This is a genomic window from Azospirillum endophyticum, from assembly GCF_016595245.1.
In the GTDB taxonomy this organism is placed as follows: Bacteria; Pseudomonadota; Alphaproteobacteria; order Azospirillales; family Azospirillaceae; genus Azospirillum; species Azospirillum endophyticum.
Map to the genome: position 1 here is coordinate 54,825 of NZ_JAENHM010000007.1, position 55,629 is coordinate 110,453.

Annotated in this window: 56 protein-coding genes (1 of these 56 cut by a window edge); 25 read left to right on the top strand and 31 right to left on the bottom strand. The window is 66.6% G+C overall.

Features of this window, described 5'->3' with window-relative positions:
- Positions 1-32: 32 nt before the first annotated feature.
- Positions 33-251, bottom strand: a complete 219-nt coding sequence (locus JHL17_RS01820) for a heavy-metal-associated domain-containing protein (RefSeq protein WP_345773736.1) — start codon at positions 249-251, stop codon at positions 33-35.
- 26 nt (positions 252-277) lie between these two features.
- Positions 278-1,420 carry a divergent polysaccharide deacetylase family protein gene (locus JHL17_RS01825; RefSeq protein WP_247893258.1) on the bottom strand — a complete coding sequence of 381 codons (1,143 nt, stop codon included), beginning with the start codon at positions 1,418-1,420 and terminating at the stop codon, positions 278-280.
- A gap of 135 nt (positions 1,421-1,555) precedes the next feature.
- On the opposite strand from JHL17_RS01825, the gene JHL17_RS01830 reads away from it, so the two are divergent.
- The 8 genes from JHL17_RS01830 to lexA all read left to right on the top strand — a co-directional run bounded on the left by JHL17_RS01830 (position 1,556) and on the right by lexA (position 7,721).
- Positions 1,556-2,011, top strand: a complete 456-nt coding sequence (locus JHL17_RS01830) for an STY0301 family protein (RefSeq protein WP_200190348.1) — start codon at positions 1,556-1,558, stop codon at positions 2,009-2,011.
- A gap of 152 nt (positions 2,012-2,163) precedes the next feature.
- Positions 2,164-2,757 (top strand): anthranilate synthase component II, encoded by a 594-nt coding sequence (locus JHL17_RS01835; protein WP_200190349.1) that lies wholly within the window; start codon positions 2,164-2,166, stop codon positions 2,755-2,757.
- On the top strand, positions 2,754-3,788 hold the full coding sequence (gene trpD / locus JHL17_RS01840; RefSeq protein WP_200190350.1) for an anthranilate phosphoribosyltransferase: 1,035 nt from the start codon (positions 2,754-2,756) through the stop codon (positions 3,786-3,788). The genes JHL17_RS01835 and trpD overlap by 4 nt, the downstream gene beginning before the upstream one ends.
- Positions 3,788-4,591 carry an indole-3-glycerol phosphate synthase TrpC gene (trpC, locus tag JHL17_RS01845; protein WP_200190351.1) on the top strand — a complete coding sequence of 268 codons (804 nt, stop codon included), beginning with the start codon at positions 3,788-3,790 and terminating at the stop codon, positions 4,589-4,591. The genes trpD and trpC overlap by 1 nt, the downstream gene beginning before the upstream one ends.
- Before the next feature lie 4 nt (positions 4,592-4,595).
- Positions 4,596-5,069: a GNAT family N-acetyltransferase gene (locus tag JHL17_RS01850; protein ID WP_200190352.1), complete on the top strand. Its 474-nt coding sequence runs from the start codon at positions 4,596-4,598 to the stop codon at positions 5,067-5,069.
- A complete protein-coding gene (gene moaC, locus JHL17_RS01855) occupies positions 5,066-5,563 on the top strand; it encodes a cyclic pyranopterin monophosphate synthase MoaC (protein ID WP_200190353.1) in 498 nt (165 codons plus the stop codon). Before JHL17_RS01850 ends, moaC begins: the two co-directional genes overlap by 4 nt.
- Before the next feature lie 4 nt (positions 5,564-5,567).
- Entirely contained in the window at positions 5,568-6,797 is a 1,230-nt protein-coding gene (locus JHL17_RS01860) for a molybdopterin molybdotransferase MoeA (protein ID WP_200190354.1), read from the top strand.
- A gap of 198 nt (positions 6,798-6,995) precedes the next feature.
- A complete protein-coding gene (gene lexA / locus JHL17_RS01865; RefSeq protein ID WP_200190355.1) occupies positions 6,996-7,721 on the top strand; it encodes a transcriptional repressor LexA in 726 nt (241 codons plus the stop codon).
- Positions 7,722-7,769: 48 nt separating this feature from the next.
- Here lexA and JHL17_RS01870 read toward each other — a convergent pair whose 3' ends face one another.
- A complete protein-coding gene (locus tag JHL17_RS01870; RefSeq protein WP_200190356.1) occupies positions 7,770-9,923 on the bottom strand; it encodes a ComEC/Rec2 family competence protein in 2,154 nt (717 codons plus the stop codon).
- A gap of 156 nt (positions 9,924-10,079) precedes the next feature.
- Between JHL17_RS01870 and gltX the strand changes: the two genes are divergently transcribed.
- The 3 genes from gltX to JHL17_RS01885 all read left to right on the top strand — a co-directional run bounded on the left by gltX (position 10,080) and on the right by JHL17_RS01885 (position 13,096).
- Entirely contained in the window at positions 10,080-11,486 is a 1,407-nt protein-coding gene (gltX, locus tag JHL17_RS01875) for a glutamate--tRNA ligase (protein WP_200190357.1), read from the top strand.
- Between the two features lie 100 nt (positions 11,487-11,586).
- A complete protein-coding gene (gltA, locus tag JHL17_RS01880) occupies positions 11,587-12,900 on the top strand; it encodes a citrate synthase (RefSeq protein ID WP_200190358.1) in 1,314 nt (437 codons plus the stop codon).
- Positions 12,901-12,922: 22 nt separating this feature from the next.
- On the top strand, positions 12,923-13,096 hold the full coding sequence (locus JHL17_RS01885; RefSeq protein ID WP_200190359.1) for a hypothetical protein: 174 nt from the start codon (positions 12,923-12,925) through the stop codon (positions 13,094-13,096).
- A 9-nt stretch (positions 13,097-13,105) separates the two neighbouring features.
- Here JHL17_RS01885 and JHL17_RS01890 read toward each other — a convergent pair whose 3' ends face one another.
- Positions 13,106-13,465, bottom strand: coding sequence for a rhodanese-like domain-containing protein (locus JHL17_RS01890; protein WP_425599575.1), 360 nt, complete (start codon positions 13,463-13,465; stop codon positions 13,106-13,108).
- A 139-nt stretch (positions 13,466-13,604) separates the two neighbouring features.
- Between JHL17_RS01890 and ftrA the strand changes: the two genes are divergently transcribed.
- Positions 13,605-14,597 (top strand): transcriptional regulator FtrA, encoded by a 993-nt coding sequence (gene ftrA, locus JHL17_RS01895; RefSeq protein WP_200190361.1) that lies wholly within the window; start codon positions 13,605-13,607, stop codon positions 14,595-14,597.
- A 54-nt stretch (positions 14,598-14,651) separates the two neighbouring features.
- Here the strand turns inward: ftrA and gloA are convergent, their stop codons facing one another.
- The 15 genes from gloA to rpsB all read right to left on the bottom strand — a co-directional run bounded on the left by gloA (position 14,652) and on the right by rpsB (position 28,814).
- Positions 14,652-15,047, bottom strand: coding sequence for a lactoylglutathione lyase (gene gloA / locus JHL17_RS01900; protein WP_200190362.1), 396 nt, complete (start codon positions 15,045-15,047; stop codon positions 14,652-14,654).
- Complete coding sequence (lpxB, locus tag JHL17_RS01905) at positions 15,044-16,276, bottom strand: lipid-A-disaccharide synthase (RefSeq protein ID WP_247893259.1); 1,233 nt, start codon at positions 16,274-16,276, stop codon at positions 15,044-15,046. The genes gloA and lpxB overlap by 4 nt, the downstream gene beginning before the upstream one ends.
- Positions 16,273-17,130, bottom strand: coding sequence for an LpxI family protein (locus tag JHL17_RS01910; RefSeq protein WP_200190363.1), 858 nt, complete (start codon positions 17,128-17,130; stop codon positions 16,273-16,275). Before JHL17_RS01910 ends, lpxB begins: the two co-directional genes overlap by 4 nt.
- A 12-nt stretch (positions 17,131-17,142) precedes the next feature.
- On the bottom strand, positions 17,143-17,937 hold the full coding sequence (gene lpxA, locus JHL17_RS01915) for an acyl-ACP--UDP-N-acetylglucosamine O-acyltransferase (protein WP_200190364.1): 795 nt from the start codon (positions 17,935-17,937) through the stop codon (positions 17,143-17,145).
- A complete protein-coding gene (fabZ, locus tag JHL17_RS01920; protein WP_200190365.1) occupies positions 17,934-18,416 on the bottom strand; it encodes a 3-hydroxyacyl-ACP dehydratase FabZ in 483 nt (160 codons plus the stop codon). The genes lpxA and fabZ overlap by 4 nt, the downstream gene beginning before the upstream one ends.
- 212 nt (positions 18,417-18,628) lie before the next feature.
- The gene (locus JHL17_RS01925) at positions 18,629-19,249 is read right to left on the bottom strand and encodes an OmpH/Skp family outer membrane protein (RefSeq protein ID WP_200190366.1); all 621 of its coding nucleotides are present in this window, start codon (positions 19,247-19,249) and stop codon (positions 18,629-18,631) included.
- A 1-nt stretch (position 19,250) separates the two neighbouring features.
- Positions 19,251-21,590, bottom strand: a complete 2,340-nt coding sequence (gene bamA / locus JHL17_RS01930; protein WP_200190367.1) for an outer membrane protein assembly factor BamA — start codon at positions 21,588-21,590, stop codon at positions 19,251-19,253.
- A gap of 27 nt (positions 21,591-21,617) precedes the next feature.
- Positions 21,618-22,751 (bottom strand): RIP metalloprotease RseP, encoded by a 1,134-nt coding sequence (rseP, locus tag JHL17_RS01935; protein WP_200190368.1) that lies wholly within the window; start codon positions 22,749-22,751, stop codon positions 21,618-21,620.
- Positions 22,752-22,787: 36 nt separating this feature from the next.
- On the bottom strand, positions 22,788-23,996 hold the full coding sequence (locus JHL17_RS01940) for a 1-deoxy-D-xylulose-5-phosphate reductoisomerase (RefSeq protein ID WP_200190369.1): 1,209 nt from the start codon (positions 23,994-23,996) through the stop codon (positions 22,788-22,790).
- Positions 23,987-24,877 (bottom strand): phosphatidate cytidylyltransferase, encoded by an 891-nt coding sequence (locus tag JHL17_RS01945; protein ID WP_200190370.1) that lies wholly within the window; start codon positions 24,875-24,877, stop codon positions 23,987-23,989. The genes JHL17_RS01940 and JHL17_RS01945 overlap by 10 nt, the downstream gene beginning before the upstream one ends.
- Positions 24,819-25,559 (bottom strand): isoprenyl transferase, encoded by a 741-nt coding sequence (locus JHL17_RS01950; RefSeq protein WP_200190371.1) that lies wholly within the window; start codon positions 25,557-25,559, stop codon positions 24,819-24,821. Before JHL17_RS01950 ends, JHL17_RS01945 begins: the two co-directional genes overlap by 59 nt.
- 6 nt (positions 25,560-25,565) lie before the next feature.
- Positions 25,566-26,123, bottom strand: a complete 558-nt coding sequence (frr, locus tag JHL17_RS01955; RefSeq protein ID WP_200190372.1) for a ribosome recycling factor — start codon at positions 26,121-26,123, stop codon at positions 25,566-25,568.
- 4 nt (positions 26,124-26,127) lie between these two features.
- Entirely contained in the window at positions 26,128-26,883 is a 756-nt protein-coding gene (gene pyrH / locus JHL17_RS01960) for a UMP kinase (protein ID WP_200190373.1), read from the bottom strand.
- Positions 26,884-26,949: 66 nt separating this feature from the next.
- Entirely contained in the window at positions 26,950-27,882 is a 933-nt protein-coding gene (gene tsf / locus JHL17_RS01965; RefSeq protein WP_200190374.1) for a translation elongation factor Ts, read from the bottom strand.
- Between the two features lie 149 nt (positions 27,883-28,031).
- Positions 28,032-28,814, bottom strand: coding sequence for a 30S ribosomal protein S2 (rpsB, locus tag JHL17_RS01970; RefSeq protein ID WP_200190375.1), 783 nt, complete (start codon positions 28,812-28,814; stop codon positions 28,032-28,034).
- Between the two features lie 409 nt (positions 28,815-29,223).
- On the opposite strand from rpsB, the gene JHL17_RS01975 reads away from it, so the two are divergent.
- Positions 29,224-30,006, top strand: a complete 783-nt coding sequence (locus JHL17_RS01975) for an EcsC family protein (RefSeq protein ID WP_200190376.1) — start codon at positions 29,224-29,226, stop codon at positions 30,004-30,006.
- 59 nt (positions 30,007-30,065) lie between these two features.
- Here JHL17_RS01975 and aspS read toward each other — a convergent pair whose 3' ends face one another.
- Positions 30,066-31,892, bottom strand: coding sequence for an aspartate--tRNA ligase (aspS, locus tag JHL17_RS01980; RefSeq protein ID WP_200190377.1), 1,827 nt, complete (start codon positions 31,890-31,892; stop codon positions 30,066-30,068).
- A 353-nt stretch (positions 31,893-32,245) separates the two neighbouring features.
- On the opposite strand from aspS, the gene rnd reads away from it, so the two are divergent.
- Positions 32,246-33,436 carry a ribonuclease D gene (rnd, locus tag JHL17_RS01985; protein ID WP_200190378.1) on the top strand — a complete coding sequence of 397 codons (1,191 nt, stop codon included), beginning with the start codon at positions 32,246-32,248 and terminating at the stop codon, positions 33,434-33,436.
- 283 nt (positions 33,437-33,719) lie between these two features.
- Entirely contained in the window at positions 33,720-35,006 is a 1,287-nt protein-coding gene (locus tag JHL17_RS01990) for an EAL domain-containing protein (RefSeq protein WP_200190379.1), read from the top strand.
- 25 nt (positions 35,007-35,031) lie between these two features.
- Here JHL17_RS01990 and JHL17_RS01995 read toward each other — a convergent pair whose 3' ends face one another.
- A complete protein-coding gene (locus JHL17_RS01995) occupies positions 35,032-35,793 on the bottom strand; it encodes an SDR family NAD(P)-dependent oxidoreductase (RefSeq protein WP_200190380.1) in 762 nt (253 codons plus the stop codon).
- 240 nt (positions 35,794-36,033) lie between these two features.
- On the opposite strand from JHL17_RS01995, the gene JHL17_RS02000 reads away from it, so the two are divergent.
- Positions 36,034-36,900, top strand: a complete 867-nt coding sequence (locus JHL17_RS02000; protein WP_200190515.1) for a YicC/YloC family endoribonuclease — start codon at positions 36,034-36,036, stop codon at positions 36,898-36,900.
- A gap of 69 nt (positions 36,901-36,969) precedes the next feature.
- Positions 36,970-37,617 (top strand): guanylate kinase, encoded by a 648-nt coding sequence (gmk, locus tag JHL17_RS02005; RefSeq protein ID WP_200190381.1) that lies wholly within the window; start codon positions 36,970-36,972, stop codon positions 37,615-37,617.
- Positions 37,618-37,680: 63 nt separating this feature from the next.
- On the opposite strand, the gene JHL17_RS02010 is transcribed toward gmk, so the two are convergent.
- On the bottom strand, positions 37,681-38,412 hold the full coding sequence (locus JHL17_RS02010) for a DUF6065 family protein (protein ID WP_200190382.1): 732 nt from the start codon (positions 38,410-38,412) through the stop codon (positions 37,681-37,683).
- 174 nt (positions 38,413-38,586) lie between these two features.
- On the opposite strand from JHL17_RS02010, the gene JHL17_RS02015 reads away from it, so the two are divergent.
- From JHL17_RS02015 to JHL17_RS02025, 3 genes are all read left to right on the top strand, one after another.
- On the top strand, positions 38,587-40,323 hold the full coding sequence (locus JHL17_RS02015) for a methyl-accepting chemotaxis protein (RefSeq protein ID WP_200190383.1): 1,737 nt from the start codon (positions 38,587-38,589) through the stop codon (positions 40,321-40,323).
- 89 nt (positions 40,324-40,412) lie between these two features.
- Positions 40,413-41,540 (top strand): PLP-dependent cysteine synthase family protein, encoded by a 1,128-nt coding sequence (locus JHL17_RS02020; protein ID WP_200190384.1) that lies wholly within the window; start codon positions 40,413-40,415, stop codon positions 41,538-41,540.
- Positions 41,541-41,557: 17 nt separating this feature from the next.
- The gene (locus JHL17_RS02025) at positions 41,558-41,977 is read left to right on the top strand and encodes a winged helix-turn-helix domain-containing protein (RefSeq protein WP_200190385.1); all 420 of its coding nucleotides are present in this window, start codon (positions 41,558-41,560) and stop codon (positions 41,975-41,977) included.
- 66 nt (positions 41,978-42,043) lie between these two features.
- Here JHL17_RS02025 and JHL17_RS02030 read toward each other — a convergent pair whose 3' ends face one another.
- On the bottom strand, positions 42,044-42,286 hold the full coding sequence (locus tag JHL17_RS02030) for an Lrp/AsnC ligand binding domain-containing protein (protein ID WP_200190386.1): 243 nt from the start codon (positions 42,284-42,286) through the stop codon (positions 42,044-42,046).
- 4 nt (positions 42,287-42,290) lie between these two features.
- Positions 42,291-43,871 carry a DEAD/DEAH box helicase gene (locus JHL17_RS02035; RefSeq protein ID WP_200190387.1) on the bottom strand — a complete coding sequence of 527 codons (1,581 nt, stop codon included), beginning with the start codon at positions 43,869-43,871 and terminating at the stop codon, positions 42,291-42,293.
- Between the two features lie 257 nt (positions 43,872-44,128).
- Here JHL17_RS02035 and JHL17_RS02040 point away from each other — a divergent pair, with 257 nt between their 5' ends.
- Together JHL17_RS02040 and JHL17_RS02045 are read left to right on the top strand one after the other, a co-directional pair.
- A complete protein-coding gene (locus tag JHL17_RS02040; protein ID WP_200190388.1) occupies positions 44,129-44,674 on the top strand; it encodes a hydrolase in 546 nt (181 codons plus the stop codon).
- Positions 44,675-44,690: 16 nt separating this feature from the next.
- Positions 44,691-45,398, top strand: a complete 708-nt coding sequence (locus tag JHL17_RS02045) for an alpha/beta fold hydrolase (protein ID WP_200190389.1) — start codon at positions 44,691-44,693, stop codon at positions 45,396-45,398.
- Between the two features lie 34 nt (positions 45,399-45,432).
- Here the strand turns inward: JHL17_RS02045 and JHL17_RS02050 are convergent, their stop codons facing one another.
- Positions 45,433-45,987 (bottom strand): hypothetical protein, encoded by a 555-nt coding sequence (locus tag JHL17_RS02050; protein WP_200190390.1) that lies wholly within the window; start codon positions 45,985-45,987, stop codon positions 45,433-45,435.
- A 133-nt stretch (positions 45,988-46,120) separates the two neighbouring features.
- Positions 46,121-48,109, bottom strand: a complete 1,989-nt coding sequence (parE, locus tag JHL17_RS02055) for a DNA topoisomerase IV subunit B (protein ID WP_200190391.1) — start codon at positions 48,107-48,109, stop codon at positions 46,121-46,123.
- A gap of 108 nt (positions 48,110-48,217) precedes the next feature.
- Here parE and JHL17_RS02060 point away from each other — a divergent pair, with 108 nt between their 5' ends.
- Positions 48,218-48,613 (top strand): acyl-CoA thioesterase, encoded by a 396-nt coding sequence (locus tag JHL17_RS02060; protein ID WP_200190392.1) that lies wholly within the window; start codon positions 48,218-48,220, stop codon positions 48,611-48,613.
- Between the two features lie 6 nt (positions 48,614-48,619).
- Here JHL17_RS02060 and JHL17_RS02065 read toward each other — a convergent pair whose 3' ends face one another.
- The 4 genes from JHL17_RS02065 to JHL17_RS02080 all read right to left on the bottom strand — a co-directional run bounded on the left by JHL17_RS02065 (position 48,620) and on the right by JHL17_RS02080 (position 51,900).
- Entirely contained in the window at positions 48,620-49,054 is a 435-nt protein-coding gene (locus tag JHL17_RS02065) for an ArsC/Spx/MgsR family protein (RefSeq protein WP_200190393.1), read from the bottom strand.
- A gap of 150 nt (positions 49,055-49,204) precedes the next feature.
- Positions 49,205-50,233, bottom strand: a complete 1,029-nt coding sequence (locus tag JHL17_RS02070; RefSeq protein WP_200190394.1) for an ABC transporter substrate-binding protein — start codon at positions 50,231-50,233, stop codon at positions 49,205-49,207.
- Between the two features lie 34 nt (positions 50,234-50,267).
- On the bottom strand, positions 50,268-51,068 hold the full coding sequence (locus tag JHL17_RS02075; protein ID WP_200190395.1) for an ABC transporter permease: 801 nt from the start codon (positions 51,066-51,068) through the stop codon (positions 50,268-50,270).
- 7 nt (positions 51,069-51,075) lie between these two features.
- Positions 51,076-51,900, bottom strand: coding sequence for an ABC transporter ATP-binding protein (locus JHL17_RS02080; protein WP_200190396.1), 825 nt, complete (start codon positions 51,898-51,900; stop codon positions 51,076-51,078).
- Positions 51,901-52,185: 285 nt separating this feature from the next.
- On the opposite strand from JHL17_RS02080, the gene ftsH reads away from it, so the two are divergent.
- Positions 52,186-53,967: an ATP-dependent zinc metalloprotease FtsH gene (gene ftsH, locus JHL17_RS02085; RefSeq protein ID WP_200190397.1), complete on the top strand. Its 1,782-nt coding sequence runs from the start codon at positions 52,186-52,188 to the stop codon at positions 53,965-53,967.
- A gap of 602 nt (positions 53,968-54,569) precedes the next feature.
- On the top strand, positions 54,570-55,331 hold the full coding sequence (locus JHL17_RS02090) for a response regulator transcription factor (protein WP_200190398.1): 762 nt from the start codon (positions 54,570-54,572) through the stop codon (positions 55,329-55,331).
- 178 nt (positions 55,332-55,509) lie between these two features.
- Here JHL17_RS02090 and JHL17_RS02095 read toward each other — a convergent pair whose 3' ends face one another.
- A protein-coding gene (locus JHL17_RS02095) for a hybrid sensor histidine kinase/response regulator (RefSeq protein ID WP_200190399.1) crosses the window boundary here: on the bottom strand, positions 55,510-55,629 show its 3' portion. It continues 1,650 nt past the right edge of the window; only the last 120 of its 1,770 coding nucleotides appear in the window; its start codon lies off the right edge, out of view; its stop codon occupies positions 55,510-55,512.

A 55,629-nucleotide genomic window follows, 5' to 3' on the forward strand; every position in this document is an offset into this window, starting at 1 on the left:
CGCCGCACAAGGCCGTGATCAGGCAGCGGCCGTCAGGCGGCCCGCCCGCCGAAGTCGAATCCCGCCGCCTCCACCGCCTGCTGCACCAGTTCGGCCGGGATGCCGCCGACGATCACGACGGTCCCGGTGGCGAGATCGACAGTCACCGCGGCATTGGGGGCCGCCTTGGTGATCGCGTTCGAAACGGAGCGGGCGCAGCCGCCGCAGGTCATCCCTTCGACCTTGTACGCATCGGTCATCACTGCCGGCATCGCCACGGGCTTCCTTACAGAGGGGGTCAGCCGCCGGCATGGTGCGTCCGCACCACCGCGCTGACCGGGACAAGAACGAAGCCACGCTTTCGCACATCCGGCAGCCAGGACGCCAGAGCTTCGATTGTCGCATCATGGGGATGACCGATGGCGACCGCATAGCCCTGACGCTTCGCCACCTGCTCGGTCTTGACCAGCTGGGCCTTTACCGCGGCCACCGTTTCCTGGTTGTCGAGGAAGATGTCGCGGCCGACCCAAGGCATCTTCAGCTCCTGCGCCAGCCCGATCCCGGCGCTGTTGGGCGTGGTCCGGCTGTCCAGCCACAGCAATCCCCGGCGGTGCAGCTCCGCCAGCACCGGCGCCAGCGCCGCGCGATCGGCGGTGAAGCGGCTGCCCATGTGGTTGTTCACCCCGACATAGCCGTCGAAACTGTCCAACGCGGCGCGGAACCGCTTCACGACTTCGCCCTTGTCCAGCGAAACCAGCAAGGCGTTCGGGCCCGGATCCGCCTTCACGCTGGGCTCCATCGGCATGTGCAGCATCAGCTCATGCCCGTTGGCGCGGGCCGCCTTCGACTGTGCCGACAGGTCGCGGGCATAGGGCAGCCAGGACAGCGTCAGCGGACCGTGCAGCCCGGCCATCCGGGCCGATCGCTTGCGGTCCAGCCCCATGTCGTCGATGACGATGGCGATGATCGGCTTGCCCGCCGGCACTTCCGTCGGCAGGGCGTTCTTGCGCCACAGCGCGGCGTTGCCCGACGGCGCCTGCACCGGAGGCTGGGCCGGCGGAACGGGTGGCGGCAGCATCGCCACGGTGGTGGCGGGCGGACGCGCTTCGGCTTGGGCTTGTGCCTGGGCCGGCTTTTCCGGGATGACGTGCTCCGCCCCGTCTGCGGTATGCTGAGCAGGCACCGGGGCATCCGGCTTGGCCGCCGGCACCGATGGCGACGGCGAGGATGCCGATGGCTGGACCGCGGCCTGCTGGACGGGCGCCTGCTGGGCGGATCCGGCGCCGGACCGTCCGCCGGTCAGCGTCGCCACCCCCATCGCCACGGCGAACACCGCCGCGACGGCGGCCAGGGCCAGGACGAAGGGATTCGACAGAAACGGGGGAAGGGAAAATTTGCGGGCCTTGGAAGGCGCCTTGCGGGCCATGGTGACGATGTCCATCCTGCGACCGGGGCGGCGCACAGTGGCACCCCGCCATTGCGACCGCAATTGCCCAATCGGCACAAAGTCCGTGGGGCGCCCCGCATCCATCGACGGCCGAACCATCCCGTGAAGCCACCCTCAGGAGCCCGCCCGATGCGCCCCATCCTCGTTGCCGCAGCGTGTCTCCTGACCGCCGCATGGTCCTCCGTGCATGCCGCCGGCGGGCTTCAATGTCCGGCCAGCCTGACGGTCCAGGCGCAGCCCGACGCGCCCGGCGGCTGGTCGCCCTACCCCGGCCGCGACAGTCACGGCTTCGTCGGCATCTCGCTGGTCGAAGGCGACCGCGCCGACCAGATGGCCTCCGCCGCTCCCGCCACCCTGGCCCCCGACCGCGAGACGCGGCGCGGCCGCAGTCTCGTCCAGGTCTGGGAATTCACCGGCGGCCGTCGGGAAAACGTCTTCCTGGTCTGCCGCTACCGCGACACCCAGGCGACGCTCGCCGCCGACCTGCCCCGCCAGATCCGCCGCTGCACCCTGACGCTGGAAACCGACATCCGCGGCGCCGTCCCGGAGGTGCCGAAAACCCCGCCGCAACTCGACTGCCGCTGAGGGAAGCTCCTTGCTCCGGTCCCTCCCTGCCCTGAGCCCACTCTGCCGGAATTTGCGCCGAAGCTGGAAATCCGCCCCCTCAGCGGCTAGGGTGTCGGTCATTGGAACAGGGCCGGAACGGCCCGGACGGTCTGGTGGAAGGCGGAAGGCGCATGCTGCTGCTCATCGATAACTACGACAGCTTTACCTACAACCTCGTCCATTATCTGGGCGAGCTTGGCGCCGACGTGCAGGTCCGCCGCAACGACGCCTTGACGGTGGAGGAGGCGATGGCGCTCCGCCCCGACGGCATCGTGCTGTCCCCCGGCCCCTGCGATCCCGACCGCGCCGGCATCTGCCTGCCCCTGATCGATGCCGCCGCCAAGGCCCGCCTGCCGCTGTTGGGGGTGTGCCTGGGCCACCAGTCCATCGGCCAGTCCTTCGGCGGCCGGGTGATCCGTGCGCCGGTCCCCATGCACGGCAAGGTCGACAACATCCTGCACCAGGGCCGCGGCGTCCTGACCGGCCTGCCCAGCCCGTTCCGGGCCACCCGTTACCACTCGCTGATCGTCGAGCGCGACAGCCTGCCCGCCTGCCTGGAGGCGACCGGCGAGACCGCCGACGGCCTGATCATGGCGCTGGCCCACCGCGAACTGCCGATCCACGGCGTGCAGTTCCACCCCGAAAGCATCGAGAGCGAGCACGGCCACAAGATCCTGCAGAACTTCCTGGACCTGACCCGCCCCCGTCTGGAGAACGCGGCATGAGCGGCGACCTGACCGACATGAAGGCCATCCTGGGCAAGGTCGCCACCGGCGCCGCCCTGACCGAGGCCGAGGCCGGCTTCGCCTTCGACATCATCATGTCCGGCAACGCCACCCCGTCGCAGATGGGCGGCTTCCTGATGGCGTTGCGCGTGCGCGGCGAAACGGTGGACGAGATCACCGGCGCCGCCCGGGTCATGCGCGCCAAGGCGATCCCGGTCGAGGCCCCCCCGGCCACCATCGACACCTGCGGCACCGGCGGCGACGGTGCCGGCACCTACAACATCTCCACCGCCGCGGCTTTGGTGGTGTCCTCCTGCGGCGTGCCGGTCGCCAAGCACGGCAACCGCGCCATCTCTTCCAAATCCGGGGCCGCCGACGTGCTGGGCTCGCTCGGCGTCAACCTCGACTGCGACTTCGCACTGGTCCGCAAGGCGCTGTGGGACGCCGGGATCGCCTTCCTGATGGCGCCGCGCCATCATCTCGCCATGCGCAACGTCGGCCCGACCCGGGTCGAGCTCGGGACCCGCACCGTCTTCAACCTGCTGGGCCCGCTCGCCAACCCGGCGACCGCCAGGCGGCAGGTGCTGGGAGTCTTCTCCAAACAGTGGGTGGAACCGCTGGCCCAGGTGCTGAAACGACTCGGTTCCGAAGCGGCCTGGGTCGTCCACGGTTCCGACGGGCTGGACGAGATCACCACCACCGGCCCGACCACCGTCGCCCAGTTGAAGGACGGCGAGGTCACGGTGTTCGAGGTGACGCCGGAGGACGCCGGCTTGGCCCGCGCCAGGATCGAAGAGCTGAAGGGCGGCGACGCCCAGGTCAACGCCGAGGCGATCCATGCCCTGTTCGACGGGGTGCGCAGCCCCTACCGCGACATCGTCCTGCTGAATTCCGCCGCCGCCCTGCTGGTGGCCGGCAAGGCCGCGACGTTGAAGGACGGCGTCGCGCTGGCCGCCGATGCCATCGACAGCGGCGGCGCCCGCGACCGCCTGCGCCGGCTGGTCGCCATCACCAACGAGGCGATTGCCTGATGAGCGACGTTCTGACCCGCATCAACGACGACAAGCGCGCGCTGGTCGCCGCCCGCAAGGCCGCCCGGCCGCTGTCGGAGGTGGAGGCCGCCGCCAGGGCCGCCAACGAGACCGACCCGCCCCGCGGCTTCATCCGGGCACTCGGCGCCGCAGTGGAAGCCGGCCGCTATGGCCTGATCGCCGAGATCAAGAAGGCCAGCCCGTCCAAGGGACTGATCCGTGCCGACTTCGACCCGCCGGCTCTCGCCCGCGCCTATCGCGAGGGCGGGGCGAGCTGCCTGTCGGTGCTGACCGACGAGCCCTATTTCCAGGGCAGGGACGAGTATCTGGTGGCCGCCCGCGCCGCGGTGGATCTGCCGGTGCTGCGCAAGGACTTCATGGTCGATCCCTATCAGATCGTCGAGGCCCGCGCACTGGGCGCCGACTGCATCCTCATCATCATGGCGTCGCTGTCGGACGCCCAGGCGGCGGAGATCGAGGACGCCGCCATCGCCCAGGGGCTGGACGTGCTGGTCGAGGTGCATGACCGCGCCGAACTGGACCGCGCGCTGCTGCTGAAGACTCCGCTGCTGGGCGTCAACAACCGCAACCTCAAGACGCTCGCCGTCGACATCGCGACGACGGAGGAGTTGGCGGCCAACGTTCCGGCCGACCGCATGCTGGTGGCGGAAAGCGGGCTCTACACCCCCGCCGATCTGGCCCGCATGGCGAAGGTCGGGGCGCGCTGCTTCCTGGTCGGCGAATCGCTGATGCGGCAGGCCGACGTGACCGCCGCCACCCGCGCCCTGCTGGCTCCGGTCTGATCCGATGCCGGCTGTCGCAATCGCCGCGGAAAGCCCGCGCCAGGACGCGGTGGTCGCGCTGGTGGCGGCGCTCGACCGCTATCTGCTGGACCTCTATCCGGCGGAGACCTGCCACCTGCTCGACATCGGCGCGCTCGAGGCGCCGGACCTGCGCTTCTTCGTCGCCCGCAAGGACGGCGTTCCGGCCGGCTGTGCCGCCCTGCGCGTCGATCCTGCCGGATACGGCGAGGTCAAGCGGATGTATGTCGATCCCGCCGCGCGCGGCCATCGCATCGGCGACCGTCTGCTCGCCCGGCTGGAGGAACAGGCGCGGGCGGAAGGTCTGACCGCCCTGCTGCTCGAATCCGGCGTCCACCAGCACGAGGCGCTGGCGCTCTATCGCAAGGCAGGCTTCGCCGAGCGCGGACCCTACGCCTGCTACGAAGACAATGGCGTCAGCGTCTTCATGGAGAAACCCTTGCGGGAGACCGTCCGATGACCGGCTTCACCCATTTCGACGCCGAGGGCAAGGCGGTGATGGTCGATGTCTCCGACAAGGCCGACACCGAACGCACCGCCACCGCAGCGGCCACCGTGCTGATGCAGCCGGAAACCCTGGCGCTCATCCTGCAGGGTGGGGTGAAGAAGGGCGACGTGCTGTCGGTCGCCCGGCTGGCCGGCATCATGGGGGCGAAACGCACGCCGGACCTGATCCCGCTGTGCCACCCGCTGATGCTGACCTCGGTCAAGGTCGACCTGTCCTGCGATCCCGCGCGCAACGCGGTGGACGTCACCGCCACCTGCAAGCTGAAGGGCCAGACCGGCGTGGAGATGGAGGCGCTGACTGCCGTCACCGTCGCCGCATTGACGGTCTACGACATGTGCAAGGCGGTGGACCGCGGCATGACCGTCACCGACGTCCGCCTTCTGCACAAGGCCGGCGGCAAGAGCGGGGAGTGGGGCGCCTCCACCACCGCTCCGGCCGGAGCCTGACGCCATGATCTCCGTCGCCGAGGCGCGCGCCCGCATCCTGACGGCCTTCGCCCCTTTGCCGGCGGAGACCGTGGCCTTGCCCGACGCCCTGGGCCGCGTGCTGGCCGAGCCGGTGATCGCCCGGCTGACCCAGCCGCCCTTCCACGCCGCCGCCATGGACGGCTGGGCGGTGCGCGCCACCGACATCGCCGCCGCGACCGTGGATTCTCCGATCCCGCTGCGCCGCATCGGCGAATCCGCCGCCGGCCATGCCTTCACCGGCAGCGTCGGCCCCGGCGAGGCGGTGCGCATCTTCACCGGCGCCCCCCTGCCCGACGGCGCCGACGCCGTGGTGATGCAGGAGGATTGCAGCGCCGACGAGACCGCCGTCCGGGTCGGCCGCGCCGTGGTCGCCGGCCGCTTCGTCCGCGAGGCCGGCTTCGACTTCACCATCGGACAGGAACTGCTGCCCAGGGGCCGGCGCCTGACCGCCCGCGACATCGCGCTGGCCGCCGGCGGCAACGTGCCCTGGCTGTCGGTCCATCGCCGGCCGCGCATCGCCATCCTCGCCACCGGCGACGAGATCGCCCTGCCCGGCGACCCGCTGGGACCGAGCCAGATCGTCAGCACCAACGCGCTCGGCCTCTGCGCCCTCGTCGCCGCCCAGGGCGGACTCGCCCACAATCTCGGCGTCGCCAGGGACACGGCCGACAGCGTCGCCGAATTGGCGAAGGGCGCGGCCGGCTGCGACCTGCTGGTCACCACCGGCGGAGCCGCCCAGGGCGATTACGACCTCGTGCGCGACGTGCTGGCCGAACGCGGCGTGGCCTTGGAGGTGCAGGCCGTGGCGATGCGGCCGGGCAAGGCGCTGATGTTCGGCCGGGCCGGATCGGTGCCCCTGCTGGGGCTGCCCGGCAATCCGGTGTCCACCGGCGTCACCGCCGTCCTGTTCCTGCGCCCGATCCTGCGCCTGCTGCAGGGATTGCCGCCGGAGGACGAGCGTCCGCCGCTGCGGGCCCGCCTGACCACCGCGCTGAAGGCCAACGACCGGCGCGAAGAATACCTGCGCGCCACGCTCGCCGCCGGTCCGGACGGTGTCCTGACCGTGACCCCTTTCGCCCGCCAGGACAGCGCGATCACCACGCTCTACGCCCAGGCCGACTGTCTGGTTCCCCGCCCGTCCCATGCCAATCCGGAACCGGCCGGCGCCATGGTGACCGTGCTCCCTTTGACCGATGGAGCGCTCAGCCTCTAGACTTGGACAGAGCGTTCGGACGGCCGGCTGAACAGGTGAACAGCACCCGAAAAACCGTTTCACGGTGTTCCAAATGTTCCACTCAAGTTCTAAAACAAGCCGATGGGGGGCTTGACGCGCGGAAGGAACCAAACTAGAACATGGAGCAACGTTTAGTTTTTGTTCCATCTTCAGTCTGGCGACGGCCGGGAGGCATCCATGCTCACGCGCAAGCAGCACGAATTGCTGCTGTTCATCCACGAACGGCTTGGCCAGGGCGGTGTCTCGCCGTCGTTCGACGAGATGAAGGACGCCCTGGGCCTGAAGTCCAAGTCGGGCATCCACCGCCTCATCACCGGTCTTGAGGAACGCGGCTTCATCCGCCGCCTGCCCCACCGCGCCCGCGCGCTGGAGGTTCTCCGCCTTCCCGAGGGCCTGGACGCCTCCCGCAACCGGACCGCGGCTCCCAAGCCGAAGTTCCAGCCCAACGTCATCAAGGGCGATTTCGCCTTCGCCGGCCGCGACACCGCTCCGCCCGCCCCGACTCCCGCCGCCGCGAACGAGACGGTGCAGCTTCCGCTCTATGGCCGCATCGCCGCCGGCACGCCCATCGAGGCGCTGCGCGACAACAGCGCCTTCGTCGACGTTCCCGCCTCCATGCTGACCGGTGGCGACCATTATGCTCTGGAGGTTTCCGGCGACTCGATGATCGAAGCCGGTATCCTCGACCACGACACCATCGTCATCCAACGCTGCGATGCGGCGGAGAACGGCACCATCGTCGTCGCTCTCGTGGATGAAGGCGAAGTGACGCTGAAACGCCTGCGTCGCAAGGGCAACACCATCGCTCTGGAACCCGCCAACGCCGCCTACGAAACGCGCATCTTCGGCGCCGATCGCGTCCGGGTGCAGGGCAAGCTGGTCGGTCTGGTCCGCAAGTACTGACCCCATGTCCGGGCTGGGGGGCGGAGTGGAGGGCAAGCGCGCCGACTCCTACCGCCCCCCGGTCCAGGGCCGGTCTCCCCTCAGTCCCCGCACCGTTTCCAGCCGTACCCCATCCGTCGTGACGGTCAGCGTGTGTGCGCCCTCATGCCGCAGCGTCCACCGGTCGACCACCCACTCCGCCCGGCACCCCCGCGCCACCGCTGCCGTCAGCACCACGTCCGCCGTCCCGCAATCCTCGTCCAGCGCGTCCGGCAAGCGCGGCAGGGCGACCGTCTTTCCGCGCACGCGATACAGGCATCCGAGGGCATCGCAACTCAGCGACCGTTCCCCCTCGCTCCATCCTCCCGCCGCCGGCCAGGGCTCCGCCGCCGTCCGCTCGCCGTCCCGCTCGCGCCAGGTCTCGGTCAGCCGGCCGCCCCCCTTGCCCGAGGCGCTGAGCCGCCCGTCCGGCGTCCTGACCGCCATCACCGTCCCGTCGCCGGACACCAGCACGTCCGGCCTCGCCGCCAGCATCGGCGACGCGAGCCCCGCCAGGATGGGCAGCACTCCCACCCAGCGCCACCGCCGCGTCCACACGCACAGCCAGAGTCCGCCCAGCACCAGCGCCGCGAACCCCTCCCCCGGCATCGCCGGCACGGTCAGCGAAGCCCAGGGCAGGCGACCGAAGAATTCCGCGGTCCAGATCACCGCCCTGTCGCCCCAGTTCATGGCGATCACCGCCGGAGCCTCGAACCCGAACGGCAGCAGCGCATAGGCGATCAGGCTCCACGGCATGACCCAGAAGGAGGTGATGGGAATGGCGATCAGGTTCGACAGCACGCCGTAGAAGGCGATCTGCTGGAAATGGAAGAGCGAGAAGGGCAAGGTCGCCAGCGTCGCCACCACGCTGGTCAGCAGGATCCCGCCGACATAGAACAGCCCGCGCAAGACCCATCCCGCATCGCGCCGCCATTCCGCCAGCCTGCGGCTTCCGCGTTCGAACGCGGCGATCAGCGACACCACCGCGGCGAACGACATCTGGAAGCTCGGCCCCAGCATTCCTTCCGGGTCCATGGCGATGGTGACCAGCCCGGCGAAGGCGACCAGCCGCATGCTCAGGGGATGGCGGTCCAGCATGATCGCCCCCATCACCATGCCGGTCATCAGCACCGACCGCACCGTCGGCAACGGCGCCCCGACCAGCATCGTGTAGGCGAGCGCCGACAGGATGCCGAACAGCGCCGCGATCTTCTTGATCGGCCAACGCAGGGCGATATAGGGCACGGCGGCCAGCATGGCCCGCACCACATAGAACAGGATGCCCGCGGCGATGCCCACATGCAGGCCGGAGATCGACAGCAGATGCGCCAGGCCGCTGTTGCGGAAGTCGTCCAGCGTCGATTCCGGAATGCCGAACTCCTCGCCGTTCAGCAGGGCGGTGGTGACGCTGGCTTCCACCGGGTCGCCGATCGCCGCCGCGACCCGCTCGGCGATGGCCCCGCGCGCCCGTTCGAAGGCGATGGTGACCATGCTCCACCCCGTTACCGGCGCCGCCTCCACCTGCTCGGCGGCCCCCGTGGCGAATCCGGTGGCGCCGAGCCCCATGAACCAGGCCCGCCGCTGGAAGTCGAAGGCTCCGGGTTCGGCCGGCGCCTGGGGCGGCAGCAACGTCGCCCGCAGCCGGACCACCGATCCGGGAGCCGGAGCCGGGTGCCGGTCCGACAGTCGGATCCGAAGCGCCGCCGGCGTCCGCTCCGGCGGCAGCCGGCTGACCGTCGGCTCGCGCAGCGTGATGCGCGTCGCTCCCGGACGCCGCTCCACCGCCATCACCCGTCCGGTAACGGTCGCCCCTGCGATGCTGCGGGTCAGGATCGGCGCCGCCATCCGGGCCGTATGCGCCTGCGCCACCAGGAACCCGGCCGCTGCCGTCAGCAGCGTCAACACCAAGCCGGCAAGCGCGAACCATCGCCGCACCGCCAGCAGCAGGCCCGCACATCCGGCCAGTGCCGCCGCTCCGATCCACCACGCGGGCTCCTGCCGCAGGTCGAAATACAGCGATACCCCCGCTCCGAAGGCAACAGGCAGCCACAGCACCCAGCGCTCCCCCTCGGCCTCCGCCACTGCCGCGAGTCGCCTTCGCGTGCGCACCAGCAGGCCCCGCCAGCGTCCGTCGATCGCCGGGGGATCGTCCGACTCCTCCTCGGGCCAGCCTGCGGCCGTCACCGGTAACGGATTCCCGCCGCAGCAATGCCGCCCGCGTACCTCTCAACAACCGTCCATGCGCGCATCGCATTGCCTCCAAGCCGGGGGGCTGTGTTAAACCTCGGTGTCGAACCACCGGCGCATCATACCAGCGCCGAACCGGAAATTGAGAGACCGATGACCGTCGTCACCCGCTTCGCTCCGTCGCCGACCGGCTTTCTGCACATCGGCGGTGGCCGCACCGCCCTGTTCAACTGGCTGTACGCCCGCAACACCGGCGGCAAGTTCCTGCTGCGGATCGAAGACACCGACCGGCAACGCTCGACCCAGGCGGCGGTGGACGCCATCATCGACGGACTGCAGTGGCTGGGCCTGGATTGGGACGGCGACGGCGTGAGCCAGTTCGAGCGCAAGGACCGCCATGCCGAGGTGGCCCACCAGATGATCGCCGCTGGCAAGGCCTACCGCTGCTATTGCAGTCCGGAAGAGCTGGAGGAGATGCGCGCCGCCCAGAAGGCCGCCGGACAGCCGATGCGCTATGACGGCCGCTGGCGCGACCGTCCCGAGTCCGACGCCCCTGCCGGCGTGGCGCCGGTGATCCGGTTGAAGGCGCCGCAGGAAGGCCAGACCGTCCTGAACGACCTCGTCCAGGGCGAGGTGACGGTGCAGAACGCCCAACTCGACGACCTGATCCTGCTGCGCGCCGACGGCACGCCCACCTATCTGTTGGCCGTGGTGGTGGACGACCACGACATGGGCGTCACCCATGTGATCCGCGGCGACGACCATCTGACCAACACCTTCCGCCAGATCCAGATCTTCAACTCGATGGGCTGGGACCTGCCGCGCTTCGGCCATATCCCGCTGATCCACGGCCCCGACGGCGCCAAGCTGTCCAAGCGGCATGGCGCACTCGGCGTCGATGCGTATCGGGACATGGGCTACCTGCCGGAAGCGGTTCGCAATTACCTGCTGCGGCTCGGCTGGTCGCACGGCGACGACGAGATCATCTCGACCGAACAGGCGATCGAGTGGTTCAACCTGGAGAGCATCGGCCGCTCGCCGTCGCGCTTCGATTTCGCCAAGCTGGAGAATCTCAACGCCCACTACATGCGGCTGGCCGACGATTCCCGACTGCTCGACCTGGCCGCGCCGCGGTTGGAGGCGGAACTCGGCCGCGCCCTGACCGACGCCGAGCGCGACCTTCTGACGCGGGCGATGAACGGGCTGAAGCAGCGTGCCCGCACGGTGGTCGATCTGGCGCAGAGCGCACGTTTCTACGTGGCGCCGCAGCCGCTCAGCTATGATGAGAAGGCATCCGCCCTGCTGGACGAAAGGGGCCGCGGGCTGTTGAAGGAACTGGCGGCAGCCTTCGCCGCAGAGACCGACTTCACCGCGGCGGCTCTGGAGGCACAGGTCCGCGGCTTCGCCGAGGCGCGGGGCGAGAAGCTGGGCAAGGTGGCGCAACCGCTGCGCGCGGCGCTGACCGGGTCGACGGTGTCGCCGCCGATCTTCGAGGTGGCTGAACTGCTGGGTCGGGAAGCGACGCTTTCTCGCATCCGCGATGCAGCGGGTGCAGCATGATGGTCATTTCCGTGCGTTGCCATCAGGCAGCCATGGAACTATGCTGCGCCGACGAAAAAAGGGCGCCAAGCCCGACCCTCAACGATAAGGACGTGCCGAGATGACCCAGATTGAGGACGGCAAGGATACCGTAACCCTCATCGACAATAAGACGGGCAAGCAGGTCACGATGCCGATCATGCACGGCAGCGTCGGGCCGAGCGTGATCGACATCCGCAAGCTCTACGCCGAGACCGGCTATTTCACCTACGATCCGGGCTTCACCTCCACCGGCAGCTGCGAGTCGGGCATCACCTACATCGATGGCGACGAGGGTGTTCTGCTGCACCGCGGCTACGCCATCGACGAGCTGGCCGAGCATTCGACCTTCCCGGAAGTCTGCTTCCTCCTGCTCAACAATCATCTGCCGACCGCGGTCGAGCGCACGGAATTCGAGAACATCCTGCGCCGTCACTCGATGGTGCATGAGCAGCTGACCAAGTTCTACAGCGGCTTCCGCCGTGACGCCCACCCGATGGCGATCATGTGCGGCGTCGTCGGCGCCCTGTCGGCCTTCTACCACGACTCGCTGGACATCAACGATCCGACCGCGCGCAAGATCGCCGCGCACCGCCTGATCGCCAAGATGCCGACGATCGCTGCGATGGCCTACAAGTACTCGACCGGCCAGCCCTTCATGTATCCGCGCAACGACCTGTCCTACGCGGAGAACTTCCTCTACATGACCTTCGGCACGCCCTGCGAGCCGTTCAAGGTCAACCCGATCCTGTCCAAGGCGATGGACAAGATCTTCATCCTGCACGCCGACCACGAGCAGAACGCTTCGACCTCGACCGTCCGCCTCGCCGGTTCGTCGGGTGCCAACCCGTTCGCCTGCATCGCCGCCGGCATCGCCTCGCTGTGGGGTCCGGCCCATGGCGGTGCGAACGAGGCCGTGCTGAAGATGCTGGAGGAGATCGGCTCGGTCGAGCGCATCCCCGAGTTCGTCCGCCGCGCCAAGGACAAGAACGACAACTTCCGCCTGATGGGCTTCGGCCACCGGGTCTACAAGAACTACGACCCGCGCGCCCAGGTCATGCGCCAGACCTGCCACGAGGTTCTCGGCGAGCTCGGCATCAAGGACGAGCCGCTGCTGGACATCGCGATGGAACTGGAGAAGATCGCCCTGTCGGACGAGTACTTCATCGAGAAGAAGCTCTATCCGAATGTCGATTTCTATTCGGGCATCATCCTGAAGGCGATGGGCTTCCCGACCAGCATGTTCACCGTGCTGTTCGCGCTGGCCCGCACCGTCGGCTGGATCAGCCAGTGGAAGGAGATGATCGAGGACCCGGTGCAGAAGATCGGCCGTCCGCGTCAGCTCTACACCGGCGACGTCAAGCGGCCGTTCGTGCCGCTGGCCGAGCGTGGCTAACCGGCCCACAGCCCATATCGGAATGGGCGGCTCCAACGGAGCCGCCCAGGACCCGACTGCGTACATCGTTCCGGCCCGGCGGGTGCGTCTGCGCCCGCCGGCCAACGACAACCGGGCACCGCTTGGCTGGCGGGTCCGCCGGATGATCGTTTACCTGCTCATCCTGGCCCTGGTTGCCGGAATCGTCTTCATCTGAGGCGACGGTTCAGCTTTCACTTTCCAAAGCGAATCCTTCGTCGATCCAGCCCGCCACGCCGCCGATCATCAGCTTGACCGGCCGCCCGATCCGCGCCAAACGCAGGCCCGCGCGATCCGCCCCGTTGCAGTGCGGACCGGCGCAATAGACCACGAACAGCGTTCCCTCCGGCCATTCCGCCATGCGTCTCTCCGTGATCTTGCCATGCGGCAGATGCAACGCCCCCGGCACATGCCCTCTTGCGTAGGCCGCCGGTCCGCGGACATCCAGCAGGACAAAATCCGGTGCCTCGGACTTCAGGGACTCACACACGTCCCAGCAATCGGTCTCCAGCGACAACCGGCCGGCAAAATGGATCGCCGCCTCCATGGACGGCGCCGCGGGAATTTCGGTAACGAGACTGGCCATAGGATCCTCTCGGCAATCGCCTGACTGGGGGAGATGGCCTTATCATCCCCGTCGCACGTTCGGCTGGAAAGTGGCATGACTGCCAGCTATCGTACAGTTCATGCCAAAAGCCTCGTCCCCGCTGGCCGTCGCTCTCGCCTATGACGGCCTTTGTACCTTCGAGTTCGGCGTCGCCGTCGAGGTGTTTGGCTTGCCGCGCCCGGAACTCGGACCGGATTGGTATCGCTTCGCCGTGGCGGCACTCGATGCCGGTCCGCTGCGTGCCATGGGAGGCATTCGGATCGAAGCAGACGGCGGGCTCGACCTGCTCGACCAAGCCGACGTCATCGTCGTTCCCGGCTGGCGCGGCGCAAGCGAGCCGGTCCCCGATCCCCTGATCGACGCGCTGCGGCTAGCGGAAGCCCGCGGCGCACGCATCCTGTCGATCTGCTCCGGCGCCTTCGTACTCGCGGCCGCCGGACTTCTGAGCGGTCGCCGCGCGACCACGCATTGGCGATATGCTGCGACGCTGGGGAAGCTCTATCCGGATATACGAGTGGTTCCGGACGTGCTGTATGTGGACGAGGGCAATATCCTGACCTCGGCCGGCAGTGCGGCCGGCATCGATCTCTGCCTGCATCTCGTCCGCCGGGACTTCGGACCGGAAGCGGCGAACAGCGTCGCACGCCGCTTGGTGGTCCAGCCCCACCGTGAGGGCGGGCAGGCCCAGTTCATCGAAACCCCGGTCCCCGTCGCCCGCGAAGGCGCCCGTCTGGCCCCGCTGCTCGACCACCTGCGCCAGACGCTGTCGGAGAACCATAGCCTGTCGAGCATGGCGTCCCGAGCCGGCATGAGCCTGCGAACCTTCCTTCGCCGCTTCCAGTCGATGACCGGCACCACCCCCGGGGACTGGCTGCTGATGGAACGGTTGTCACGAGCCCGCGACCTGCTGGAATGCAGCAGCCTCCCGGTGGAGGAGGTGGCGACCCGGGTCGGCTTCGGATCCGCCGCCACCCTGCGGCACCATTTCCGCCTGCGGTTGGGATTGAGCCCGGCAAACTATCGGGCACGCTTCCGTCGCGTGGCGGCGGAGGAGCCTGAGAAAATAAAATGAGGCGCAGCCGATACCGGCCACGCCCCAGTCGAAGACCGGTAGGTCAGCGAAACTCTACTTCCGCTCGATCAATTCGACCTTGTAACCGTCGGGATCTTCGATGAAGGCGATGACGGTGGTGCCATGCTTCATCGGGCCGGGAGGACGCGGGATCTTGACGCCTTCGGACGCCAATTTTTCGCAAGTGCCGTAGATGTCCGGGACGCCGAGCGCGATGTGGCCATAGGCGGTTCCGATCTCGTACGGCTCCTTCTGATCCCAGTTGTGGGTCAGTTCCAGAACGGCCGTGTCGGACTCCTCCCCGTAACCGACGAACGCGAGGGTGAAGCGACCGCCTTCATAGTCGTTGCGGCGCAGGAGCTTCATGCCGAGCAGCCGGGTGTAGAAGTCCAGCGACTTCTCCAGATCCAGCACGCGCAGCATCGTGTGCAACAGTCGGAATTCGCTCATGGTTTCTGTTCTCCCGTTCCAGGTTCGCCCTTTTGGGAGCAGTTCGCTCGCTTCTCCGTGACGACATCGAGGATGGTGCGGGCAGCGCGTTCGCTGGGCGGCGTATCGCCCTGCCCCAGCCAGCGGGCGACCTCGGCGACGCCGTCGATCTGCTCCTGACGCGCCGTGGAGTCATCCAGCAGGCGGCCAAGTTCGGCCGCCAGTCTATCCGGTCGGCAATCCTGCTGCAGCAGTTCCGGCACCAGCATGTCATCGCGCATCAGGTTGACGAGGTTGACATACTTCACCCGGATCAGACGGCGATAGAGTGCGACCGTGATCGGGTTCAGCCGGTAGGCGATGACCGTCGGCAACCGCGCGAGCGCCAGTTCCAGCGCAACGGTGCCCGATGCCGCAAGTGCGACCTCCGCCGCAGCGAAAGCGTCGTATTTTTCCGTGTCGCCTTCCACCATGACGGTTCGAACCGGCCAATCGGCGATGGCAGCCGCAACCCGGTCGCGCACCGTTGCCACCGTCGGCACCACGACAATCAGATTCGGATGAGAGGGGCGCAGCAGGTCGAGAGTCGCGCGGAAGTCGGGCAACAAGCGCGACACCTCGCCTTTTCGACTGCCGGGAAGCACGGCCACGATGCGGTCGGTCGCAGCGATCCCATGACGCAGGCGGAAGCCAGCACCGTCCCCCTGTCCAGCGCCGCCCTCGACGACCGAATGGCCGACGAAGGTGCAGGCAAGCCCTTCCTTCTCGAAGTAGGGCGGCTCGAAGGGAAGCACCGCAAGCAGGTGATCGTAGATGGCCGCGTATTTGGCGGCACGTTTCGGCTTCCAGGCCCAAACGGTCGGCGCGACGTAGTGAATCAAGGGGATGGCGGGATCCGCCGCGCGCACCTTCTTCGCCACGCGCACCGTGAAGCCGGGGGAGTCGATACCGACCACCGCATCGGGGCGCACATGTATGATCTCCGCCACCGTTTGATCGATGCGGCGAATCAGGTTCGGCAGGTGGGGCAGCAGTTCGAAAATCCCGAACAGCGTCAGCTCGGCCATGGGAAAGAGGCTGACGAGCCCCTCCGCCATCATCCGTTCGCCGCCGATACCGACGAAGCGCACCCGGCCGCCGGTCAACCGCTTCGCAGCCGCCATCAGCCGTGCCCCAAGGGCGTCGCCGGACGGCTCGCCGGCGATCAGGAACAGGGTCGGACCATTTTCCGCCATGGCAGGACCATTCATGGCGGGATCTCGATACCGACGACAAACAGGCCGAGGCGGTCCGCCGCCTCCGCCACTCCCGGACGGTCGATCAACAGGCTGCCGCCCGCCTCGACCGCGATGCCGCGCAACCCGGCGGCGGCGGCCCGTTCCACCGTGGTGACGCCCATAGCCGGCAGGTCGATGCGGCGATCCTGTTTAGGCTTCTTCACTTTGACCAGCACCCCGCCGGGACCCGGCCGCGCCAGACCGGCACAGCGTTCGAGCATGGCGTCGGTACCTTCGATCGCCTCGACCGCCAGAACGATTCCCTGCTGAACCACCGCACCCTGACCGACATCGAGCGTACCCATGGTCCGGGCGACCGCGACCGCCCGCGCGATGTCGCGCTCGGCTTCGGCGTCCGGAGCGAAGCGGCCGACCGGACCCGCGACGGTCAGCAGGTCCTTCAGCAGATCATGCAGCCCGACGACGCGAAATCCGTCCTCTTCGACTTCGCGGACCACGGCACGAAGCAAGCCGTCATCACCCAGCGCGCGGGTACCGACGCGGGCGAGGAAACGCGCGGTACGCCAGTCCGGCATGAGTTCGGTGAAGGAAGGGCGTTTCACCGGGCCGGCCAACACGACCTCTCCCACCCCCTCGTCATGCAGGCGGCGCAGGATCGTCCCGGCGGCACCGAAGCGGCTCCAGATATGGGGCAGCCCGGCGACGGTCTCGGGATCAGTGTGTCCGTCGAAGGCGACGATGAAGACCTCACGCCCCTGCCCGCACACAGCGCTGGCGATGCGGGCAGGAAGCGTCCCGCCGCCAGCCAGGATCGCCAGCTTCGGCCCCGCGGGCCTGGATGTGACTGCCTGTGAAGTATCGGCCATCGGCCGGTCGCCTCAGCCTTCGCGCGGCTGACAGAGAGACCGGGCTTCCTTGGCGCGGATGAAGGACAGCACGTCGGAAATCAGCGCACGTTCACCGAAATCCCGTCCAACCCCCTCCACCCGCTCGGCAAAAGTGCCTTCCGGGCCGAACAACATGCGGTATGCGGCGCGCAACGCATGGATGTCGTCCTTCTTGAAGCCGCGGCGCTCCAACCCGACCAGGTTCAAGCCGGCGAGGCGGGCGCGATCGCCCATGACGAGACCGAAGGGAATCACGTCGTTTTCGACGCCCGACATCCCGCCGATCATCGCATGGGAGCCGATGCGAACGAACTGCCGAACCGCCGACAGACCGCCGATGATGACATAGTCCCCCAAGGTGACGTGGCCGCCCAAGGTGGCGTTGTTCGCCATGATGACATGGTCGCCGACGACGCAATCATGCGCCACATGCGACCCCATCATGAATAGCCCGTCATCGCCGACGCGCGTGATCATCCCGCCGCCCTCGGTACCGGGATTCATCGTCACGTGCTCGCGGATCTGATTGCGAGCGCCGATGACCAGTTCCGACGGTTCGCCGTGGAACTTCAAATCCTGCGGGCGGTGGCCGATGGACGCAAAAGGATAGATGACGGTTTCGGTGCCGATGCGGGTACGCCCATCGACCGCCACATGCGAAACCAGCCGAACGCCATCGTCCAGCGTGACGTCGGGACCGACGACGCAGAAGGGGCCGATATCAACCCCCTCCCCGAGCTTGGCCGCGGGATCGACGACGGCGGACGGATGGATGGAGACGGTCATTTTTCGTCCAGGATCATGGCGGAATAGACGGCTTCAGCGACGAGAACGCCGTTGACCTTGGCCTCGCCCTTGAACTTCCAAACGTTGGCGCGTTGCCGCTGCTTGGTGACGTGGATGTGGATGGTGTCTCCAGGCGTGACGGGGCGGCGGAAGCGCGCCTCGTCGACGGTCATGAAATAGACCAGCTTGCCTTCCGCATCCGGACCCAGGGTCGCCACCACCAGCACCGCGGAGGTCTGGGCCATCGCTTCGATGATCAGCACGCCCGGCATGACCGGGCGCGACGGGAAGTGACCCTGGAAGAAGGGCTCGTTGATCGTGACGTTCTTCACGCCGGTGGCGCCTTCGCCCAGCGTCACATCGATCACCCGGTCGATCATCAGGATCGGGTAGCGATGCGGGATCATCTGCATGATCCGCATGATGTCGATGTCGTCGATCTTCTTGCTTTGCGCGTTGTTGTCCGCCGTCACGTCCATTGCCCGGCCGCCCGCCTTTCCACCAACCGATAGAGTTCAGCATTCCCCTTTCCGGGGAATGGGCACCACCGCCCCGATGAGGAACACCGGTGCCTTCTTGTTTGCTCCGCCTTCTTGCCCCATTTCCGCGGCGATCGCAACCGCCGCAGCCCGGAAACGGACAGGGCCGCCACCATCCCCACAGGATGGCGGCGGCCCTGATCAAGCCGGCATCACGGCTTCGGAACGTTCAGGGCAACCTGCGGCAGCTTCTTGTTGACACGCTCCATCACGGCGTCGGTGACATCGAGCTGGGTGTCGACGAGAACGAACTGCTGACGGGCCAGAACGAGGTTGGCGCCGCGTTCGCGGGAAATATCCGCCACGACCTCTACCATCGTCTTGTGAACGACGGCCATCGCCTCGTTCAGGCTGGTCTCCAGCGCCCGCTTGCGGGTCTGGACGGTCTTCTGGACGTCCGCGACCTGCTTTTCGAAATCTCGACGCTTGTTGGCAAGAGCTTCCGGCGACAGGACGGTCTGCTGCTTGCGCAGTTCATCCTCGTTCTTGCGGAGCTTGTCCTCCAGCGCGGAGATTTCCTTCTGATAGGAATCCCGGAGCGATTCAAAGGACTTGGTGATGCCTTTCGATGCGCTGGATTCCTGCATGATCTTCTGCACGTCGATCACGGCAATGACCGGCGCCTTCAGCTCCGCTCCCGGCGCCGGCGCCTCGGCCTTGGGCGCCGACTGGGCCTGGGCCTGGGCGGAGGTCGCGGCAAAAAGGAGACCGGTGGCGGCAACGACCGACAGGACGGCGACGCGGATCGGCGTCTTCGACAGGATGGATTGCATCTTAGAACCTGGTTCCGAAGCTGAAGCGGATGAGCTCTTTTTTGTCGTAGCCTTCCTTGCGGATCGGCAATGCGACATCGAGCCGGATCGGGCCGAACGGCGACTTCCAAGACACGCCGGTGCCGACGGAAACGCGGATGCTCTCGTCATCCTTCACGTTCGGATCGCTGATATCGGCCTTGCCCAACGTACCGACATCGGTGAAGGCATGCCCAAGCAGACCGAACTCCTCCGGCAGGCCGAAGGGGAAGCTCATTTCCACCGAGGCGCGGGCATAGCGGGTGCCGCCGAGCGCATCGCCGGTCGTGATGTCGCGGGGACCGATACCGGCGGTGTTGAAACCGCGCAGCGTATCGCCGCCGATGAAGAAGCGGTCGCCCAGATCGACCTTCTTGCCGAGACCGTGGATGTAACCGATCTCGCCCGTCGTGCTGAGCACCCACTGGTCTTCGCCGAGCGGCAGATAGTAACCACCGGCCAGCTTGTTCCGCAGGAAACGCACCGAACCGCCGAGACCGGCAATGTCGTTGGTCAGCCGGATGAAATAACCCTCGGTCGGCGTCAGCTTGCTGTTGCGGACGTCATAGGTCAGTTCCTGACCGATCAGCGAGGTCATGCGCTCGCCGCGCTGTTCCTGAATGTACTTCGACGCGGTGGTCGGCACTTCCTCGATCAGCGTGTCCTGCAGCTGGTAATAGACGCGCTGGCGCAGGCTCTCGGTCAGCGGATACCCCAGGCGCAAGGCGAAACCGGTATTCTTCTCGTTGAACGAGCTTTCGTCCTGGTAATTGTACCGCGTCCGGAACAGATCGACACCGGCCGACAGATCCCGGTCCATGAAGTACGGCTCCGTGAAGGAGACGTCGTACAACTGGCGCCGACCCGACAGCGTCGCGCCCAGACGCAGGTCCTGACCGCGGCCGAGTAGGTTGCGCTCACGGATCGAGAAGTCACCCAGAGGACCGTCGGAGGTCGAGAAGCCGGCACCGATGGAGATTTCACCGGTGGACTGCTCGGCCACGTCGACGTTCACAACCGTGCGGTCCGGAGCGCTGCTTTCGGACGTGGTGACGTTCACGCGCTCGAAGAAGCCGAGGTCCTTGATGCGCTGCTCGGAACGCTTCAGCTTCGACGAGTTGAAGGGGTCGCCCTCTGACAGCAGCATCTCGCGGCGGATCACCTTGTCGAGCGTGCGGACGTTGCCCGAAATATCGATGCGGTCGACGAAGGTGCGCGGCCCCTCGTTGATCTCGTAGGTGATGTCGATGGTGTGAGTTTCGCGGTTGCGCGAAATCCGCGGCCGGACGTCCACAAAGGCGTATTGCAGGTCGCCGACGGCGTTCGTCAGCTTGGTGATCGTGTCTTCGACCTTCTGGGCGTTGTACCAGTCGCCCTCGGTCGTGTTGACGCTGTCCTGCAGAACCACGGGATCGAGCTGCTTCAGCGAGGTCTTGATGTCGACCTTGCCGAACTTGTAGCGCTCGCCTTCCTCGATGGTGAAGGTGATGAAGAAGTCGGACTTGTCCGGCGTCAGCTCGGCCACCGCCGAAACGACGCGGAAGTCGGCGTAGCCTTCCCTCAGATAGTAGCGACGCAGCAGATCGCGGTCGTAGTTCAGGCGGTCCGGATCGTAGTTGTCATCCGACGACAGGAACCGCCACCAAGCCGTTTCCTTGGTCTGGATGGTCTCGCGCAGCGTCCCGTCCGAGAAATGCTCGTTGCCGATGAAGGTGATGCCGCGCACGCCGGTGCGCACGCCCTCGTTGATCTCGAACACCAGATCGACGCGGTTCTGGTCGAGCTGGATGATCTTCGGTTCCACCGTGGCGCCGAAGCGGCCCTGGCGCCGGTAGATCTCCTGGATGCGCTGGACGTCGGACTGAACCCGGGTGCGCGTGTAGACGACACGGGGACGCAGCTGGATTTCCTTGTCCAGCGTCTCCTTGTCGATGCGCCGGTTCCCCTCGAACGCGATGCGGTTGATGATCGGGTTCTCCGCCACCGTCACCACCAGCGTGTCGCCCTCGCGCTTCAGCACGACATCGGCGAACAGGCCGGTGTTGAACAGCGACTTCAACGACTGGTCGATCCGGTCCGGATCGAACGGGTCGCCGGGCTGGACGGTCAGATAGGAGCGGACCGTGGAGGTTTCGATTCGCTGAGTGCCTTCGACCCGGATGTCGCGCACCGTACCGCCGCTGAAAACCTGGGCGACCATGGACCCGGTCCCCGCCGGCGCCCGCCCGGGCGAGGCGGCGTTTTGGGCGAGGGCGACAGACACCGTCGTCATGGCGCAGCCGGCCAGCAGGCCCGCCACCAGAACTTTGCTCGACACCGGCAAATCACGCTCCCTGGCAAGGGGCTGGTTTTAGGAAACCAGTCCCCGGAAGAAATCGACCACGCGCAATTGAACAAGGTCGTTCCACGTGGCGAAGACCATGAGCGTTAATACCAAGGCCAATCCAATTCGGAAACCGTATTCTTGCGCTCTCGCTCCGAGAGGCCGGCCGAGCAGCTTTTCGATGCCGTAAAAAAGCAGGTGTCCACCGTCCAGCATCGGCACCGGAAACAGGTTGATCAGCCCCAGATTGACCGACAGGAAGGTCATGAACCACACCAGGGGATACCAGCCGGATTGCGCCACCTCGCCCGACATCTGGGCGATGCGCAACGGCCCGCCCAACTCTTCCGTTCCGCGCGATCCTTGGACCATCTGGCCCAGTGCGGTGAAGGTGCCGGTGACCATGCCTGCGACTTCTCGTCCCGCCTGCCAGACTGCGGTCAGCGGGTCATGACGCATCATCCCGACGCTGCCACGGCTGATACCGAGCAACCCGATCTGGTGGGCATTGCCGAGTCGGTCAGTCACGGACTGGGAATCCGGCGTCGCCGTCAGGGTCATCACCCGGCCGTCGCGCTTCAATTCGACGGCCAGGGGCTCTCCCGGACGGATCGAGACGATCTGGCGAATTTCCTCGAATCGCTGCACGCCGGTGCCGTCGACCGACAGGATCAGGTCGCCCGGCTGAATCCCGGCACGCTCCGCCGCACTGCCCGGCTGCACGCCGCCAACGTCCGGCGGAGTGAAGGACTGGCCAGCGGTCATGAACAGCAGAGCCAAGACGACAATGGAGAAGACGAAGTTGGCGATCGGACCGGCCGCGACGATCGCCGCGCGCTGCCCCACCCGCTTGTGGTGGAACGAAACTGCGCGCTCCTCCGGGGACATGGCGGTCAGATGAGCGCCGGGCGTGCTGGCGGGATCGGCATCGCCGAACATCTTGACGTAGCCGCCGAGCGGAAGCGCGCTGAACTTCCAGCGTGTGCCGACCCTGTCGGTGAACCCGAACAATTCCGGTCCGAAGCCGATGGAGAAGGTCTCGATCCGCACGCCGTTGCGGCGCGCGACCAGATAGTGACCAAGCTCGTGCACGAAGACGAGCACGGTGAGGACCAACAGGAAAGCCAGCACCGAAGTCCAGAAACCGCCGATAACGTCCATATCAACCCTTGCGCCTTCCAGCGCCTCGAACGCGGATCATCGGCTGCCAACCGCCGTCGCACCGATGGCCGTCACGCGGCCGGCGGCTTCCCGCCTCGCATCCGCATCGGCCTCCCGCACGGCGGCGAGATCGCGCAGCGGGCGGTGGGGCAACGCCGCCAACGTCTCCTCGACGATGCGTTCGATGTCGAGAAAGCCGATCCGGCGGTCGAGAAACGCCTGAACGGCCACCTCATTGGCGGCACTCAGTATAGTAGGAGCGCCCCCACCGCTTTGCAAGGCGGCCCGGGCCAGCCGAAGTGCCGGGAATCGCACGGGATCCGGCGCTTCGAAGGTCAGCGTCGCCGCCTTGACCAGATCCAGCCGCTCTGCCGGGGTGGCGATGCGCGCGGGCCAGCCGAGGGAGTAGGCGATGGGTGTGCGCATGTCGGGCGTTCCGAGCTGAGCAAGGACCGAACCGTCGACATATTCCACCAGCGAATGAACGACTGACTGCGGGTGGACCAGCACATCGATGCGGTCTTCAGGAATGCCGAACAGGAAATGGGCCTCGATCAACTCAAGTCCCTTGTTCATCATCGTCGCGCTGTCCACGGAAATCTTGGCGCCCATCTCCCAGGTCGGATGGGCCACCGCCTGTTCCCGTGTCGCCGCGGCCATGAACCCGCGGTCCCTGGTGCGGAAGGGGCCGCCGGATGCCGTCAGGATCAGGCGTGCAACGCTGTCGGTGCGTTCGAAGTCGAAAACCTGGTAGATGGCCGAATGCTCGCTGTCGACCGGTAGAAGCGTGGCGCCGTGCGTCTTCACCTCTTCCATCATCAAGGCGCCGGCACAGACCAGCACCTCCTTGTTGGCGAAGGCGACGATGGCGCCCCGGCGGACCGCGGCGAGGGTCGGCTCCAGCCCGGCGGCGCCGACGATGGCGGCCATCACCCAATCGGCCGGACGCTCCGCGGCCGCAGCCACTGCGTCCGAACCGGCGGCGACCTCGATCCCGGAGCCGGACAGCAGATCTTTCAGTTCGGCGTAGGCGGCAGGGTCGGCGACCACGGCCATGCGGGCATTCAGCTGCCGGGCCTGCTGCGCCAACAGGGTGACATTGCGGTTGGCGGTCAGCGCCTCGACCGGAAAGCGCTCGGGATCGCGGGAAACGAGGTCCACGGTCTGCGTTCCGACCGAGCCCGTGGACCCGAGGATCGTCACGCTCCGCGGCGCATCAGGCGCCGCTTCCGCTTTCACCACCATGACAGAACCGTTCCAACAGCCGCGTGGAACAAGGCCAACACCGGGGCTGCGGCTAGTAGCCCATCGATGCGGTCGAGGATGCCGCCATGCCCGGGAATGAGCTGGCCGCTGTCCTTCACATTGTAGCGCCGCTTCAAGGCCGATTCGAACAGGTCACCGGCTTGGCCGACGACAGCGACGGCGGCACCCAAGACCAGGGCGATATCCGGACGCGACGCCCCGAAGGCAAGCGCCACCAGCCAACCGAACAGGGCGGACGACGCCATGCCGCCGATCAGCCCGGCCCAGGTCTTCTTCGGGCTGATTCGCGGCGCGAGCTTTGGGCCGCCGATGCTGCGTCCGGCGGCATAGGCGCCGATATCGGTCGCCCAGATGGCGATGAGCACGAACAGGAAAAGGGAAAGCCCGACGTCCGGCAGATCGCGCAGCCACATCAGGCCGGCCATGCCGACAGCGACATACAAGACGCCGAAGCCCAGCAGCCCCCGGTCGGGGCCGCCGCCGACGACGGCGGTCAGAACGGCGAAGGCTGCCGCAGCCCCCAACGCGGCGGCTGGGCCGGCGGCGAGCTGCACCATCAGCGCGACCACGATGCCGATCGCAGCCATCAGCCGGGCCGGCAGACGCCGGGCGCTGGGGACGATGTTGGTCCATTCGGAAACGGCGACCACCGATCCGAAAGCGATCAGGGCATGGAAGACCCATCCGCCGAGCCAGACGGCACCCAGCACGACCGGCGCCATCACCAGAGCCGACAGGACGCGGACCTTGAGGTCCCCGGCCCTGGACGTGGTTGGCGGCGCGGCGGCGGAAACTGGAGTGTCAGTGGGATCCGGCGGTGGTGGCGCCGAAGCGGCGTTCCCTTCGGTGGAACTCTTCAATCGCCGCCTCCAGATCGCGCTTGGTGAAATCGGGCCACAGGGTGTCCACGAAGACCAGCTCGGTGTAAGCCGCCTGCCAGAGCAGGAAATTGCTGATCCGCTTCTCGCCGCTGGTGCGGATGATCAGGTCGGGGTCGGGAATGTCGGCCGTGTAGAGCCGCGCCGACAGCGCGCTCTCGTCGATGGCCTCCGGCGTCAGGCGACCGGCAGCCACCTCTTCCGCCAAACGGCGGGCAGCCTGGACGATCTCCAGACGGGACCCGTAGCTGAGCGCGACCACCAGGGTCATCACCCGGTTGTCGCGGGTCATATCTTCGGCATTGTCGATCAGCCGGTTGATGTCGGCGGACAGGCGGGACCGGTCGCCGATGACACGCAGGCGGACGCCCCCCCGGTGCAACTCGGCGACTTCGCTGCGCAGGTAGAAGCGCAGCAGACCCATAAGGTCGCTGACCTCCTCTTCCGGCCGACGCCAGTTCTCCGAAGAAAAACTGAAGATCGTCAGAGTGCCGATGCCGAGTTCGCGCGCCGCTTCCACGGTGCGGCGGACAGCGTCCACGCCCTTCTTGTGACCGGCGGTGCGCGGCAGGCCGCGCGCCTTGGCCCAGCGCCCATTGCCATCCATGATGATGGCGACGTGCGTCGGGGCCGTGTTGGACCGGTTGTCGTCCGCGTCGCGCATTCCGGTTCAGACCTGCATGATTTCCTTTTCTTTTTGCGCAAGCGAATCGTCGACCAGCTTGATGTACTGGTCGGTCAACACCTGCACCTTGTCCGACTGGACCTTGTGTTCGTCCTGGGTAATCTCGCTGGCCTTTTCGGCCTTCTTAAGACCGTCCATTCCGTCGCGACGGATGTTGCGAACGGCAACGCGCGCATGCTCGGCGTATTTGTGCGCGACCTTCGCCAGTTCGGCACGGCGCTCCTGCGTCAGGTCGGGTAGCGGAACCCGGATGACCTGGCCTTCGGCCTGCGGGTTCAGGCCCAGGCCGCTGTCGCGGATGGCCTTCTCGACCGCCTTGGCCAAGCCGCGGTCCCATACCTGGACCGAGATCAGGCGCGGCTCCGGAACGGAGACCGTCGCGACCTCGCGCAGGGGCACACGGCTGCCATAGGCCTCGACCGTCACCGGCTCCAGCAGGTTGGAAGAGGCGCGGCCGGTGCGCAGACCGCTGAGTTCCTTGCGAAACGAGTCAAGCGCGCCTTCCATGCGGCGCTTCAGATCCGATAGGTCGGGCGCAGCCACGGGCCTACTCCCTTTCTTCCGTTATGATGGTGTACTTGCCACGGCCCTGCATCACTTCGGCGAAGGCGCCGGGCGTGTGGATCGAGAAGACCAGGATGGGAATATGGTTCTCGCGCGACAGCGCGATCGCCGAAGCGTCCATCACCTGGAGTTCCTTGGTCAGGACGTCCATGTAGGTGAGGCGTTCGTAATGCTCGGCCGTCGGATCCTTCTTCGGATCGGCGGTATAGACGCCGTCGACCTGCGTCCCCTTCAGCAGGCCATCGCAGCCCATCTCCGAAGCGCGGAGCGCCGCGGCGGTGTCGGTGGTGAAGAAGGGGTTGCCGGTACCGGCGGCGAAGATCACCACCCGGCCCTTTTCCATGTGGCGAACGGCGCGGCGCCGGATATAGGGCTCGCAGACCGTCGACATGGGAATGGCCGACTGCACGCGCGTGCTGACGCCCATCCGTTCGAGCGCGCTCTGCATGGAGAGCGCGTTCATCACGGTGGCGAGCATGCCGATATAGTCGGCCGAGGCACGCTCCATGCCGTTCGCCGCACCCTTCACACCCCGGAAGATGTTCCCCCCGCCGATGACCAGACAGACCTGGACGCCGAGACCGATGACCGTCTTCACCTCGTTGGCGATGCGGTTGACCATCTCCGGGTCCAGGCCGTAGTCGCGCTGACCCATCAGCGCTTCGCCCGACACCTTGAGGAGGACCCGCTTGTAGCGGGTGCCCTCGGCCGGTGCGGTGGTCCCGGTGGCTTCGACCATGGGGGGAACGCTCCCTTGCTGTTTCGGAATGCGGCAGACGGACCTAAGCGTTCGACCTTACCGGTCTCAGCCCTGACCACCGGCGGCGGCGGCGACTTCGGCGGCGAAGTCCGACTGGGCCTTCTCGATGCCCTCGCCCAGCGCGAAGCGGGTGAAGCCGGTGACCTTGACCGGAGCGCCGATGTCCTTGGCGGTGTTCTCCACCACCTTGCGGACCTTGGTCTCGCCGTCGATCACGTAGGTCTGCTCCAGCAGGCAGACTTCCTCGTAGAACTTGCGAACGCGGCCCTCGACCATCTTCTCGATGATGTTCTCCGGCTTGCCCGAAGCGCGGGCCTGTTCGGCCAGCACGTTGCGCTCGCGCTCCAGCGAGGAGCTGTCGACATCGGCGATGTCCAGCGCGTCCGGACGGGCGGCGGCGATGTGCATGGCGATCTGCTTGCCCAGCTCGGCGAGCTTGGCGGCGTCGCCGGTCGACTCCAGGGCGACCAGAACGCCGATCTTGCCCAGGCCCGGCGCGATGGCCGAGTGGACGTAGCTGACCACCACGCCGGCCGAGACCGACAGGGTGACGGAGCGGCGCAGGTTCATGTTCTCGCCGACGGTGGCGATCAGGCTGGTCAGCTCGTCCTGGGCGGTGTGCGAGGTGCCCGGATAGGCGGCGGCCTTCAGAGCCTCGACGTCGCCGCCAGTGGCCAGGGCCAGCTCGGCGCACTTGGCGGCGAAAGCCTGGAACTTGTCGTTGCGGGCGACGAAGTCGGTCTCGGCGTTCACCTCGACGACGGCACCCTTGGTGCCGGCGGTGGCGACGGCGACCAGACCCTCGGCGGCGACGCGGCCCGACTTCTTGGCGGCAGCGGCGAGGCCCTTCTTGCGCAGCCAGTCGACGGCGCCCTCGAGGTCGCCCTGCGTCTCGTTCAGCGCCTTCTTGCAGTCCATCATGCCCGCGCCGGTCTTCTCGCGCAGATCCTTGACGAGCGAGGCGGTAATCTCGGCCATGTTGCGCCCTCTTCCTTCCAAGCGATCCGGCAGGCGGATCGGATTGAGTCACAAAGTCAAAACGGGTGGCAACCCATCAAAAAGGCAGCCCATAAAAAAGGCAGCCGGGCCATAGGTCATAAGGCCCGGCTGCCCTTCAACCGTCAGGGTCAGGCCTGGGCGGCGGTCTCGGCGGTCTCTTCTTCCGGCAGCTGCTCGGCCGGGGCATCCTCGGCGGCGCCGACATCGATGCCGGCAGCGCTCATCTCGGCCTGCAGGCCGTCGAGCACCGCGCCGACCGTCAGGTCGCAGTACATCTCGATGGCGCGCAGCGCGTCGTCGTTGCCGGGGATCGGGAAGGCCACGCCGTCCGGATCGGAGTTGCTGTCGAGGACCGCGATGACCGGGATGCCGAGCTTGTTGGCTTCCTTGACCGCGATCGACTCCTTGTTGGTGTCGATGATGAAGATGACGTCCGGCAGGCCGCCCATCTCCTTGATGCCGCCCAACGCACGCTCCAGCTTGTCGCGCTCGCGGGTCAGCTCGAGGATTTCGCGCTTGGTCAGGCCCGAGGTGTCGGCGCCCAGACGCTCTTCCATCTCGCGCAGGCGCTTGATCGACTGGGAGATCGTCTTCCAGTTGGTCAGCATGCCGCCGAGCCAGCGGTGGTTGACGTAGTACTGGCCGCACTTGGCGGCAGCCTCGGCGATCCGCTCCTGAGCCTGGCGCTTGGTGCCGACGAACAGGACGCGACCGCCGCCGGCGACGACGTCACGCACGGCCTGCAGGGCGCGGTGCAGCATCGGGACGGTTTGCTCGAGGTCGATGATGTGCACGCCATTGCGCACGCCGAAGATGTACTGGTTCATCTTCGGGTTCCAGCGGCGGGTGTGGTGACCGAAGTGGACACCGGCTTCCAGCAGCTGGCGCATGGTGAAGGTGGGCATGGTCATGTGGAAAAAATCCCTTTTTCCGGTTGCTCCGCCGCGGGCATTGTCGATAGCGCATGGAAACCATGGCTGAAGACACCGGATCGGGCCATCGGGGTAAAACCGAGGGTCCGCCAGCCCGCGTGAGGTTTTGACGACGGCGCTTACATAGCTCTCTTGCATCACTTTGGCAACAGCGACGCGGAGACGGTGAGTCTTTTTGTCGTTGCGATCCGTTCGCCTTGTTCTCAGCACTCTGGAGCGGACGGATGTTTGGCCTTGCCCACTCCCGTCAAGCCGGGTTTCCCCGGTTCGACCGAGACGATGACGCCGGCAAGGAACCGCGCCATATCCGGAGCGGTTGATCCGTTGGCCGCTTGCAGACCGGCGGTGTAGCGTAACGTAGTCATTGTTATTTCGGTGGACGACTCAGATGACTTTGGATGCAAAAGCCCTGTCCGTGGTGGAAGGCGCCGCAGAGCAATATATGGCGGCGCAGGGGATTCTGATGTCCGCGGTGGCCAAGCTGGGCAGCACCGTCGACGGGGCGATGAATATGTTGCCCGAGAGTATCCGTGGCTCGCTGCACGATTCGCTTCGGTCGGCGCTGGATCGGGCTTTCAAAGTGGCGATCCTGAACATGGATGACGAGACGGGGAAGGAAGCTTCCAAAGGTCTTTACAAGTTGCTGGGGGCAGCGACCGGTGCGGCGGGCGGCTTTTTCGGCGCACCGGGGATTCTGGCGGAATTGCCCGTGACCACCACCGCGATCCTGCGGTCGATTGCCGACGTGGCCCGATCCAAGGGTGCGGATCTGAAAGATCCGGCGGTGCAGCTGGCCTGTCTCCAGGTCTTCGCGTTGGGTGGACCGTTGGACGACGATGACGAGGCGGATGCCCTCTTCGTCGCTTCGCGAGTCGGGGCGAACATCGCCGCGCCGAAGTTTGCCGAAATGATCACGAAAATCGCGAGCCGCTTCGCGATAACGCTGTCGCCCAAGATCGTCGCGCAATCCGTACCGATCGCCGGGGCTGTGGCCGGCGCCGGGCTGAACCTCACCTATATGTCCTTCTACCAATCGATGGCCGCCGTGATGTTCACGCTGAAGCCCGTCGAGGCGGAATTCGGCCAGGAAGCCACCCGACAGAGCTTCATCGATGCGATCAACACCATCAAGGCGAAGAAAGTCACCGGTAAGACGAAAATCTTTCCGTAATTGGAAAAGGCCGCGCTTTAACGGCGCGGCCTTTTCCAATCATTACGAATGTTCCGGCTTTAAGCCTGCGGCACCGACGGAGCGGCGATTTTCGGCTTCGGCAAGTCGAGCTTCAGGTGCAGTTCCCGCAAGCGCGCGGTGTCGACCGGCGCCGGGGCCTGCATCAGCAGGTCTTCGGCCCGCTGGTTCAGCGGGAAGGCGATGACCTCGCGGATGTTCGGCTCGTCGGCCAGCAGCATGACGATGCGGTCGATGCCCGGGGCCGAACCGCCATGCGGCGGGGCGCCCAGCTTGAACGCGCTCAGCATGCCGCCGAACCGGGCCTCGAGCTCCTCCGGCGGATAGCCGGCGATCTCGAAGGCCTTGTACATCACTTCCGGCAGATGGTTGCGGATGGCGCCCGAGGACAGCTCCACGCCGTTGCAGACGATGTCGTACTGGTAGGCCTTGATGTCGAGCGGGTTCATCGTCTCCAGCGCCTTCAGGCCGCCCTGGGGCATTGAGAAGGGGTTGTGGCTGAAGATGACCTTGTTGGTCTCCTCGTCCAGCTCATACATCGGGAAGTCGACGATCCAGCAGAAGCGGAAGGCGTTCTTCTCGATCAGGTCCAGTTCCTCGCCGATGCGGGTGCGGGCGAAGCCGGCCAGCTTGGCCGCCGGGCCGGGCTGGTCGCAGACGAAGAAGATCGCGTCGCCGTCCTCGAGACCGGCCAGTTCACGCAGGGCGGCCTGGGCCGCCTCCGGCACGAACTTGGCGATCGGCCCCTTGCCGCCGCCGGCTTCCATGACGATGTAGCCGAGCCCCGGCGCACCCAGTCCGCGGGCCCAGTCGTTCAGCTTGTCGAAGAAGCTGCGCGGACGGTCGGAGACCTTGGGCGCGCGGATGGCGCGGACGACGCCGCCCTTCTCCAGCGTCTGCTTGAAGGCGCGGAATTCGACGTCGTCGCGCTTGAACACCTCGGTCACGTCGGTGATGACCAGCGGGTTGCGCAGATCCGGCTTGTCGTTGCCGTATTTCAGCATCGATTCGGCGAAGGAGATCCGGCGGAACGGCAGCTGGTCGATCACCGGCTTCGAGTCGCGGCGGAAGCCGCCGAACTCTTCGAAGATGCCGTGCAGCACAGGCTCGATCGCCGCGAAGACGTCTTCCTGGGTGACGAAGGACATCTCGAAATCGAGCTGGTAGAACTCGCCCGGGCTGCGGTCGGCGCGGGCATCCTCGTCGCGGAAGCAGGGAGCGATCTGGAAGTAGCGGTCGAAGCCGGCGACCATCAGCAGCTGCTTGAACTGCTGCGGCGCCTGCGGCAGGGCGTAGAACTTGCCGGGATGGTTGCGGCTGGGCACCAGATAGTCACGCGCGCCTTCGGGCGAGGAGGCGGTGAGGATCGGCGTCTGGAATTCGGTGAAGCCCTGGTCGATCATGCGGCGGCGCGCCGAGGCGATCACGCGCGAGCGCAGCATGATGTTCTCGTGGATGCGCTCGCGGCGCAGGTCGAGGAAACGGTAGCGCAGGCGAACGTCCTCGCCGGCGTCGGTGTCCTGGTTGACCTGCAGCGGGATCTGCTCCGCCTCGCCTTCCGCGGTCAGCTCGGCGATCTGCAGTTCGATGCGGCCGGTGGGCAGCTTGTCGTTGATGGTCTCGGCCGTGCGCTTCACCACCTTGCCGGTGACGGTGATCACCGATTCCAGCTTCAGCCGGTTCGCGACCTCGAAGGCCGGGTTGGAGGTATCGACCACGCACTGCGTCAGGCCGTAATGGTCGCGCAGGTCGATGAACAGCAGCTGTCCATGGTCGCGCTTCCGGTTCATCCAGCCCGACAGGCGGACGGTTTCACCGGCATTCTCTTCACGAAGCTGGCCGCAGGTGTGCGTGCGGTAGGGGTGCATGGGTCGAAACACCTTGAAAAGGGCGGATTCCGGCGGAAAAAGCGGTCCGACACACCACACCGGACGCGCGCGAAAGTCAAGCCGCGAGAGGGCGGCGCGCTGGCCCGCAGGGACGGCAATGGAACGTTTGAAACAGTATGCACCATCCTGCGTCCCCCTGTTCAACCGTTCAATCCACCGGCGTGCCGGCCGTTCGGACCGATCCTATCATCCTTGCCACCACAAGGTCAGACGAACGCGAAAAATCCGCCCCCGTCCATCCCACCTCGCCGTCGCATCCATTTTCCGGCGCGTGCCCTGCTCCGCACGTCGGCGGACTTTCATGCGCCCGTTCGGTCGTGTATGAAGCAACCATGACGCTCATCACGACAACCGACGCCCTCCAGGCCTTCTGTCAGTCGCTGGCAGGGACCGAATACATCACGGTCGACACCGAGTTCCTGCGGGAAAAGACCTATTGGCCGCAACTGTGCCTCGTCCAGGTCGGCGGGCCCGACGGCGCGGTCGCCATCGACCCGCTGGCCGACGGCATCGACCTGGCGCCGCTGTTCGCGCTGATGAGCGACCCGTCAGTGCTGAAGGTGTTCCACGCCGCCCGCCAGGACGTCGAGATCTTCTGGCATCTGTCCGGGCAGATCCCCCATCCGCTGTTCGACACCCAGGTCGCGGCGATGGTCTGCGGCTTCGGCGAGAGCGTCGGCTACGAGACGCTGGTGACCAAGCTGGCCGGCGCCCGCATCGACAAGTCCAGCCGCTTCACGGACTGGTCGCACCGGCCCCTGACCGACCGCCAGCTGACCTATGCCCTGTCCGACGTCATCCACCTGCGCCCGGCCTATGAGAAGCTGAAGCGCCGCCTCGCCCGGTCCGGCCGATCGCATTGGCTGGAAGAGGAGATGGCGATCCTGACCGATCCGCGCACCTATCAGGTCGACCCGGACAGCTCGTATCTGCGGCTGAAGGTGCGGACCAACAAGCCGCGCTTCATGGCGATCCTGAAGGAGCTGGCGGCGTGGCGGGAGCGGGAGGCGCAGCGCCGCGACCAGCCGCGGTCCCGCGTGCTGCGCGACGAGGCTCTGCTGGAGATCGCCGCCCATGCCCCCACCACGGTCGACGACCTCGCCCGCACCCGCGGACTGGGCCGCGGCTTTGCCGAGGGGCGCCAGGGAACCGACGTACTGGCCGCGGTACAGGCGGGGCTGGACCTGCCTGAGAGCGCCCTGCCCCGCGTCGAACCGCGCGAGGAGGCGCCGCCCGGCCTGCAGCCCATCGTCGAGCTGCTGCGCGTGCTGCTGAAAATGAAGTGCGACGAGAACAATGTCGCGGCGAAGCTGGTGGCATCTTCGGCCGATCTGGAAGCGCTGGCTGCCGATGACGATGCAGACATTCCGGCGATGCAAGGATGGCGGCGCGAACTGTTCGGCAATGATGCGCTTGCCTTGAAGCACGGAAAGATCGGACTTGCGGTCATCGATCGCCGCGTCCGCATCGTTCCTGCTGGCGAACCACGTCCGGCTGCGGCATCGACCGATTCGGAAACTTGACCTTTTCGAATGGCGTCGCTTCGATGACTGCGATGCCTTTTGCAACCGTCCGGGCGCCTCTTGCGCCCGGACTTTTGTCTTAAGGGCTTTTTAAAGAAAGTTACCCTTAAGATCGTTCGGCTTCGCAGCATCAAACGGACCGGGAGCATCCTGGCCGGTCTGCGGGCCGACCAATCCGGCTGGGTGGAATCTCCCGGCGGAAACCAAAAGGCTGCCGGGCAAAGAGCGGTCGACGACATGGGTGGTTGGCAGGCGCGATGCTTGTTGTGGGAGTGAGCAAGGTATGAGCAGGTTTGGCGGCAGACCACCCATTGGACGGGACCGTGTCCGGCTTTCCACGACGGAAAAGCAGGCCGCCGTCGCCGCCGCCAAGGATCAGAAGCCGGACTTCGACAACGACAAGCTTCTGAACCTGCTGCGGTCGGCGAAGAGCGAGCTGCAGGGCATGCGCCTGATCCACATGCATCTGTCGCTGCTGAAGGACCGCGACCCGACGAGCCAGATGATGGTGCGGTCCATCATCCAGGAACTGGCGAGCAAGGCTTCCTACCTGCAGTCCTTCAACATCTCCAACGGCGACGTCATCATCCTCTACAAAGGGCTGAAACTGACGGGCGTGACCGACGTCTGCCAGACGGTTGAGCAGGTCTTCCTGTCGAAGACGACGCTGACCGGGCCGAATCCTTATAAGGAATATTCGCTCTATTCGATCATGGAACTGGCGTTGAACTTCATCAACGTCATCCGCTTCATCGAGGAACTACAGGCACACGAGACCGGCAGCCACACCACCGAGACCAAACCGCCGATCCCGCTGGAAGAGCTGGGCAAGCTCGAACGCTCGATGCAGATGTTCGACCTGTCGCCCTTCCTGTTCAACCAGGGCATCGCCAACATCGGCACCGGCGACGCGGAGATGGAGTATTTCGAACTCTATATCTCCATCAAGCTGCTTCAGGAACGGCTCTGCCCCGACTACGACATCACCGCCAACAAATGGCTGTTCAATTACTTCACCGCGAATCTTGACCAGTCGGTGTTGCGCGCCTTGAATCATGGGCTGAGCTTCATGCGCGGACGGCGGATCGGCATCAACATCAATCTGTCCACCGTCATCTCGACCGGCTTCGTGAAGTTCGATGAACGCCTGCCGATCGATTTCCGCGGGCAGGTGGTGCTCGAGGTATCGAAGGGCGACCTCATCGAGAACCTGTCGCTGTTCAACGAGGTGGTGGAATTCGCGCAGGACCGCCGATACCAGATCGCGGTCGACGGGCTGAACCCGTTCTGGGTGACCAATTTCGACCTGGAATATCTCAACGCCGACTATGCGAAGATTTTCTGGTCCAACGACATGCTGGAGATGGACCCGTCGTTCGAGAAGTATTTCCGCGACCGCATCGCCGAGCAGGACCGCTGCAAGTTCATCCTGGCGCGCTGCGACAGCGTGACCAGCTTGGTCTATGCCCACAAGATGGGAATCAATCTGGTCCAGGGTCGCGCGGTGGACAACATCATGCGCAAGGGCGTCAGCGTTCGCGAGGCGATTGCCCACGCCAAGGTCGATTGACGCCCAAGACGGTCGAATGCGCCGGTCAGGGCTTGCGGGGCGCCTGACGCAGCAGCCCGTCGGTCCAGCCCGGGGGCAGCGAAGCCAGCAGCCAGACCGCGGCCAGCATCGGCCAGGGGAAGGCGATCCGCGCCGCGTTGCGCTCCAGGCCACGGCGGATGGTCCGGGCGGCGGCGTCCGTCTCCATCAGGAAGGGCATGGGGAAGCGGTTCACCGCGGTCATCCGGCTTTTGACGAAGCCGGGGCAGATCACCGACACGCCTATCCCCTCCCCGGCCAGATCGCCGCGCAACGCCTCGCCATAAACCCGCACCATCGCCTTGCTGGCGCAATAGGCCGGCGCACCGGGAAGGCCGCGGAACCCTGCCAGCGACGCCATGACGGCGATCTGCCCACGCCGCCGCAGGCGCATCGCCGGCAGCAGCGGATGGATGCTGTTCAGAACGCCGTCGATGTTCACCGCCAGGATGCGACGCGCCTGCTCCTCCGTCTCGCCGCCATCGCCGGTGCCCGCCGACATGCCGGCATTGGCGATCAGCAGATCGACGGGCGTTGCGGCATCGATGCGCGTCAGCCATCCGGCCATCGCCGCACGCTCCGCCACGTCGATCACCGCGGTTTCGACCCGGCCGCCGGCCGCCCGGCAGCGCTGCGCCACCGCCTCCAGCCTCACGGCGTCGCGGCCGGTCAATGCCAGAGCCACGCCGGGAGCGGCATAGAGGAGCGCCAGGGCTTCGCCGATGCCGCTGGAGGCGCCGGTGATGACGATGGAACGCGGCTGCTTCATGAAGTCTCCACCCTGTCCGTCGGTCGCCCCACGGCGCCGAAGCTTGTTGTGGGGTGATGTCACGTTTATGGCGTCCTGCCTTTCCCATGAAACGCAGGACGCCATAGCTTTATGCGTGACGATCGGATCGCGCCAAATCGATTCCGATTTGGCGCGATCCGATCTATAAGCACGACATCCATCGACACCCCTTTTCAAACGAGGCCGCCTTTGCCAGCCCATCGTCCCGTCATAGCCAGCATGACCGGTTTCGCGCGCGTCGACGGGCATGGCGACGGCTTTTCCTGGACCTTCGAAGCCAAGAGCGTCAACGGCCGCAGCCTGGACCTACGCTGCCGCCTGCCCTCCGGCTTCGACGGCGTCGAGGCGGCGGCCCGTGCCGAACTTCCCAAGCGCCTGGCCCGCGGCAACGTCAACCTGACGCTGACGGTCAACCGCGCCCAGGCGGTCTCGCAACTGCGCATCAACCGCGAACTCCTCGCCCAGGTGATCGAGATCGCGCGGGAAATCGAAGGGGCCGGTGCCGCCGCGCCGCGGCTGGATTCGCTGCTGGCTGTCCGCGGCATCATCGAACCGGTGGAAGAAGACGAGACCGGAGCCCGCGAACGCGTCGAATCGGCGTTGAAAGGCGATCTGACCAAGCTGATCGGCCAGTTGGTGGTCAACCGACTCGCCGAGGGCGCGCGGATCGCCGAGGTGCTGAACAGCCATCTCGACGAAATCACCCGGCTGGTGGATGCAGCGTCGGCCTGCGCCTCCACCCAGCCCGAGGCGCTGCGTGAGAAGCTGCGCACCCAGGTCGCCGCGATCCTCGGCTCCTTCCCTGCACTGTCGGAAGATCGTTTGGCGCAGGAGGCGGCGATCCTGATCGGCAAGGCGGATGTCCGGGAGGAGTTGGACCGCCTGCGCGCCCACCTCCAGGCCGCGCGCGACCTGATGGCGGAAGCTGGTGCGATCGGTCGCCGGTTCGATTTCCTGTGCCAGGAGTTCAACCGCGAAGCCAACACACTGTGTTCCAAATCGGCGGATGTCGAACTGACGCGCATCGGCCTGTCGCTGAAGGCCTCGATCGAGCAGCTTCGCGAACAGGTCCAAAACATCGAATGACGAGCGGCATCGGATGAACCGATACCGGATGAACCGGTCCCAAACGACCGGCAACAGCGAGTGAGCGCAATGGCTGCGACCAACCCCTCCCCGATCCACCGGCGTGGCCTGATGCTGGTGTTGTCCTCACCGTCGGGCGCCGGCAAGACCACCATCGCCCGCGGCCTGCTGGAGCGTGACGCCGGCATCACCATGTCGGTGTCGGTGACCACCCGGCAGATGCGGCCGGGAGAGGTCGAGGGACTCGACTACTACTTCATCGACCAGCAGCGCTTCGACCGCATGGCGGAGACCGGCGACCTGCTGGAGCATGCCCGCGTCTTCGGCAACTGCTACGGCACGCCGCGGGTGGCGGTGGAGGATGCCCTGGGCGCCGGCCGCGACGTGCTGTTCGCCATCGACTGGCAGGGCGCGCAGCAGCTGGCCCAGAACGCCCGCGACGATCTGGTCAGCGTCTTCGTCCTGCCGCCTTCAGTCAGCGAACTGGAACGCCGCCTGCGCGGCCGCGGCCAGGATTCGGAGGAGGTCATCGCCAACCGGATGGCGAAGGCGTCCAACGAGATCAGCCACTGGCCGGAATACGACTACGTCATCGTCAACAGCGACGTGGACGAGAGCATCGCGGCGGTGGAAGCGATTCTGCACGCCGAGCGGTTGCGCCGCCGCCGTCAGATCGGCCTGCCGGAATTCGTGCGCAGCATCCAGGATACCCTGTAACGCCGTCAGGCCTTCCGGTCCACCCTGCAGCGCAGGGGCCGGCCTCATGCCGTTGCCGGTCCGTTACCCGATCGGAAACGGCTTGGCCCGCACCTTGATCTCATGGTCCGGGGGCCCCTCGGTCCCATCCGGCTTCTTGCCGCGGTAATAGCCTTTCTGCCAGCGTTCCTGGGCGGCGGTACTGCCCGGAGTCTTGAGGTCGCTGTTGAACTGGCTGCGCGACGCCGCCCAAGCGCGGTACTGCGCGGCCATCTCCTGGTCGCTGTCGAGATCGCGGATCTCCGGCGTCAGTCCTTCCACCAGACCGCGCTGGATCGGCATCAGATGGGCGAAGGGTTCGCCCTTCTCCCAAGTCACCGACACGCCGGGTGCGGTGAATTTCCAGTTCATGGTGAAGGGATAGGGCGACCAGTCGGTCTCTATGATGCCGGACAGGCCGAGGATGCCGTGCTTCGGATGGTTCAGCGGCCCGGTGACCATCAGATTGATGCCCGGCGGCGTGCGGAACAGTGCCGCGACATGGAAGGTCAACACGCCGCTGCCGAAATGGCTGGCCGGCTGCAGCGGATGCGGCTCTTCCGCCGTAATCGTGATGGCGTCCAGTCCGACGCCACCATTCCACATCGCGGTCACCCGCACCGGGCAGCAAACCTCCCATCCGTGCATGCTGGCGATGTTGAGCGGCAGGCACCGGTAGCCGTACTGCTCCGGCAGGGCGTCGATCCAGTCACGCGTCGGGCGTGCCGGGCGAATGTCGGGCATTGCGCCCGAGAGCGGGTATGCGATCAGCGTCATGGCGTCGCATCCTGCCAGATTTCTTATCGGGTGTAACCCTGATGCTGGCTATGGTCACAACCATCCACGATCCCGTTCGGATTATCCCTAAGCCGAGATTAGGGATTGCGCATGTGAACCAGACTTCGGCATAAGCGATCTCTAAATTAGATATTTTCAAGTGCGGACGGCCACATGCACCATCCTGGGGTGGCGTCGTCGCATCTGAAGTGGAACCGGGCGATGATCGGCAAATTTCACAGCATCAAGACAAAGCTCCTGATCCTGCAGGGGCTGTTCCTTGTCACCATCCTGGTGGCCGGCATCTGGTCCGCGACGTCGAAGCGCGAAACCATGGTCGAGGGTTACCGCAATTCGATCCAGGCGGTGGTGCAGACATCGCTGTCGATCATCAAGGCCTATGACGCGCGCGCCGCCAAGGGCGAGTTCAGCCGGGAGGAGGCGCAGATCCGCGCCAAGGGCGCCCTGCGTGCCCTGCGCTTTTTCGGCAACGAATACATGTTCGGCTACGAGTTCGACGGCACCAATGTCTTCCACGGGGTGCGCCCCGACCTGGAAGGAACCCGCAAGCTGGCGGATTTCAAGGACAGCAACGGCGTTCTCGTCATCCGCGGACTGATCGACTCGGCGCGGACCGGCGACGGAACCCTGATCTACAACTTCCCCAAGGCCGGTGGGACCGAACCGATGCCGAAACTGGCCTATGCCGCGATCTATGAGCCGTGGGGCTGGATGATCGGCACGGGCGTCTATATCGACGAGGTCGATGCCGCCTTCCGCAGCACGCTGATCGAGACGCTGGCGGTGACGGTGGCGGCGGCGCTGCTGCTGGGGCTGGTCGGCTTCCGCCTCGTGTCGCGCATCGGCATGGGGCTGGACGGCATCGCCACCGCCACCGGCCGCATCGCCAAGGGCGATCTGGTCGCCCGGGTTGCCGGCACCGACCGGGGCGACGAGGTGGGAGCGCTTGCCCGCTCGGTCGAGACCCTGCGCCTCAGTGCGATCGAAGCGGAAGACCTGCGCCGCCGTCACGCCGCGCTGGAGAGGGAAGCCGAAGAGGCCCGCCGCGCCACCATGGCCCGTCTGGCAGACGAATTCGAGGGCACGGTCGGCGCGCTGGTCCAGGCCGTCGCCGAATCCGCCGGCCGGCTGACCCACACGTCGGGCGCCATGAGCAGCGGTGCGGAACAGACGACCAGCCTGATGGACGTCGCCGCCCGAGCCGCCGAGACGACATCCGGCAACGTGCAGGCGGTGGCCGGCGCCACTGAGGAACTGGCCGCCTCCATCCGGGAGATCGCCCAGCAAATCGCCGAGTCGACCACCGGCTCCGCCCGTGCGGTGGAGGATGTGCGCCGCACCTACGCCCTGATCGAGCAGCTGGACGGCGTCGCCAAGCGCACGGTGGAGGTGGTCGACCTGATCCGCTCCATCGCCGAACAGACCAACCTGCTGGCCTTGAACGCGACCATCGAGGCCGCCCGGGCCGGTGAGGCCGGCAAGGGCTTCGCGGTGGTGGCCAACGAGGTGAAGAGCCTCGCCAACCAGACCGCCAAAGCCACCGACGACGTCCAGGCGCAGATCGCGGCGATGACCAACGCCACCTCGTCCGTCGTCGAAGCGATGCGCGGGGTCGGCGGCGTCATCGAGACGGTGAACACCGTCGCTTCCAGCATCTCCGCCGCCATCGAGGAGCAGGGAGCCGCGACGCGCGACATCAGCCAGAACGTGAACGAGGCCGCCCAGGGCGTCACCTCGGTCTCCAACAGCCTGACGAAGGTGTGCAGCCATGCCACCGCCACCGGCCAGGCTTCGGCCGAGGTCGCCGCGGCGGCCCGCTCGGTCGGTGAGCGGGCCGACCGCATGCTGGGCGAAGTCTCGGCCTTCGTCGCCCGCATCCGCCAGGGCTGAAGAGCAGCCGCCGGAACGGCACCGCACCGGATGCATTCGGCAACAATCCGCGCTATGGATGAGGTCGGCCAATCGACGGACAGACTTCCATGACCGCCCCCTTCCCCGCCGTCCCCCCTCTCTCATCCGACCGCCGCGGCTGGCTCGACGAGGCGCTGCGCAGGATCGAGGCGGATGTGAACCGCTCCGCCGATACCCACCTGCTGCGGCTGCCGATTCCGGCGGCGCCGGGGATCACGCTCTACCTGAAGGACGAGTCGACCCATCCCACGGGCAGCCTGAAACACCGGCTGGCGCGATCCTTGTTCCTCTATGCGATCTGCAACGGCTGGGTCCGGGCGGGCACGACGGTGATCGAGGCGTCGTCGGGATCCACCGCGGTGTCGGAAGCCTATTTCGCCCAGCTTTTGGAACTGCCCTTCGTCGCCGTGGTGCCGCGCAACACCTCGCCGGCCAAGATCGCGCAGATCGAGTTTTACGGCGGCCGCTGCCATATGGTGGAGCGGGCGTCGGATGTCTGTACCGAGGCGCAGCGGCTGGCCCAAGAGTGCGACGGCCATTTCATGGACCAGTTCACCTACGCCGAACGCGCCACCGACTGGCGCGGCAACAACAACATCGCCCAGTCGATCTTCGAGCAGCTGGCGCAGGAGCCGCATCCGGTGCCGGACTGGATCGTCTGCGGTGCCGGCACCGGCGGCACCTCCGCCACCTTCGGGCGCTATGTGCGCTATCGCCGGCTGCCGACCCGCGTCTGCGTCGCCGATCCGGAACATTCCGCCTTCTTCGACGGCTTCCGTGACAACGACCCCAAGGCCTGCGTCGGCCGCGGATCGGGCATCGAGGGGATCGGGCGTCCGACGGTGGAGCCGTCCTTCCAGCCGACGGTCATCGACCGGATGATCCGCGTGCCGGATGCCGCCAGCATTGCCGCGGCCTGGGTGCTGCGCGAGCGGCTGGGCCGCGCCTGCGGCGGCTCCACCGGCACCAATCTGGTGGGATCCATTGAGCTGATCGCCGGGATGATGCGCGACGGTCGGCAGGGCAGCGTCGCCACGCTGATCTGCGATCCCGGCGACCGTTACATGGGCACCTACTTCAACCGCGACTGGCTGGCGGCAGCCGGGCTGGACATCGACCCGTGGCGCGAACGGATCGATGGATTCTTCCGCACCGGGGCCTGGAGCGGCGCCGGTTTGGAAATGGCCGAGCGGTGATGGCGGAGCCCAAGGCCATGACCCGCATGCGGATCCGCATCGACTTCGAAACCGGCGGTTCGATCGGTCCGGGCAAGATCGCGCTGCTCGAAAGAATCCGCGAGACCGGCTCCATCTCCGCCGCCGGGCGGAAACTGGGGATGTCCTACCGCCGGGCCTGGCTGCTGGTCGACGACCTGAACCGCATCTTCCGCGAACCGGTGGTGAGTGCGGCGGTCGGCGGCAAGCATGGCGGCGGCACGGTGCTGACCGCGTTCGGCGAACAGGTGATCGACCATTACCGCGCGGTCGAACGCGAGGCCCATGTGGCGACGGCCCATCGGCTGGCGGCGCTGGCGGCGGGCACCAATCCGGACTACGGCGCGGACAAGCAGGCGGACGACGGGAGTTTCGCCGGCGATCCCGGGGTGGGGCCCGGGTGCGGGCCGACGGAGTGACCGGGTTCCGCAATGAAAAAGGCCGGGCGCATTGCCCGGCCTTTTTCCTTCCAAACCACCCTGCCCCTACGCAAATGCCTTGTACGCAATCAGCGTGAAGGTATCGCGTACTCCCGGCAAGGTCTGGACGTGCTCGGTCACGAAGCGGCCGATGTCGTCGTCCTGCTTCAGGTAGCACTTCATCAACAGGTCGTACTGGCCGGAGATGGAATGCACCTCCGACACCTGTTCGACCAGCTGGACGGCCTGATCGGCGACACCATAGGCCTTGCCGAGATCGCATTTGACCATGACGAAGATGGTCTGCACGGGCTCAGCCCTCCTGCGACGGTTCTGTCTGGGAGGACGGACGCGGGCGGGCCGACCGCAGCATGAAGGCCGGCATGTGGTCGCCGAAACCGATCACCGCCACATCGTCGTCATCCTCGTCGCGGCGGCGGCGGCGATCACGGTCACCACCGCGGCGCGGTTCGTTGCTGCGGCGGGATTCGGCGGCGGCCAGCGATTCGCGGGGTTGACGTTCCTCACGCACCGGACGCTCCTCGCGGGCGGCACGCTCCTCACGCATGGGGCGTTCTTCACGAACCGGACGTTCTTCGCGAACGGGACGCTCCTCGCGGGCGGCGCGCTCTTCACGAGGCGCGCTTTCCTCGCGCGGGGCGCGCTCTTCACGGTCACCACGGGGCGGACGCGTCTCCGACCTGGCGCTACGGCCACCACGGCCGCGACCACGCCCACGGGAGGTGCCGTCCTCCTCGCCGAACTCGGCCGTCTCCAGGCCGTCGATGGCGATCATGGGAATCTCCCGCTTGATAAGGCGCGTGATGGCGCCGACCAGTTTGGTGTCATCCGGCGTGGCCAGCATGAAGGCGCGCCCCTGCTTGCCGGCGCGGCCGGTACGGCCGATGCGGTGGACATAGTCGTCGGGGGTCAGCGGCACGTCAAAATTGAAGACGTGGCTGAGACCCTGGACATCGATGCCACGGGCGGCGACGTCGGAACAGACCAGCAGCGTGATCTCGCCCTGCTTGAACCGCTCCAGCGTCTCGGTGCGCTTGGACTGCACCATGTCGCCGTGAAGCGCGCCGACATTGAAGCCGTGGCGCTCCAGCGACTTCTGCAGCACGGCGATGTCGCGCTTCCGGTTGCAGAAGATGAAAGCGTTCTTGACGTCCTCGGTCTGCAGCAGATGGCGCAGCGCCCTGCGCTTGTCCATCTCGTGGACCAGCGACAGCGCCTGCGTCACCGTTTCCGCAGGCGAGGCGGGCGGGGCGACGGAGATCTCAACCGGCTCGTTCAGGAAGGCGTCGGCCAAGCGGCGGATTTCCGGCGGCATGGTCGCCGAGAAGAACAGGGTCTGGCGGCTCTTCGGCAGCTTGCTGACGATACGCTCGATATCCGGGATGAAGCCCATGTCGAGCATGCGGTCGGCTTCGTCGATGACGAAGACCTTGATGTCGTTCAGCATGATGTTGCCGCGCTCGAACAGGTCGATGAGACGACCTGGAGTCGCGATCAGCACATCCACGCCCCGGTCGAGCTTCTTCACCTGTTCGGTGAAGGTCTCGCCGCCGATCAGCAGCGCCATGCTGAGCTTGTGGTACTTGCCGTAGGTCTCGAAGCTTTCCGACACCTGGGCGGCCAGCTCGCGCGTCGGCTCCAGGATCAGGGACCGCGGCATCCGCGCGCGGGCACGGCCCGACGCCAGGATGCTGATCATCGGCAAGGTGAAGCTCGCCGTCTTGCCGGTGCCCGTCTGCGCGCAGCCCAGCACGTCGCGGCGTTGCAGGACACAGGGAATTGCCTGTTCCTGGATGGGAGTCGGTTGGGTGTAACCCTTGTCCTCGATAGCGCGCAGGACGTCAGGGCCAAGCCCAAGTTCCGAAAAAAGCATCCAACCTGTTTCTGTTCTGGAGTGCGCAAATCGAGCGTCCGACGCCCGATGCCTGGATGAGGCGAAAGAATAGGAAGTCAAAGCTGCATGTCAATAGATCCGATGTTCCGTTACCGAAAATTGGCGCGAAAACACGCCGCGTTGGAGAAATCCGCTCCCTGCGCTACGCTGTCCCCCGGCAGCGCCGCGAGTCGCGACGCTTGCCGGCACCCCGCCCGGGGGCTGCCTGCTTCAAATGGAACGGTCGAGAGCATTCGATGATTCTTCGTGCCCAGGACTCGGTGCTGCTGGTGGTCGACGTGCAGGAGCGGCTGCTGCCGGCCATCCACGAATCCGGCCGCGTCGTCCGCAACGCCGGAATGCTGCTGAAGGCGGCGGCCGCCCTGTCGGTGCCGGTGCTGGTCACCGAACAATACCCGCGCGGCCTGGGGCCGACGGTGGAGGCGGTGCGCGCCGACCTGCCGGCCGGCACTCCGGTGATCGAGAAGATCACCTTCGGCTGCACCGGAGAGCCGGCCTTCAACGCGGCGGTCGGGGAATTGAACCGCTCGCAGATCGTGCTGTGCGGGACGGAGGCCCATGTCTGCGTGATGCAGACGGCGCTGGGGCTCCGCCGGCAGGGACACGCGGTCTATCTGGTGGCCGATGCCGTGTCGTCGCGCACCCCCGCCAACCATGCCATGGCGCTGGAGCGGATGCGGGACGCCGGCGTGACCATCGTCACCACCGAGATGGTGCTGTTCGAGTGGATGGAACGGGCCGGCACGCCGGTCTTCAAGGTCATCAGCGCGCTGGTCAAGTGAGCGCAGGAGAAGCCGCATGTCCGAACGCCGCCCTGGCCTGATCCTGCTGCCCGGCATGCCGCTGGACGCCGCGCTCTGGGACCATCAGATCCGCCATCTCGGCGAGGTCGCCGCCCCGCAGGTCGTCGAGTTGTCGGATTGCTCCTCCGTCGCGGCGATGGCCGACAAGGCATTGCGCGAAGCACCGGAGCGCTTCGCCGTCGCCGGCCTGTCGATGGGCGGTTATGTCGCGCTGGAGATCCTGCGCCGCGCACCGGAGCGGGTGGAGCGGCTTGCCCTGCTCGACACCAACGCCCGCCCCGACACGGCGGAGGCGACGGCAACGCGGCGGGAGGCGGTGGCGCTCGCCCGACAGGGACGCTACGGACAGGTCATCCGAGCCGCCCTGCCCCGCCTGATCCATCCTGACCGCCTGGCCGACGAGACCTTCGTCCGTTCCGTCCTGGCGCAGATGGAACGGGTGGGCGTCGACGGCTATGCGCGGGAGCAGGAAGCGATCATAGGCCGGCCCGACAGCCGTCCGGCCCTTGCCGCCATCCGCTGCCCGACGCTGGTGATCTGCGGACGCCAGGATGTCCTGACGCCGCCCACCCTGCACGAGGAGATGGCCGACGCCATCCCCGGCGCCCGGCTGGTACCGATCGAGGATTGCGGCCACCTGTCGGCGATGGAGCAGCCGCAGGCGGTCACCGCGCTGCTGCGGGACTGGCTGCTGCGGGACTGACCGCCCCCGTCAATCCCGCGTCAACAACCCGGCCTCAGCAATCCGGCCGCCCACAGATCAGGTCGGCCCGCTGACTGGGGAACAGCGAGAAAGTCATATCGCTGATCAGGCTGCGGAAATCCGGATCGTCCGGTCCCTGCGGCCGGTCCAGCCAGCCGGTGGCCGAGGTCAGCGCGCCACCCGACCGGCAGAACGCGCCCTGCACGACGATGGGTCCACCCGGCGGCGAGGTCGGGATCGGCCCCTCGGTGCAGAGGGAGGAGTTCAGCATGTTCTCCGCCACGTTGAAGGCCAGGACCACCTTGTAGTCGCGCCGGGCGGTGTCGTTGGGCGTGGTGGTGAGATTGGTCTTCACGCCCAGCACGCGGTCCTGCATGTGGGGCAGCACCGTCGCGGCGAAACGGTCGGGCGGCAGGCCGAAGGGATTGCCGTGCAGAACCACCCGCAGGTCGCGGTTCCCCGCCGCATAGGACACCTCGCTCCGCGTATAGGCGGATGACGGTTCGCTCGCCACGACCCGCTCGTTGGTGCAGGCGGCGAGAACCGAGGCGCCCAGCAGAAGGGTGGCGAGCGATGGGAGCAGGCGCATGATCGAATCCGTCCGTTGAGAGCGTTTTCCCCGATATGGGGACCGTCGTGGTCCGGGGCGAGCGGACCGGCAGCTGGACCATCCATCCACGCCGCCTCTCCTTCAACAGTCGAATTGGCGGAAACTCCGGCGCCTAAACGTCGATGTCGTCGGCCTTCACGAACTTCGCGTTGTCCTGGATGAACTTGAAGCGCAGCTCCGGCCGCTTGCCCATCAGGTCCTCCACCAGCGTCCGCGTGCGCTCGCATTCCGGCTTTTCCTCCGGGTCGGCGGCGTTGGGGACCACCACGCGCAGCAGCGAGCGCTTGGACGGGTCCATGGTGGTGTCGCGCAGCTGGGCCGGCATCATCTCGCCCAGGCCCTTGAAGCGGCTGATGTCCGGCTTCTTGCCCTTGAACATCTTCGACAGCAGCTCGTCCTTGTGGGCGTCGTCGCGGGCGTAGACCTGCTTGTTGCCGTGGCTCAGGCGATAGAGCGGCGGCAGGGCGAGGTAGAGGTGGCCCTCCTGGATCAGGCCCGGCATCTCGCGGTAGAAGAAGGTCATCAGCAGCGAAGCGATATGGGCGCCGTCGACGTCGGCGTCGGTCATGATGATGACCCGCTCGTAGCGCAGCTTGTCGGTCGAGAAATCCTTGCCGATACCGCAGCCCAGCGCCTGGGTCAGATCGTTCAGCTCCTGGTTGGCCTTCATCTTGTCGACCGACGCGCTGGCGACGTTCAGGATCTTGCCGCGCAAGGGCAGGATGGCCTGGGTTTCGCGCTGGCGCGCCTGCTTGGCGGAGCCGCCGGCCGAATCGCCCTCAACCAGGAACAGCTCGGTGCCTTCCGGGGAGTTGCGCGAGCAGTCGGCCAGCTTGCCGGGCAGGCGCAGGCGGCGGGTCGCCGACTTGCGCGTCATCTCCTTCGACTGCTTGCGGCGCGCCCGCTCCTCCGCCTTTTCGATCAGGCGTTCGAGCAGGCCGTTGGCGCTCTGCGGGTCGCCGGACAGCCAATGGTCGAAATGGTCCTTCACCGCGGTTTCGACGAGGCGCTGCGCCTCCGCCGTCACCAGCCTCTCCTTGGTCTGGCCCTGGAAATGCGGTTCGCGGATGAAGACCGAGAGCAGGACGCAGGCGTCGCCCATCACGTCGTCGGCGGTGACCTGTCCGGCGCGCTTGTTGCTGGTCAGCTCGCCATAGGCCTTCAGGCCGCGGGTCAGCGCGGTGCGCAAGCCCGCCTCGTGCGTGCCGCCCTGCGGAGTCGGGACGGTGTTGCAGTAGGTGTGGGAGAAGCCCTCGTCGTCGTCGGGCCACGCCACCGCCCATTCCACCCGGCCCTGGCCGTTGGGGAAGTCGAGCGCGCCGGCGAAGGCGGCCGGCGTCAGCGTCTTGCGGTCCTTCAGCGCGGCGTTCAGGTAATCCTGAAGCCCGCCGGGGAAATGCAGGGTCTCCGACGCCGGCGTGGTGGCGTCGACCGACAGCAGGGCCGGGTCGCAGCTCCAGCGAATTTCGACGCCGCGGTAGAGATAGGCCTTGGAGCGCGCCAGACGGTACAGCCGGTGCGGCTCGAAATGCGCGGTCTCGCCGAAGATTTCCGGGTCGGCGTGGAAGCGGATGGTGGTGCCGCGACGGTTGACGTTGCCGCGGTGGGCCAGCGGCCCCTGCGGCAGGCCGCGGCTGTAGTCCTGGACGTAGAGCTGCTTTTCGCGGGCGATCTCGACGGTCAGCCGGTCTGACAGGGCGTTCACCACCGACAGGCCGACGCCATGCAGGCCGCCCGAGGTCTGGTAGACCTTGTTGGAGAATTTGCCACCCGAATGCAGCGTGGTCATGATGACCTCCAGCGCCGACTTGCCCGGATATTTCGGGTGGTCGTCGATGGGAATGCCGCGTCCGTTGTCGCGCACCATCACCGTATAGTCGGCGCCCAGTTCGAGGTCGATCCGGCTGGCATGGCCGGCCACCGCCTCGTCCATGGCGTTGTCCAGGACCTCGGCCACCAGATGGTGCAGCGCACGGTCGTCGGTGCCGCCGATATACATGCCCGGCCGACGCCGGACGGGCTCCAGCCCCTCCAGGACTTCGATATCCTGGGCGGAATAGCTGTCGGCCTTGGGGGCCGTGTTCTCGAAAAGATCGCTCATGATGGGATGATAGGAATTTCGTCAGGGGTGCGCAAGCGCATCCTGTGCCGCTTATACTGCGTTGCCACAAGCTTTTGTGGACGAAATTTTCGTGACGGCGGAGGAAGCATGAGCGCAGCGGACGGATACGAATTCGACAACGGCCCGGCACTGCGGGCCATTGCGATGCCGGCGGACACCAACCCCAACGGCGACATCTTCGGCGGCTGGCTGCTGGCCCAGATGGATCTGGCCGGCGGCACGGTGGCGGTGCGGCGCAGCCATGGCCGCGTCGCCACCGTCGGCATCGAGGCGATGACCTTCCACAAGCCGGTCTTCGTCGGCGACGAGGTCAGCTGCTTCGCCCGGATCGAGAAGGTCGGCCGCACGTCGATCCGCGTCCGCATCGAGACCTGGGTACGGCGCGAGCGCTCCGGCTCCGACCCGATCAAGGTGACAGAGGGGATGTTCACCTACGTCGCCATCGGCGAGGACCGCAAACCGCGCGAAGTGCCGCCGGAGTGAAGGTCCTCAGGCCGCCGGCGCCTTGACGAAATGCTGGTGGCCGTGGTCGCACTGGCCGCGGGCATGCTTGTCGTCGCAGCTTTCCGTAGAGGTCAGGCCGATCCAGGCATGGAGCGTGGCGGGGTCGAAGCCGGCCTCGTGGCGGTCGCCGACTTGGATCAACGGCCGGCGGATCAGCTCGCGATCGGCCAGCATCGCGGCCAGCGCGGCGGATTCGTCGAGGTCGCCGGGCTTGACGGCACCGGACTTCACCGCGGCGGCGCGGCGGTTGAACCAGGCGTCGATGTCCTTGTCGCCGAAAAAGGAACGGAGATCGGCTGCCGTCAATTCGGCCGTGGCGAGGTCACGCTCGACCAGCGAATGGCCTGCGGCGTTCAACTGCTGCTTCTGCTTGGCGTTCACCGGGCAACCGGCCAGTCCATAGAAAATCACCTCGGCCATGGGGCACTCCGCTGCTGGATGGGTGGTCCTGTGCGGGAGGGCAATCAGGACCGATTTCGTCCAGTCTAACGGCAGTGCGGCATGAAAAAGGGCGCGACAGAATGCCGCGCCCACATTTTTTCTATGGGTATTCGACAGCGAGCGGAGGGGTCACTTCTGCAGACGCTTCAGCGCATCCTCGACATACTGGTTGGTGTAGGTCTTGGACAGGTCGATGCTGGCCGAGGCGACCGCCGGATCGAAGGCTTTCAGCACCTTGAGAGCGGCATCGGCGCCATCCTGGGTGAAGCGGCCGTCGGGCGAATAGGTCGGCTTGGAATGCTCGAAGGCCTGGGCATAGAGCGACTTGTTGCCGAGGAAATACTCCTCCGGCAGAACCTTCAGCACATCCTCCGTGCTGGCCTTGTTCAGCCACAGCATGGTGCGGACGAAGACGTCGGCCAGCGCCTGGGTGGTCTTCGGATTTTCCTTGATGAAGTCCGGCTTCATGTAGAGCACGGCAGCGGGATAGGGGCCGCCATAGACGTCCATGGTGCCCTTTTCCGTCCGGGTGTCGGCGAGGATGGTGATGTCGCCGTCGGCCTGGGCCTGGCTGATGACCGGGTCCAGGTTGACGATGGCGTCGATCTCGCCGCGTTTGATCGCGGCGATGGCGCTGGGGCCGCCGCCGACGCCGATGACCGAGGCATCCTCCGGCTTCATGCCGAGCGAGGTCAGGACATAGTTCAGCATGAAGTTGGTGGAGGAGCCGGGGGCGGTCACGCCGACCTTCTTGCCCTTCAGGTCCTTCACCGACTTGACGGTGCCGGACTTGTTGACGGAGGCCAGCACGATGCCGGGATAGCGGCCGAGCTGCGTCACCGCGACGATGGGCTGGCCCTTGGCCTGCATCTGGATGGTGTGGTCGTAGGCACCGGTCACCACATCGGCGGAGCCTCCGACGAGCGCTTGGAGGCTCTTGGCGCCGCCGCCGAAGTCGCTGACCTCGACGTTCAGCCCGGCATCCTTGAAGTAGCCGAGCCGCTCCGCCAGCGTCAGCGGGAGGTAATAAAGCAGCGGCTTGCCGCCGACGGCGATCTTGATGTCGGTCTTCTCAAGCTTGTCCTGAGCGGCGGCCAGACCTGCCGTGCCCAGAGTCAGGGCGACCGCGGCGGCCGCGATCAGCGATTTGAACGTCATTGGTTGCCTCCCTTTTAAATTTCCCTATGGGATTTCAGTGCTGCCCGCCGTGGTTGTCCTGCGGGCGCCAGTGCAGAAGCCGTTTCTCGATCATGGTGACGGCGGCATCGATCAGGACGACGAAGATCGTCAGCACCAGCATGCCGGAGAAGACGCCGACCGTGTCGAACACGCCCTCCGCCTGATGGATGCGGTAGCCGAGGCCGGCGGCGGAACCCAGATACTCGCCCACCACCGCGCCGACCATGGCGAAGCCGACGGCGGTGTGCAGCGAGGAGAAGACCCAGGACAGGGCCGAGGGCAGATAGACGTGCCGGAACAGGTCGCGGGAGCTGGCGCCCAGCATGCGGGCGTTGGCCAGCACCACCGGGCTGACTTCCTTCACCCCCTGGTAGACGTTGAAGAAGACGATGAAGAAGACCAGCGTCACCCCCAGCGCCACCTTCGACCAGATGCCGAGCCCCAGCCAGAGCGCGAAGATCGGCGCCAGCACCACGCGGGGCAGCGCGTTGACCGCCTTGATGTAGGGGTCGAAGACGATGGAGACCAGCGGAGCGCGGGCGAACCAGAAGCCGAAGGCGATGCCGGCCACCGTGCCGATGATGAAGGCCAGCGCGGTTTCCAGCAGGGTGATGCCGAGATGGTACCAGATGACGCCCGAGGCGAAGTCGGCCCAGGTGCGGGCCAGCACCGCTCCCGGCGTGCCGAAGAAGAAGGGGCTGAGGATCTTCGTGTCGGTCAGGACGTGCCAGATCAGGAAGAAGGCGATCAGGACGGCCAGCTGCAGCAGCAGGATGACCGGACGGCTGGGCAGGCGTTTGGCGTGGGATCTCATGATGTCGTCACCGCAGCTTGGTCTGGGCGTAGCCCTTCAGCACTTCATCGCGCAGCTGTGCCCAGATCTCCTGGTGCAATGCCAGGAACTGCGGGGTCATGCGGATTTCCGCCACGTCGCGCGGACGGTCCAGCCCGATGCGGTATTCGCCGATCAGCCGGGCCCCCGGACCGGCGGACAGCACCAGCACCCGGTCGGACATGGCGATCGCCTCCTCCAGGTCGTGGGTGATGAAGACCACCGACTTGCGGTCCGCCGCCCAGAGGTCGAGCAGCTCGTTCTCCATCATCTGGCGGGTCTGGACGTCGAGCGCCGAGAAGGGTTCGTCCATCAGGATGATCTTGGGATCGACGATCAGCGTCTGGGCCAGCGCCACGCGCTTGCGCATGCCGCCGGAGAGCTGGTGCGGGAAGCGGTCGCCGAACCCCTCCAGCCCGACGCGCGACAGCCAGGGCAGCGCGCGCTGCCGTGCCTCGGCCCTGGAGACGCCGCGGAACTCCAGCCCGGCGGCGACATTGTCCAGCGCCGATTTCCACGGCATCAGCGCCTCGGCCTGGAACATGTAGCCGGCCTTCGGATTGATGCCGGTCACCGGCTGCCCGAAGGAGAGCGCGCGGCCCTCGCTGGGTTTCAGCAGGCCGGCGGCGACGTTGAGCATCGTCGACTTGCCGCTGCCGGTCGGGCCGACGATCGATACGAATTCCCCGTCGGCGACGGTGAAGCTGGCACCCTGTACGGCGGTGTAGGAGCGTCCCCGGCCGTCGGGTGAGGGAAAGGTGCAGGTCACGCCTTCCAGCTGGAGGGCGGGCGCCGCGGCGGCGGCCTCGGCCATGTCGGTGTGGTCCTTGTCGTTCGAGCAATGCGCTTCGGCGGGCAATGCGCTTCGGCGGGCGACGCGCTTTGATTGGACGACCATACTGTCCGAACTGAAGCCTATCGGCAACCGCTTGAGATCTCCGTAGAATCCGAAAGGAGCCATTCCGCAAACGCACCGCTTACGGTGTCAAAGAAGGGACGCGGGCCCTTATCGGTTGCCGGGACGCCTCACCGTCCAGCATCAATGCTCCGATCTATGGCATAGATCGAAAGCCAGCCCTTTTTCCTTCGCGGAGCCGATATGCCCACGCTGCCGAAACGCCCGTTGATCGCACTTGCCGTCCTGGCCGCCCTGCTCGCCGCGTGGCTCGGCTTCGCCGCCTGGTACGATCACAGCCGGCGGGCGGACGAACGGCCGACCACCTACAGCGCGCTGATCGAACAGGCGGGGCGGGGCGAGATCGCGTCCATCACCTTCGCCAACGGCTCCGGCCATGCGGTCGCCGCCGATGGCGGCCGCTATCGTGTGGTCATGCCGGTCACCGACGACCTGCTGAAGGAGATGCGTGCCCATAAGGTCGCCATCGCCTTCGACGAGGGCCCCGGCGGATTGATGGCACAGACGGTGAGCGTGCTCGACCGCGTCGCTCCCTTCCTGGTGGTGGCCCTGCTGATCGGCGGCCTGCTGATGAGCGGCGGACAGTTCTTCGGCATGGGCCGCGCCACCCGCGTGCGGCCGGAGGATACCAACACCGTCTTCGCCGACGTGGCCGGCGTGGACGAGGCGAAGGAGGAACTGCGCGAGACGGTACAGTTCCTGAAGGACCCGCGCCGCTTCGCCATGGCCGGCGCCCGCGTGCCGAAGGGCATCCTGCTGGTCGGCCCCCCCGGCACCGGCAAGACGATGCTGGCCAAGGCGGCGGCGGGCGAGGCCGGCGTGCCTTTCTTCGCCGCGTCGGGATCGGATTTCGTCGAGATGTTCGTCGGGCTGGGCGCGGCCCGCGTCCGCAGCCTGTTCAAGACCGCCCGCGCCAACGCCCCCTGCATCCTGTTCATCGACGAGATCGACGCGCTGGCCGGCAAGCGCGGTGAATCGACCAGCCATTCCGAGCGCGAGCAGACGCTGAACCAGCTGCTGGTGGAGATGGACGGCATCGTCGAGGGTGGCGAGGTGGTGGTGATCGCCGCGACCAACCGGTCGGAAATGCTGGACGCCGCGGTGCTGCGCCCCGGCCGCTTCGACCGCCACATCCATGTCGGCCTGCCCGACGTCGCCGGACGCGAGGCCATTCTGGGCGTCCATGCCGGGCGCCTGACGCTGGCGCCCGACGTCTGCGCCCGCACGGTGGCGCGCGGCACGCCGGGCTTCTCCGGCGCCGAACTCGCCAACCTCACCAACGAGGCGGCGCTGTCGGCGGCGCGCCAGGGCCGCGTTATCGTCACCATGGCGGATTACGAGGCCGCCAAGGACCGCGTGCTGATGGGCACCGAACGCCGCAGCCTCGCCCTGACGGCGCATGAGCGGCGGCTGATCGCCGTCCATGAAGCCGGCCATGCGCTGGTGTCCCTGCGCTGCCCGCAGGCCGACCCGATCCACAAGGCGACGATCATTCCGCGCGGCGGTGCGCTGGGCATGGTGGTGCGGCTGCCGGAAGGCGACCGCGTCTCGGTTTCGCGCGCCAAGCTGATGGCCGACATCGCCGTCGCCATGGCCGGCCGCGCGGCGGAGGAGCTCGCCTTCGGTTCCGACCAGGTCACCACCGGAGCAGAGGCCGACTTCCGCGCCGCCACCGACCTCGCCCGGCGGATGGTCACCGCCTGGGGCATGAGCGAGGAGATCGGCTTTGTCGCCCATGCGGCGGCCGAGCCGGGCGCGCGGTCCGAGCGCACGGCTTGGCGCATCGACGAGGAGGTCCGCCGGATCACCGACGAAGGCATGGAACATGCCCGCCGGCTGCTGCGCACCGACCGCGCCGCGCTCGACGGCATCGCCCACGCCCTGCTGGAGCGCGAGACCTTGACCGGCGGTGAAATCGCCGAACTGGCGGACCGCCAGGAGGAGCGCGCCACCGAGGCGGCCTGAGATCGGGCCGAAACCGGGGCTTTCCCGTCCCGCACTGCTGCATGGGGCATACCCAGATCGATCGGCCCGACACAGTTCGGGCGATATGAGAGGCGCGATGACGAGGCCGACCGCACGGTTCCGAGGACCGCGGCGGCCCTTCTTCCCGCCCTCCCCTTCCTTCCGGCACGCTCCGGCGGGATACCGTCGATGCCCGTGCCCCCCTTGTTGATCGTTGACCGCAATGGGCGGCGAAATTGCGACGGCTGCTGCAGCGAGCGGAGTGGTAGCGACCGGCCCAACCGCCTGAACAGCGAGCTGGCGAAGGCCGGGTTGGAGTCTCCCTTCGAACAATTCGAGGCAGGACACGAGCAGCGTGACGACGTCACGGTGTTCCGCTTCGGCGTTCGGATGCAAATCCGCCTGCGGAAGGGGGACGCGGCAGCCGAGCCGCTTAAAAGTCCTGGACCGTTTACGCGGATCTGTTACAGAGATGTCACTTTTGGTGACAGGTTGTGACTTCATAGTACCGGAAGTAGCGAAAACCCATCGCTATCGCTTAAAATTTTAGGCATTCTGGGGTATGTTGCACCCGCTGGTGTGGTGATTGGGGAGAGCACGGCATGGCAGGTCCGACGATCGTCGTGGTCGAAGATGAGAATTCCCTGCGGTCGGACATGGTGGAATACCTGTCGAGCTGCGGATTCAATGCGATCGGCGCACGCGACGGGGCGGAACTGGACCGGCTGATACAGACCCGCAATGCCGCCATCATCATCCTGGACGTGAACCTGCCGGACGAGGACGGGTTCAAGATCGCTGCCCGGCTGCGCGAGGGCCATGGGGCCGGCATCATCATGGTCACCGCCCGGAATTCGACCGTCGACCGTGTCGTCGGTCTGGAGATCGGCGCCGACGCCTATCTGGTGAAGCCGATCGAGCTGCGCGAGTTGGAAGCGCAGGTGAAATCGCTGCTGCGTCGGCTGAGCGAGCGCGCCGCCGAATCGACCACCCAGCCCCACAATGGCGCGGCATCGGCCGAAGCTGGCTCCGATGGCTCGGAAGAGGCGCGCTGGTCGCTTGATCCCACGGAGTGGAGCCTGACCAACCCGGCCGGCATCCGCATCAGCCTGACCAGCATGGAAATGAAGCTGACCAGCCTGCTGGCCACGCAGGCCCGCAAGCCGGCGACGCGAGACCAGATCTCGCAGGCACTCTACAATCGACGCTGGAATCCGGAGGACCGCTCAATCGACACCGTGGTCGGCCGCCTGCGCCATAAGGTCGAGGGCGCCATCGGCGGCCCCGCTCCGCTGAAGTCGGTGCATGGCGTCGGCTATGTCTTCTCCGCGCCGATTCGGGTGGTGGGGGCGGTACAGAGCTGACTTGCGACAAGTCCGGCTGCCCAGGCGCGGACCTCGAGGCAGAAGAAGCCGCGGTCGATATCCATCGAATCGAACTCAGGATCGACGGCATCCGCGCCGGCTGATGCGGCGGCACATGCCGCAAAAGCTTCTGATCCCGACAGGTCAGGATCAGAAGCCGTCGGCATAAGTCACCCCGTCACATCGGCAACAAAACCCGGAAGGTCGATCCCCGGCCCAACTTGCTGTCGACCGTGACGGCGCCGCCATGCAGAAGGACGATCTGCTGGACGGTGTGCAACCCGATGCCGGTTCCCGG

What these genes read in the sequence shown, in the direction of transcription:
- JHL17_RS01820 (WP_345773736.1), bottom strand. Translation starts at nt 251, where the DNA reads ATGCCGGCAGTGATGACCGATGCGTACAAGGTCGAAGGGATGACCTGC.
- JHL17_RS01825 (WP_247893258.1), bottom strand. Translation starts at nt 1,420, where the DNA reads ATGGACATCGTCACCATGGCCCGCAAGGCGCCTTCCAAGGCCCGCAAA.
- JHL17_RS01830 (WP_200190348.1), top strand. Translation starts at nt 1,556, where the DNA reads ATGCGCCCCATCCTCGTTGCCGCAGCGTGTCTCCTGACCGCCGCATGG.
- JHL17_RS01835 (WP_200190349.1), top strand. Translation starts at nt 2,164, where the DNA reads ATGCTGCTGCTCATCGATAACTACGACAGCTTTACCTACAACCTCGTC.
- trpD (WP_200190350.1), top strand. Translation starts at nt 2,754, where the DNA reads ATGAGCGGCGACCTGACCGACATGAAGGCCATCCTGGGCAAGGTCGCC.
- trpC (WP_200190351.1), top strand. Translation starts at nt 3,788, where the DNA reads ATGAGCGACGTTCTGACCCGCATCAACGACGACAAGCGCGCGCTGGTC.
- JHL17_RS01850 (WP_200190352.1), top strand. Translation starts at nt 4,596, where the DNA reads ATGCCGGCTGTCGCAATCGCCGCGGAAAGCCCGCGCCAGGACGCGGTG.
- moaC (WP_200190353.1), top strand. Translation starts at nt 5,066, where the DNA reads ATGACCGGCTTCACCCATTTCGACGCCGAGGGCAAGGCGGTGATGGTC.
- JHL17_RS01860 (WP_200190354.1), top strand. Translation starts at nt 5,568, where the DNA reads ATGATCTCCGTCGCCGAGGCGCGCGCCCGCATCCTGACGGCCTTCGCC.
- lexA (WP_200190355.1), top strand. Translation starts at nt 6,996, where the DNA reads ATGCTCACGCGCAAGCAGCACGAATTGCTGCTGTTCATCCACGAACGG.
- gltX (WP_200190357.1), top strand. Translation starts at nt 10,080, where the DNA reads ATGACCGTCGTCACCCGCTTCGCTCCGTCGCCGACCGGCTTTCTGCAC.
- gltA (WP_200190358.1), top strand. Translation starts at nt 11,587, where the DNA reads ATGACCCAGATTGAGGACGGCAAGGATACCGTAACCCTCATCGACAAT.
- JHL17_RS01885 (WP_200190359.1), top strand. Translation starts at nt 12,923, where the DNA reads ATGGGCGGCTCCAACGGAGCCGCCCAGGACCCGACTGCGTACATCGTT.
- JHL17_RS01890 (WP_425599575.1), bottom strand. Translation starts at nt 13,465, where the DNA reads ATGGAGGCGGCGATCCATTTTGCCGGCCGGTTGTCGCTGGAGACCGAT.
- ftrA (WP_200190361.1), top strand. Translation starts at nt 13,605, where the DNA reads ATGCCAAAAGCCTCGTCCCCGCTGGCCGTCGCTCTCGCCTATGACGGC.
- gloA (WP_200190362.1), bottom strand. Translation starts at nt 15,047, where the DNA reads ATGAGCGAATTCCGACTGTTGCACACGATGCTGCGCGTGCTGGATCTG.
- lpxB (WP_247893259.1), bottom strand. Translation starts at nt 16,276, where the DNA reads ATGAATGGTCCTGCCATGGCGGAAAATGGTCCGACCCTGTTCCTGATC.
- JHL17_RS01910 (WP_200190363.1), bottom strand. Translation starts at nt 17,130, where the DNA reads ATGGCCGATACTTCACAGGCAGTCACATCCAGGCCCGCGGGGCCGAAG.
- lpxA (WP_200190364.1), bottom strand. Translation starts at nt 17,937, where the DNA reads ATGACCGTCTCCATCCATCCGTCCGCCGTCGTCGATCCCGCGGCCAAG.
- fabZ (WP_200190365.1), bottom strand. Translation starts at nt 18,416, where the DNA reads ATGGACGTGACGGCGGACAACAACGCGCAAAGCAAGAAGATCGACGAC.
- JHL17_RS01925 (WP_200190366.1), bottom strand. Translation starts at nt 19,249, where the DNA reads ATGCAATCCATCCTGTCGAAGACGCCGATCCGCGTCGCCGTCCTGTCG.
- rseP (WP_200190368.1), bottom strand. Translation starts at nt 22,751, where the DNA reads ATGGACGTTATCGGCGGTTTCTGGACTTCGGTGCTGGCTTTCCTGTTG.
- JHL17_RS01940 (WP_200190369.1), bottom strand. Translation starts at nt 23,996, where the DNA reads ATGGTGGTGAAAGCGGAAGCGGCGCCTGATGCGCCGCGGAGCGTGACG.
- JHL17_RS01950 (WP_200190371.1), bottom strand. Translation starts at nt 25,559, where the DNA reads ATGCGCGACGCGGACGACAACCGGTCCAACACGGCCCCGACGCACGTC.
- pyrH (WP_200190373.1), bottom strand. Translation starts at nt 26,883, where the DNA reads ATGGTCGAAGCCACCGGGACCACCGCACCGGCCGAGGGCACCCGCTAC.
- tsf (WP_200190374.1), bottom strand. Translation starts at nt 27,882, where the DNA reads ATGGCCGAGATTACCGCCTCGCTCGTCAAGGATCTGCGCGAGAAGACC.
- rpsB (WP_200190375.1), bottom strand. Translation starts at nt 28,814, where the DNA reads ATGACCATGCCCACCTTCACCATGCGCCAGCTGCTGGAAGCCGGTGTC.
- JHL17_RS01975 (WP_200190376.1), top strand. Translation starts at nt 29,224, where the DNA reads ATGACTTTGGATGCAAAAGCCCTGTCCGTGGTGGAAGGCGCCGCAGAG.
- aspS (WP_200190377.1), bottom strand. Translation starts at nt 31,892, where the DNA reads ATGCACCCCTACCGCACGCACACCTGCGGCCAGCTTCGTGAAGAGAAT.
- rnd (WP_200190378.1), top strand. Translation starts at nt 32,246, where the DNA reads ATGACGCTCATCACGACAACCGACGCCCTCCAGGCCTTCTGTCAGTCG.
- JHL17_RS01990 (WP_200190379.1), top strand. Translation starts at nt 33,720, where the DNA reads ATGAGCAGGTTTGGCGGCAGACCACCCATTGGACGGGACCGTGTCCGG.
- JHL17_RS01995 (WP_200190380.1), bottom strand. Translation starts at nt 35,793, where the DNA reads ATGAAGCAGCCGCGTTCCATCGTCATCACCGGCGCCTCCAGCGGCATC.
- JHL17_RS02000 (WP_200190515.1), top strand. Translation starts at nt 36,034, where the DNA reads ATGACCGGTTTCGCGCGCGTCGACGGGCATGGCGACGGCTTTTCCTGG.
- gmk (WP_200190381.1), top strand. Translation starts at nt 36,970, where the DNA reads ATGGCTGCGACCAACCCCTCCCCGATCCACCGGCGTGGCCTGATGCTG.
- JHL17_RS02010 (WP_200190382.1), bottom strand. Translation starts at nt 38,412, where the DNA reads ATGACGCTGATCGCATACCCGCTCTCGGGCGCAATGCCCGACATTCGC.
- JHL17_RS02015 (WP_200190383.1), top strand. Translation starts at nt 38,587, where the DNA reads ATGCACCATCCTGGGGTGGCGTCGTCGCATCTGAAGTGGAACCGGGCG.
- JHL17_RS02020 (WP_200190384.1), top strand. Translation starts at nt 40,413, where the DNA reads ATGACCGCCCCCTTCCCCGCCGTCCCCCCTCTCTCATCCGACCGCCGC.
- JHL17_RS02025 (WP_200190385.1), top strand. Translation starts at nt 41,558, where the DNA reads ATGACCCGCATGCGGATCCGCATCGACTTCGAAACCGGCGGTTCGATC.
- JHL17_RS02035 (WP_200190387.1), bottom strand. Translation starts at nt 43,871, where the DNA reads ATGCTTTTTTCGGAACTTGGGCTTGGCCCTGACGTCCTGCGCGCTATC.
- JHL17_RS02040 (WP_200190388.1), top strand. Translation starts at nt 44,129, where the DNA reads ATGATTCTTCGTGCCCAGGACTCGGTGCTGCTGGTGGTCGACGTGCAG.
- JHL17_RS02045 (WP_200190389.1), top strand. Translation starts at nt 44,691, where the DNA reads ATGTCCGAACGCCGCCCTGGCCTGATCCTGCTGCCCGGCATGCCGCTG.
- JHL17_RS02050 (WP_200190390.1), bottom strand. Translation starts at nt 45,987, where the DNA reads ATGCGCCTGCTCCCATCGCTCGCCACCCTTCTGCTGGGCGCCTCGGTT.
- parE (WP_200190391.1), bottom strand. Translation starts at nt 48,109, where the DNA reads ATGAGCGATCTTTTCGAGAACACGGCCCCCAAGGCCGACAGCTATTCC.
- JHL17_RS02060 (WP_200190392.1), top strand. Translation starts at nt 48,218, where the DNA reads ATGAGCGCAGCGGACGGATACGAATTCGACAACGGCCCGGCACTGCGG.
- JHL17_RS02065 (WP_200190393.1), bottom strand. Translation starts at nt 49,054, where the DNA reads ATGGCCGAGGTGATTTTCTATGGACTGGCCGGTTGCCCGGTGAACGCC.
- JHL17_RS02070 (WP_200190394.1), bottom strand. Translation starts at nt 50,233, where the DNA reads ATGACGTTCAAATCGCTGATCGCGGCCGCCGCGGTCGCCCTGACTCTG.
- JHL17_RS02075 (WP_200190395.1), bottom strand. Translation starts at nt 51,068, where the DNA reads ATGAGATCCCACGCCAAACGCCTGCCCAGCCGTCCGGTCATCCTGCTG.
- JHL17_RS02080 (WP_200190396.1), bottom strand. Translation starts at nt 51,900, where the DNA reads ATGGCCGAGGCCGCCGCCGCGGCGCCCGCCCTCCAGCTGGAAGGCGTG.
- ftsH (WP_200190397.1), top strand. Translation starts at nt 52,186, where the DNA reads ATGCCCACGCTGCCGAAACGCCCGTTGATCGCACTTGCCGTCCTGGCC.
- JHL17_RS02090 (WP_200190398.1), top strand. Translation starts at nt 54,570, where the DNA reads ATGGCAGGTCCGACGATCGTCGTGGTCGAAGATGAGAATTCCCTGCGG.